The organism is Dawidia cretensis (assembly GCF_018598175.1).
Taxonomy (GTDB): domain Bacteria; phylum Bacteroidota; class Bacteroidia; order Cytophagales; family Cyclobacteriaceae; genus Ohtaekwangia; species Ohtaekwangia cretensis.
This window is the reverse complement of the sequence record NZ_JAHESE010000022.1, coordinates 57,672-115,342: the sequence shown is the minus strand read 5'-3', so window position 1 is coordinate 115,342 and position 57,671 is coordinate 57,672. Positions and strand designations below refer to the sequence as shown.

At 52.6% G+C, this 57,671-nt stretch carries 50 protein-coding genes (2 of these 50 cut by a window edge); 18 read left to right on the top strand and 32 right to left on the bottom strand.

Annotated elements, in window-relative coordinates; translation table 11 throughout:
• The 8 genes from KK062_RS19595 to fbaA all read left to right on the top strand — a co-directional run.
• Positions 1-783 carry the 3' portion of a sensor histidine kinase gene (locus KK062_RS19595; protein ID WP_254086036.1) on the top strand. It extends 543 nt beyond the left edge of the window, so 783 of the gene's 1,326 nt are visible here — the last part of the coding sequence; the start codon falls outside the window, past its left edge; it ends in the stop codon at positions 781-783.
• Entirely contained in the window at positions 780-1,148 is a 369-nt protein-coding gene (locus KK062_RS19590; protein ID WP_254086035.1) for a response regulator, read from the top strand. The genes KK062_RS19595 and KK062_RS19590 overlap by 4 nt, the downstream gene beginning before the upstream one ends.
• 87 nt (positions 1,149-1,235) lie before the next feature.
• A complete protein-coding gene (locus KK062_RS19585; protein ID WP_254086046.1) occupies positions 1,236-2,468 on the top strand; it encodes a replication-associated recombination protein A in 1,233 nt (410 codons plus the stop codon).
• A gap of 15 nt (positions 2,469-2,483) precedes the next feature.
• Complete coding sequence (locus KK062_RS19580; RefSeq protein ID WP_254086034.1) at positions 2,484-4,562, top strand: hypothetical protein; 2,079 nt, start codon at positions 2,484-2,486, stop codon at positions 4,560-4,562.
• Positions 4,563-4,629: 67 nt separating this feature from the next.
• Entirely contained in the window at positions 4,630-5,079 is a 450-nt protein-coding gene (locus KK062_RS19575) for a heme-binding domain-containing protein (RefSeq protein ID WP_254086033.1), read from the top strand.
• A gap of 151 nt (positions 5,080-5,230) precedes the next feature.
• Complete coding sequence (ypfJ, locus tag KK062_RS19570; protein ID WP_254086032.1) at positions 5,231-6,079, top strand: KPN_02809 family neutral zinc metallopeptidase; 849 nt, start codon at positions 5,231-5,233, stop codon at positions 6,077-6,079.
• Between the two features lie 84 nt (positions 6,080-6,163).
• Complete coding sequence (locus KK062_RS19565; RefSeq protein ID WP_254086031.1) at positions 6,164-7,189, top strand: LLM class flavin-dependent oxidoreductase; 1,026 nt, start codon at positions 6,164-6,166, stop codon at positions 7,187-7,189.
• Positions 7,190-7,366: 177 nt separating this feature from the next.
• Positions 7,367-8,428, top strand: coding sequence for a class II fructose-bisphosphate aldolase (gene fbaA, locus KK062_RS19560; RefSeq protein ID WP_254086030.1), 1,062 nt, complete (start codon positions 7,367-7,369; stop codon positions 8,426-8,428).
• A 71-nt stretch (positions 8,429-8,499) separates the two neighbouring features.
• Here fbaA and KK062_RS19555 read toward each other — a convergent pair whose 3' ends face one another.
• From KK062_RS19555 to KK062_RS19490, 14 genes are all read right to left on the bottom strand, one after another.
• A complete protein-coding gene (locus tag KK062_RS19555) occupies positions 8,500-8,991 on the bottom strand; it encodes an RlpA-like double-psi beta-barrel domain-containing protein (protein WP_254086029.1) in 492 nt (163 codons plus the stop codon).
• Between the two features lie 322 nt (positions 8,992-9,313).
• Complete coding sequence (locus tag KK062_RS19550) at positions 9,314-10,531, bottom strand: DUF3570 domain-containing protein (protein WP_254086028.1); 1,218 nt, start codon at positions 10,529-10,531, stop codon at positions 9,314-9,316.
• 8 nt (positions 10,532-10,539) lie between these two features.
• On the bottom strand, positions 10,540-10,749 hold the full coding sequence (locus tag KK062_RS19545; protein WP_254086027.1) for a DUF4266 domain-containing protein: 210 nt from the start codon (positions 10,747-10,749) through the stop codon (positions 10,540-10,542).
• A complete protein-coding gene (locus tag KK062_RS19540) occupies positions 10,746-11,690 on the bottom strand; it encodes an FAD:protein FMN transferase (protein ID WP_254086026.1) in 945 nt (314 codons plus the stop codon). The genes KK062_RS19545 and KK062_RS19540 overlap by 4 nt, the downstream gene beginning before the upstream one ends.
• On the bottom strand, positions 11,687-12,193 hold the full coding sequence (locus KK062_RS19535; RefSeq protein WP_254086025.1) for a thioredoxin family protein: 507 nt from the start codon (positions 12,191-12,193) through the stop codon (positions 11,687-11,689). The genes KK062_RS19540 and KK062_RS19535 overlap by 4 nt, the downstream gene beginning before the upstream one ends.
• 111 nt (positions 12,194-12,304) lie before the next feature.
• The gene (locus tag KK062_RS19530) at positions 12,305-13,768 is read right to left on the bottom strand and encodes an aminopeptidase P N-terminal domain-containing protein (RefSeq protein ID WP_254086024.1); all 1,464 of its coding nucleotides are present in this window, start codon (positions 13,766-13,768) and stop codon (positions 12,305-12,307) included.
• A 149-nt stretch (positions 13,769-13,917) separates the two neighbouring features.
• Positions 13,918-14,787: a DUF8428 domain-containing protein gene (locus KK062_RS19525; protein WP_254086023.1), complete on the bottom strand. Its 870-nt coding sequence runs from the start codon at positions 14,785-14,787 to the stop codon at positions 13,918-13,920.
• 83 nt (positions 14,788-14,870) lie between these two features.
• On the bottom strand, positions 14,871-15,785 hold the full coding sequence (locus KK062_RS19520) for a glycosyltransferase family 2 protein (protein WP_254086022.1): 915 nt from the start codon (positions 15,783-15,785) through the stop codon (positions 14,871-14,873).
• Positions 15,786-16,311: 526 nt separating this feature from the next.
• Positions 16,312-17,583, bottom strand: a complete 1,272-nt coding sequence (locus KK062_RS19515) for a type II toxin-antitoxin system HipA family toxin (RefSeq protein ID WP_254086021.1) — start codon at positions 17,581-17,583, stop codon at positions 16,312-16,314.
• Positions 17,584-17,585: 2 nt separating this feature from the next.
• Positions 17,586-17,903 carry a helix-turn-helix transcriptional regulator gene (locus KK062_RS19510; protein WP_254086020.1) on the bottom strand — a complete coding sequence of 106 codons (318 nt, stop codon included), beginning with the start codon at positions 17,901-17,903 and terminating at the stop codon, positions 17,586-17,588.
• A 94-nt stretch (positions 17,904-17,997) separates the two neighbouring features.
• The gene (locus tag KK062_RS19505) at positions 17,998-19,362 is read right to left on the bottom strand and encodes a HAMP domain-containing sensor histidine kinase (RefSeq protein ID WP_254086019.1); all 1,365 of its coding nucleotides are present in this window, start codon (positions 19,360-19,362) and stop codon (positions 17,998-18,000) included.
• Positions 19,359-20,042, bottom strand: coding sequence for a response regulator (locus KK062_RS19500; RefSeq protein ID WP_254086018.1), 684 nt, complete (start codon positions 20,040-20,042; stop codon positions 19,359-19,361). Before KK062_RS19500 ends, KK062_RS19505 begins: the two co-directional genes overlap by 4 nt.
• Before the next feature lie 107 nt (positions 20,043-20,149).
• Complete coding sequence (locus KK062_RS19495; protein WP_254086017.1) at positions 20,150-20,362, bottom strand: hypothetical protein; 213 nt, start codon at positions 20,360-20,362, stop codon at positions 20,150-20,152.
• A gap of 20 nt (positions 20,363-20,382) precedes the next feature.
• The gene (locus KK062_RS19490) at positions 20,383-20,757 is read right to left on the bottom strand and encodes a co-chaperone GroES (protein WP_254086016.1); all 375 of its coding nucleotides are present in this window, start codon (positions 20,755-20,757) and stop codon (positions 20,383-20,385) included.
• A gap of 99 nt (positions 20,758-20,856) precedes the next feature.
• Here KK062_RS19490 and KK062_RS19485 point away from each other — a divergent pair, with 99 nt between their 5' ends.
• Complete coding sequence (locus KK062_RS19485; protein WP_254086015.1) at positions 20,857-24,129, top strand: S41 family peptidase; 3,273 nt, start codon at positions 20,857-20,859, stop codon at positions 24,127-24,129.
• Between the two features lie 66 nt (positions 24,130-24,195).
• Here KK062_RS19485 and KK062_RS19480 read toward each other — a convergent pair whose 3' ends face one another.
• The 3 genes from KK062_RS19480 to KK062_RS19470 form a co-directional block, all read right to left on the bottom strand.
• Positions 24,196-27,669 (bottom strand): tetratricopeptide repeat protein, encoded by a 3,474-nt coding sequence (locus KK062_RS19480; protein ID WP_254086014.1) that lies wholly within the window; start codon positions 27,667-27,669, stop codon positions 24,196-24,198.
• Positions 27,670-28,095: 426 nt separating this feature from the next.
• On the bottom strand, positions 28,096-28,899 hold the full coding sequence (locus tag KK062_RS19475) for an anti-sigma factor (RefSeq protein WP_254086013.1): 804 nt from the start codon (positions 28,897-28,899) through the stop codon (positions 28,096-28,098).
• The gene (locus KK062_RS19470) at positions 28,896-29,384 is read right to left on the bottom strand and encodes an RNA polymerase sigma factor (RefSeq protein ID WP_262899268.1); all 489 of its coding nucleotides are present in this window, start codon (positions 29,382-29,384) and stop codon (positions 28,896-28,898) included. The genes KK062_RS19475 and KK062_RS19470 overlap by 4 nt, the downstream gene beginning before the upstream one ends.
• A 581-nt stretch (positions 29,385-29,965) precedes the next feature.
• Between KK062_RS19470 and KK062_RS19465 the strand changes: the two genes are divergently transcribed.
• Both KK062_RS19465 and KK062_RS19460 read left to right on the top strand, forming a co-directional pair.
• Positions 29,966-30,304 carry a PadR family transcriptional regulator gene (locus tag KK062_RS19465; protein WP_254086012.1) on the top strand — a complete coding sequence of 113 codons (339 nt, stop codon included), beginning with the start codon at positions 29,966-29,968 and terminating at the stop codon, positions 30,302-30,304.
• Positions 30,301-32,973, top strand: a complete 2,673-nt coding sequence (locus KK062_RS19460) for an ABC transporter permease (protein ID WP_254086011.1) — start codon at positions 30,301-30,303, stop codon at positions 32,971-32,973. The genes KK062_RS19465 and KK062_RS19460 overlap by 4 nt, the downstream gene beginning before the upstream one ends.
• A gap of 7 nt (positions 32,974-32,980) precedes the next feature.
• On the opposite strand, the gene KK062_RS19455 is transcribed toward KK062_RS19460, so the two are convergent.
• Complete coding sequence (locus KK062_RS19455; RefSeq protein WP_254086010.1) at positions 32,981-33,421, bottom strand: Lrp/AsnC family transcriptional regulator; 441 nt, start codon at positions 33,419-33,421, stop codon at positions 32,981-32,983.
• Between the two features lie 212 nt (positions 33,422-33,633).
• On the opposite strand from KK062_RS19455, the gene KK062_RS19450 reads away from it, so the two are divergent.
• Positions 33,634-34,809, top strand: coding sequence for a hypothetical protein (locus KK062_RS19450; protein WP_254086009.1), 1,176 nt, complete (start codon positions 33,634-33,636; stop codon positions 34,807-34,809).
• Between the two features lie 46 nt (positions 34,810-34,855).
• Here the strand turns inward: KK062_RS19450 and KK062_RS19445 are convergent, their stop codons facing one another.
• Entirely contained in the window at positions 34,856-35,629 is a 774-nt protein-coding gene (locus tag KK062_RS19445; protein ID WP_254086008.1) for a class I SAM-dependent methyltransferase, read from the bottom strand.
• A gap of 138 nt (positions 35,630-35,767) precedes the next feature.
• On the opposite strand from KK062_RS19445, the gene KK062_RS19440 reads away from it, so the two are divergent.
• Positions 35,768-36,928 carry a GWxTD domain-containing protein gene (locus KK062_RS19440; RefSeq protein ID WP_254086007.1) on the top strand — a complete coding sequence of 387 codons (1,161 nt, stop codon included), beginning with the start codon at positions 35,768-35,770 and terminating at the stop codon, positions 36,926-36,928.
• 51 nt (positions 36,929-36,979) lie between these two features.
• On the opposite strand, the gene KK062_RS19435 is transcribed toward KK062_RS19440, so the two are convergent.
• The 9 genes from KK062_RS19435 to KK062_RS19395 all read right to left on the bottom strand — a co-directional run bounded on the left by KK062_RS19435 (position 36,980) and on the right by KK062_RS19395 (position 47,243).
• A complete protein-coding gene (locus KK062_RS19435; RefSeq protein ID WP_254086006.1) occupies positions 36,980-38,446 on the bottom strand; it encodes a lytic transglycosylase domain-containing protein in 1,467 nt (488 codons plus the stop codon).
• A 1-nt stretch (position 38,447) separates the two neighbouring features.
• Complete coding sequence (gene gatA / locus KK062_RS19430) at positions 38,448-39,878, bottom strand: Asp-tRNA(Asn)/Glu-tRNA(Gln) amidotransferase subunit GatA (protein WP_254086005.1); 1,431 nt, start codon at positions 39,876-39,878, stop codon at positions 38,448-38,450.
• Positions 39,879-39,880: 2 nt separating this feature from the next.
• The gene (locus tag KK062_RS19425; protein WP_254086004.1) at positions 39,881-40,084 is read right to left on the bottom strand and encodes a Sec-independent protein translocase subunit TatA/TatB; all 204 of its coding nucleotides are present in this window, start codon (positions 40,082-40,084) and stop codon (positions 39,881-39,883) included.
• A gap of 116 nt (positions 40,085-40,200) precedes the next feature.
• Positions 40,201-41,388 (bottom strand): murein hydrolase activator EnvC family protein, encoded by a 1,188-nt coding sequence (locus tag KK062_RS19420; protein ID WP_254086003.1) that lies wholly within the window; start codon positions 41,386-41,388, stop codon positions 40,201-40,203.
• The gene (gene lolB1 / locus KK062_RS19415) at positions 41,375-42,130 is read right to left on the bottom strand and encodes a lipoprotein insertase outer membrane protein LolB1 (protein ID WP_254086002.1); all 756 of its coding nucleotides are present in this window, start codon (positions 42,128-42,130) and stop codon (positions 41,375-41,377) included. The genes KK062_RS19420 and lolB1 overlap by 14 nt, the downstream gene beginning before the upstream one ends.
• Positions 42,123-43,895: a tetratricopeptide repeat protein gene (locus tag KK062_RS19410; protein WP_254086001.1), complete on the bottom strand. Its 1,773-nt coding sequence runs from the start codon at positions 43,893-43,895 to the stop codon at positions 42,123-42,125. Before KK062_RS19410 ends, lolB1 begins: the two co-directional genes overlap by 8 nt.
• Entirely contained in the window at positions 43,892-44,896 is a 1,005-nt protein-coding gene (locus KK062_RS19405) for a sugar nucleotidyltransferase (RefSeq protein ID WP_254086000.1), read from the bottom strand. Before KK062_RS19405 ends, KK062_RS19410 begins: the two co-directional genes overlap by 4 nt.
• Before the next feature lie 74 nt (positions 44,897-44,970).
• Positions 44,971-46,416 carry a lipopolysaccharide biosynthesis protein gene (locus KK062_RS19400; RefSeq protein WP_254085999.1) on the bottom strand — a complete coding sequence of 482 codons (1,446 nt, stop codon included), beginning with the start codon at positions 46,414-46,416 and terminating at the stop codon, positions 44,971-44,973.
• 50 nt (positions 46,417-46,466) lie between these two features.
• The gene (locus tag KK062_RS19395; RefSeq protein WP_254085998.1) at positions 46,467-47,243 is read right to left on the bottom strand and encodes an enoyl-CoA hydratase-related protein; all 777 of its coding nucleotides are present in this window, start codon (positions 47,241-47,243) and stop codon (positions 46,467-46,469) included.
• 63 nt (positions 47,244-47,306) lie between these two features.
• Here KK062_RS19395 and KK062_RS19390 point away from each other — a divergent pair, with 63 nt between their 5' ends.
• On the top strand, positions 47,307-49,925 hold the full coding sequence (locus KK062_RS19390; protein ID WP_254085997.1) for a beta strand repeat-containing protein: 2,619 nt from the start codon (positions 47,307-47,309) through the stop codon (positions 49,923-49,925).
• A 57-nt stretch (positions 49,926-49,982) separates the two neighbouring features.
• Here the strand turns inward: KK062_RS19390 and KK062_RS19385 are convergent, their stop codons facing one another.
• Entirely contained in the window at positions 49,983-50,948 is a 966-nt protein-coding gene (locus KK062_RS19385) for an NAD-dependent epimerase/dehydratase family protein (RefSeq protein WP_254085996.1), read from the bottom strand.
• A 134-nt stretch (positions 50,949-51,082) separates the two neighbouring features.
• Here KK062_RS19385 and KK062_RS19380 point away from each other — a divergent pair, with 134 nt between their 5' ends.
• The 4 genes from KK062_RS19380 to KK062_RS19365 all read left to right on the top strand — a co-directional run bounded on the left by KK062_RS19380 (position 51,083) and on the right by KK062_RS19365 (position 54,610).
• Positions 51,083-51,802 (top strand): hypothetical protein, encoded by a 720-nt coding sequence (locus KK062_RS19380; RefSeq protein WP_254086047.1) that lies wholly within the window; start codon positions 51,083-51,085, stop codon positions 51,800-51,802.
• 5 nt (positions 51,803-51,807) lie between these two features.
• A complete protein-coding gene (gene kbl / locus KK062_RS19375; protein WP_254085995.1) occupies positions 51,808-53,019 on the top strand; it encodes a glycine C-acetyltransferase in 1,212 nt (403 codons plus the stop codon).
• A 146-nt stretch (positions 53,020-53,165) separates the two neighbouring features.
• The gene (gene yiaA / locus KK062_RS19370; RefSeq protein ID WP_254085994.1) at positions 53,166-53,567 is read left to right on the top strand and encodes an inner membrane protein YiaA; all 402 of its coding nucleotides are present in this window, start codon (positions 53,166-53,168) and stop codon (positions 53,565-53,567) included.
• Between the two features lie 122 nt (positions 53,568-53,689).
• The gene (locus KK062_RS19365) at positions 53,690-54,610 is read left to right on the top strand and encodes an NAD(P)/FAD-dependent oxidoreductase (RefSeq protein ID WP_254085993.1); all 921 of its coding nucleotides are present in this window, start codon (positions 53,690-53,692) and stop codon (positions 54,608-54,610) included.
• Here the strand turns inward: KK062_RS19365 and KK062_RS19360 are convergent.
• The 3 genes from KK062_RS19360 to KK062_RS19350 form a co-directional block, all read right to left on the bottom strand.
• On the bottom strand, positions 54,605-55,522 hold the full coding sequence (locus KK062_RS19360) for an aldo/keto reductase (protein ID WP_254085992.1): 918 nt from the start codon (positions 55,520-55,522) through the stop codon (positions 54,605-54,607). The two genes, KK062_RS19365 and KK062_RS19360, sit on opposite strands and share 6 nt — an antisense overlap.
• A 101-nt stretch (positions 55,523-55,623) precedes the next feature.
• The gene (locus KK062_RS19355) at positions 55,624-56,076 is read right to left on the bottom strand and encodes a hypothetical protein (RefSeq protein WP_254085991.1); all 453 of its coding nucleotides are present in this window, start codon (positions 56,074-56,076) and stop codon (positions 55,624-55,626) included.
• A gap of 84 nt (positions 56,077-56,160) precedes the next feature.
• Positions 56,161-57,671, bottom strand: partial view of a caspase family protein gene (locus KK062_RS19350; protein ID WP_254085990.1) — the end only. The gene runs 1,720 nt beyond the window's last position; 1,511 of the gene's 3,231 nt are visible here — the last part of the coding sequence; its start codon lies beyond the right edge, outside the window — the gene reads right to left on this strand; its stop codon occupies positions 56,161-56,163.

Sequence of the window (57,671 nt, the reverse complement as noted above, 5' to 3'; positions counted from 1 at the left end):
TACCACCAGGCGTACGAGCTGGCGCGCCGCGCCATTTTACAGCATGTCGAGGATCTGGAAAAGGCACGCGCGATCGCCAACGCCATGAATAAGCTCAAGGCGAATTTCCTGTCCAACATGTCGCACGAGATCCGAACACCCATCAACGGCATTCTAGGCCTTAGCCAGGTGATCGCCCTCGAATCGAAGGAGGAAGACACCCGCAAGTATGTAGCGATGCAACAGCAAAGCGGCCGTCGCCTGCTCGACACCATGACGAGCATACTCGAGCTGTCGCGTCTCGAGGCCGAGCAGGAAGACCCCAAACGCAAGTCCGTAGCCGTTAACCCCCTGGTGGAACAATGCCTGGCCGCTGTCGAGGGACGCGCCCGCGAGAAAAGACTCGACATTACCTTCCGGCCCTGTCCCAACGCCCCGCAAGGACTATCAGACGAGCACATGCTGCGACAGGTCATTGCCCACGTCCTGGGCAATGCAGTAAAGTTTACCGACAAAGGCAGTATACTCGTAGAGACCCGCCTGGCGGAGGCCGACCCCGGCATGATCATGATTCGCGTAACCGATACCGGCATTGGCATCGCCCCCGAGTTTATGGCCCGCATGTACAAACCCTTCGAGCAGGAAAGCACCGGCCGCAGCCGCAGCCACGAAGGCACCGGATTAGGACTTGCCCTGGCGAAGAAGTACATTCAGTCACTGAAGGGCGAAATACGCGCCCAATCAGAAAAAGGCAAAGGCAGTGTATTTACCATCCTGCTACCCGCCCATACACCTGCACCATGAAACGCATCCTATACGTCGAAGACGACCTGATCAACGCGTTGGTCATGGAGAAACTTTTTAAAGAAACGTTTCAGATTACGCACGTGGAGAGCGGTGAACGTTGCCTGGAGACCCTCGCCCGGAAAAACTTCGACCTGATACTGATGGATATCAACCTGGGTCCCGGCCAGATGACCGGCGTCGACGCGCTGCGGGCCATCCGCAGCGAGCCCGCGACAGCCGGCATACCGGTGGTGGCGATAACCGCCTATGCCTTTGCCCACGACGAAGAACGGTTTCTGAAAGAGGGTTTTACCGGCTACATTCCCAAGCCCCTCGACTGGCGTACGTTGCCCGAAAAAATCGACCAATATTTTGCCCGGTAGTTTTACTTCCTGGGGGTTTTCGTAATTTCAAAGCTTTAGTGATAACCGATCGTGCTGTTGAATTCACGTCCCCCGTTGGCGGAGCGCATGCGCCCGGCAAAGCTCGATGAGCTGATAGGACAAGAACATCTTACAGGCCCGAATGGCGTCATCCGCCGGGCCATACAAATGGGGAGTATCCCCTCCATGATCTTCTGGGGTCCGCCCGGCGTCGGCAAGACCACCCTGGCCAACATCATTGCCCACGAAGTAAAGAAACCCTTTTATACCCTCAGCGCCATCAATGCCGGCGTCAAAGACGTACGCGACGTGATTGAAAAAGCCAAACACTCGCAGCGTTCCATCCTGTTCATCGACGAGATCCACCGTTTCAATAAAAGCCAGCAGGACGCCCTGCTCGGTGCCGTCGAGAAAGGAACGATCACATTGATCGGTGCCACCACCGAAAACCCTTCCTTTGAAGTAAACAACGCCTTGCTGTCGCGTTGTCAGGTATATACTTTACGCGCCCTGACGGAAGACAAGCTGCTGGAGCTTGTACACCAGGCCCTGACCCGCGACGAAGAGATCAGGACGCGCAACGTTGAAATACGCGAGCACCAGGCCCTGCTCAACATCAGCGGCGGCGATGGCCGCAAGCTCCTCAACCTGGTCGAGCTTATTACAGATGCCGTGCCCGGCGATATCGTCATCACCGACGAGCTGGTGATGGACCTGGCGCAGAAACACATCGCCATCTACGACAAGAACGGCGAGGCGCACTACGACATCATCTCCGCCTTTATCAAATCTATCCGTGGCAGCGATCCCAATGCCGCCTTGTATTACCTGGCGCGCATGGTAGAAGGCGGCGAAGATGTAAAGTTCATCGCCCGCCGATTAGTCATACTGTCGTCGGAAGATATAGGCAACGCAAACCCGACAGCGCTTATTCTGGCCACCAATACCTTTCAGGCCGTGAACATCATTGGCTACCCGGAGGCGCGCATCATTCTGGCACAATGTGTAGTATACCTGGCCAGCTCGCCCAAGAGCAACGCAAGCTATATGGGCATTGGCAAAGCGCTCCAGGTGGTGGCCGAGACCGGCGACCTGCCCGTGCCGCTGCAGATTCGCAATGCGCCCACCAGGCTCATGAAAAACATGGACTACGGCAAAGGCTACCAATACGCGCACGACTTTGAAAACAACTTCGTCTCCATGGAGTTTTTGCCCGACAAGATCAAAGGCACGAAGTTCTACGAACCAGGCAACAACCCACGCGAAGAAGAGCTGCGCAAGTACCTGCGTAACCTGTGGAAAGATAAATATCGATACTAACCCCGGCCGGCCGCCATGCAACAGATACTCTTCGACTCATCGCCCGCTTACCTGCTACTGTGCCTCGTACTGGCCGCAGCGCTGGCGTACCTTATGTATCGCGCCAGCCACCCGTGGAGCAAAACGTGGAACCGCATCCTGCTCGGCCTGCGCGCGCTGCTGCTCTTCCTGCTGCTCTTCCTGCTGCTGGGACCGATCATACGGCAGATCAACAACCTGTTCGAGAAGCCCGTGTTCGTCATGTTATATGACGACTCTGCCTCGGTGCGGGAAGCAACCGACTCTACCGTATTGCGCAACGTAGAACAAAAATTGCAAGCCACGCAGCAAGCGCTCGAAGAACAGGGCTACCAGGTAGTACGCACCGGCCTGGCCGGTACGCCCCTTGACAACGTGGCGTATACCGCGCCGACCACCGACCTGACGGGCGCATTAAAGAAAGTAGCCAACCGCTATGAAGGGAAAAAGATTGCCGGCGTACTGCTGGCCTCCGATGGGATCTATAACACGGGGCTTTCGCCGCTCTACGCAGCCTACGGCTTTCCCGTCCATACACTGGGCGTGGGTGATACGCTGCAGCGCATGGACATTGCCATCAAGAACGTGGCCTATAACAAAATTGCCTACCAGGGCAACCAGTTCCCCGTGCGGGTGGAAGTCATGGCGCGCAACGCAGGCAATCGCCCGGTGCAAGTGTCGCTGCAGCAACGCGGCCGGGTGTTGTCGCAGCAAACCAAATCCGCCAACGGCGATCAGCTATTGGTATACGACTTTCTCGCCGCCGCCAACGACCAGGGTATCCAAAAGCTCGACGTAGAAGTAACCGTCCTGCCCGGCGAGTTCAACACGCGTAACAACCGCGCATCGATCTTTGTGGAGGTAGTAGAAGGCAAGAAAAAGATATTGGTTGTTGCCCCCGCCCCACACCCTGACTTGAAAGCGCTGCGCGAAGTAATCGAGCAGAACGCCAACTACGAATATGTATTGCACATACCCGGCCTCGATGAACAACCGGCCAGTGTATTGCAATCAGATCAAACAGACCTCGTCATCTTCCACCAGGCACCCGACCTGCGCGGCACCACCCGCGAGCTCTTCCTGCGCTTGCTGAAGACGAAAGCCTCGGTCTTCCTCATCCTCGGTGAGCTGTCGGATCTGCGCCTGATCGCGCAGCAGAACATGCCGCTGAAGCTCGACGGCATGCCCCGCGAGTTCGACGACGTAACGCCTGTAGTCAATCCCGCCTTTCCAAACTTTGAGCTGTCGGCCAGTGCCACGTCGCTGCTGACAGACTATCCGCCGCTGTCGGTACACTTCGGCAAGATCAACGTGCCGTTGCAAGCGGCACCGTTGTTATACCAACGCATCGGCAACCTGGCCACGCAAAAACCGCTGCTGGCGGTAAGTGTACAAGATGCACGTAAGACCGGTATATTGTTGGGCGCCGGCATCTGGCGCTGGCGCCTGAACGAGTTTGACCGCACGGAACATACCGAAGCCTTTGACGAGCTGTTTGGCAAGCTGATCCAATTCCTCAGCACCACGGACGACAAACGCAAGTTCCGCAGCTATCCGCTGCAGCAAGAGTTTTCCGATACGGAAGCCGTGGTCTTTGAAAGCCAGGTATACAACGATCTCTTTGAACCGGTCTATGGTAACACCATCGCCTTGTCATTGACCGATGAAAAAGGCAAGAAGTATGATTACTCGTATGTACTTAGCCAGGGCAACAGCCAGTATTCCATCGGCGGATTGAAAGAAGGAGTATACCGGTATAGCGCGCGCACCACGGTCAATCAAAAGGCAGAAGAAGTACGCGGCGAGTTTGCCGTCGTGCACCGCCAAACTGAGCTGCAAAACCTGACGGCCGACTTCGACCTGCTCCGCCGCATCTCGGCCAATAGCGGGGGCACATTCTACAACGTCGCCCAACTGGACAAACTACAAGCCGACCTACGCAAGACCGAGGCCACAAGTGTGATCCACACCGAAGAATCGTTCGAGTCGCTGGTCAACCTCAAGTGGGTATTCTTTGTGCTGCTGGTGCTGGTGACCGTCGAGTGGTTCTCACGTCGCTACTGGGGCAGCTATTAAGGCATGCCTGCCGGCGGGTCTTTCGTATCTCCCAAACTGTTCGTATTTTAGAATTACCAACCTTCCCATGAGTACAAGAAAGAAAATTCTACTGGCAGTGGTGGCCATCCTGGTGATCATGCAATTTATCCAACCCTCCAAAAATATTGCTCTTCCGCTGATCACGGACGACGACATTTCGAAGAAGTACGCCATACCCGAGGATGTCCACCAGATCCTGATAAAAAAATGCTACGACTGCCACAGCAACAACACCGCATACCCGTGGTACTACAACATTCAGCCGATAGCCTGGTGGATGGCGCACCACATCGAAGAAGGCAAAGAAGAGCTAAACTTCTCCACCTTTAAAACATATCCTGACAAGAAAGCAGCCCACAAGCTCGAAGAACTAGGCGAAGCCGTAAACGAAGGCTGGATGCCCCTGGACTCCTACCTTTGGATCCACCACGAAGCCGAAATCACAGAAGCCGACCGCACCGCTATAAATGCGTGGTTAAAGACGCTGCCAAAGTAACAACTGGTTCAAGTCTTCCGACCGAAGGGAGGCGACTTGCGTTAAGTCCCGATCTTATCGGGGGACCTGACCCTAATGCCAGTCTTTAGACTGGCGAGAGCCTGCACGTAAGGCCCAATATTTTATAGTAAAACTCTAAACAACTACAGATATGCGCTGGACAGGCAGAAGACAAAGCTCAAACGTAGAAGACCGTCGCGGTAGCGGCGGTGGCGGCATGCTCAAAGGCGGCCTCGGCATTGGCGGAATTCTGATCGTCGTGGTCATTAGCCTGGTAATGAAAAAGAACCCCCTGGAGGTTCTCCAACAGACCGGCGTTGGCACCGGCGGCACGACCACCGAAGAACGTGCCCCTCTCACTGCCGAGGAAGAAAAGATGGGCCAGTTTGTCGCCACGGTGCTGGCCGACACCGAAGACGTCTGGCACAAGCTCAAGAGCGACTACCGCGAGCCCACCCTCGTACTCTTTACCGACCAGGTAGCCTCCGGCTGTGGCAACGCCAGTTCCGCAACCGGCCCGTTCTATTGCTCGGCCGACGAGAAACTATACATCGACCTCAGCTTCTATGAAGACCTCCGCTCGCGCTTCCAGGCCCCCGGCGACTTTGCACAAGCCTATGTCATTGCGCACGAAGTAGGCCACCACATACAACACCTCATGGGCACAACCGACCGCGTACACAGCATGCGTGGCCAGGTCAGCGAAGCAGAGTATAACAAACAATCCGTACGCCTCGAGCTGCAAGCCGACTTCTTTGCAGGCGTATGGGCACACCACGCCCAGAAGATGCAGAATATACTCGAAGCGGGTGACATCGAAGAAGCGCTCGGCGCCGCTTCAGCCATCGGTGACGATCGCCTGCAGAAACAAGCCACCGGTGAGGTCGTACCCGACTCGTTCACCCACGGCACGTCGGCGCAACGCGTACGCTGGTTCAAAAAGGGCTTTGAAACGGGTGACATCAGTCAAGGGGACACCTTCAGTACCGACGACCTCTAAAAAATCACGCAGTAAAAAGTAGCGAATCCCCGCACTTGTTTGCCGTAGGTGCTGTTGTCAACACCAGACGACAATCCAATCGGTATGCAATTGAAATTAAGTGTGCTGGATCAGACACCCATCCGGCGGGGAAGCACGGCCGTAGAGGCCTTACAGGAAAGCGTAGCCCTGGCACGCCTGGCCGACAAGCTGGGCTATACACGCTATTGGCTATCCGAACACCACAACATCACCACGCTGGCCGGCGCCGCGCCTGAAGTCCTGATCGCACGACTTGCTGCCGAGACCAAACACATACGCTTTGGCTCCGGCGGCATCATGCTGCCGAACCATAGCACATTAAAAGTAGCCGAGAACTTTCGCTTGCTCGAAGCCCTCTACCCGGGGCGCATCGACCTGGGCATCGGCCGCGCCCCGGGTGGCGACCGCCTGACGGCCTCCTTGCTGAATCCCTCCAACACATTTGATCCGCAGGAATATTTAACCCAGATCATCGACCTCAAAGCATTTCTTTCCGAAGATGTCCGGCCCGGCACCGTACACGAAAAAGTAAAAGCCATTCCCCGCGTAGAGACCATACCCGACTTGTGGATGCTCACGTCGAGTGGCGAGAGTGCCTACCTGGCTGCCCATTTTGGTATGTCGCTATCGTTTGCACAGTTTATAAATCCCGTTGGTGGACCGGAAGCCGTTGCTGCTTATCGCAAATTATTTAAAGGTGACGGGTCACAAACGCCGCAGGCGTCCGTCAGCATCTTTGCTTTCTGTGGTGACACAGAGGAAAAAGCAGCGCAAGTACAAGCGGTAATGGACTATCGCTTGTTGAGTATCGAACGCGGAAAGATAGACGAGGCACCTTCGTACGAAGCGATCAAAGACTATGAGTATAGCCGTGAAGAGTGGGCCAGGGTGCAATACAATCGTATGCGGACGGTAACCGGTACGCCTGACGTGGTAAAAGAAAAGATCACGAAGCTCGCGGAGCAGTTTGCAGTAGACGAAGTAATGATAGCTACATTTGCCGACCATCACGAAGATCGTCTGCGCTCGTACACTTTATTAGCAGAGCAATTTTCACTCGTGCCGGCGCCAGAAGCTATTATGCGTTAGTTAGGCACAGCGTGATTTAAATTATATTGTCGTCGCACACGGTATATATTTGGTTTTCGCGGGGTGCGACTACGTAATTCATGTGTGAATTTCCCCTTCTTTAAAATTTTCTGATACTTTTGTAGGCCGCCACGGGAAACCAACGCTGGAAATTTTTACTAAACATACCATAACACTATGTCGACCGTACTTGGATACTCACAGGCAAAGATCGTATTCGATCATGCCAAGGCCAATCAGTATGCACTACCCGCCATCAACATTTCGAACTCCAACACCATCAACGCCAGCCTGGAAACGGCTAAGAGTGTAGGTTCACCTGTTATTATTCAATTCTCGAACGGCGGCTCGTCGTTCTACGCCGGCAAGTCATTGCCGAACAAGCAGCAAGAAGCTTCCATCCTGGGTGCTATCGCGGCTGCAAAATACGTACACGAAGTGAGCGATGCTTACGGCGTGCCGGTGCTGCTCAACACCGACCACGCTGCAAAGAAGCTCATTCCGTGGGTTGACGGCATGCTGGCAGAAGGCGAAAAATTCTTCAAACAAACCGGAAAGCCTCTATTTTCATCGCACATGCTCGACCTGTCGGAAGAGCCGCTGAAAGAAAACATCGAGACCAGCAAACGCTACCTCGAAAAAATGACCAAGCTCAACATGTTCCTCGAGATCGAGCTTGGCGTAACCGGTGGTGAAGAAGACGGCGTGGACAACTCGCACGTAGAAGCCTCCAAGCTGTACACACAGCCTGAAGAAGTAGCCTATGCGTACGAAGAGCTGTCAAAAATAAGCCCGAACTTCGTGATCGCGGCATCGTTCGGCAACGTGCACGGTGTATACAAGCCCGGTAACGTAAAGCTGGATCCTACTATTTTGCGCAACTCACAGGACTTCATCCAGAAGAAATTCAGCACGGGCAAGAACCCTGTAAACTTCGTGTTCCACGGCGGTTCAGGTTCTGAAGCAGAGAAAATCCAGGAAGCAATCGGCTACGGTGTCATTAAGATGAACATCGACACAGATTTGCAGTGGGCATTCTGGGACGGTATTCTGAAGTACTACAAAAAGAACGGCGACTATCTGCAAGGACAGCTCGGCAACCCGTCAGGCATCGATGCCCCGAATAAAAAGTACTACGATCCGCGCGTATGGTTGCGCGATGGCGAAACTACCTTCAAAGAACGCCTGACACAGGCCTTCCAGGAGCTCAATGCCCTGAATCGCAACGTGCCGCTCTAACAGCAGGCATAAAAAAATATACGGTAAGTCCACGGCCGCGTTTAACGCATAAGCCGTGGACTTTTTTGATGTTAGCTGTTTACGTCCGGGGCGCTGTTAATGATGTACTCATCCTGGCGCGTTATAGTGACGTTCTTCCATTTTCCGAGCTTACGTACCCGGCCGTCAAATAACAGGTCTCCTGCGCTCTTAAAGCGCTTATTCAGGTTATCCTGGATCACCCAAAGGCCGTCGATCTCGGGGTCTCCCGACTGCAACCGTACGGTATCACCATAGTGGAACTTGCCTTTCCAGCGTTTTAACAGGTCTCTTGACAGGGCCATCCAGCGAATTTCTTGCTTTAACAGCTTATCCGTGTCAATTCGTGCGTTGCTAGCCGTAATCAGGGGTGTTCTGTCACACTGACGTTTCTCCGGATTGTACACGGTTAGTGTTTCCAGCGTCACAGTTACCTCGTTATGGCCCAATAAAGTGGTTTTATGGCTGATACCCTTTGTGTATGAGCCGATTATCGGCATCATCATGAAAGCAACCAAAAACACAACAATTTTTGAAATTTTCATACTTAGACGTTTTCAAACATTCACGGGCTACTGAGAAACTTCCATGCCAAAAAATGTCATTTCACCCGTTATTAATACCCGATATATCAGGTAAACGGTTGAATTGTACGTTTTGCCACAAAAAAAGTTACATTTTGGCAAAAAACTGACATGTGGAAACGGCCAAAATGGCTGTAGAAAAACCTGACAGAATGGGGAGTTCTATCCTCATCAAAATGTCAGTAAAACACCGCAACGCCACCGCAACTAGCCGTTTTAGCGCCCGGTCTGACATAAACTATACCTATAGTATGTATATAAAAATATTTATACAGGCAGGTGGTTACCTTTCAGACAACGGATGTGTCTTTTCACGCTCGACAGTATAATTAAAAAATACCGTGATCATGTGTGCCTGCATACCATCGGTGCGATGGTACAGCGCATACCGCATTTCAATGTCATTAAACGTAATGGCTTTACCGCGTGTAAACGGCGCATAGCGAATACCTACACCCGGCTTGATACTTTCGAACGAAGAAAGATCATAGTCAGAAGTATAGTATGACTCCGAGACATCGTGTTTATTATAGGGCTTGAAGTAATCGGCACCTCGTTGTGTATAAAGTCGAATGAACGGTGTAATCGTAAATACGCGACTGATCTTCACCGCCGACTCCACATTCAACGCATGCGCGACAATGCCGAAGTCGTCGTAAAAGTAACGGTACGATGTGCGCAGCACCCACCGGCTGCCCAGGAAGGTATTTAACTGCAGGCCTACCGGTATTTTCAGCCGGCCGCTGGGAAGCTTTTCGATGCCCTTCGAACCATCGGTAAAATAAATGCGGTGAAACGGTGTCGAGAGTAATCCCTGCTGATACGTAATACCCGGATAGAGGCCCAACGTCATGCGCCGGTTAATAGTCTGTAGAAAACCCGCTTCGATGTTAATGGAATTACGCCGGTATTCATCAAACCAGTTTTTATACCGAAGCTCTTCCGGATATACCAGTTTCTGCGGATGGCCATTCTCCAAACGCCCCCAACGCAAGTCATCGAAGTATGCCTGCACCGCGAGCGACACCTCGCGCTGCTGCGATGGGTTGGTATAATTCCACGAAAGCCCACCGCCAATCGAAAGATAATCCGACTCGATGGAAAATGAAGCCGTCGCGCCTACATTCATACCCTGCGCGGATAACAACCGGCTGTAGCCTATACGGGCGTGACTGCGGGCATCAACCTTCGACGCCGACGACATCTCAAAGTCGATGCGATCGGTAGACGCCGAGCTGATCACATCCACACCGCCATCGAGGTGGAATGTATTGATGGAATCCTTGTTCACATCGATGGATACCTGGCTGGTATAAACTTGCAGGTCTTCCGTGCCTTGCCCACCCGTCACGGCCGAGTGGTCGTTGTCTTGTGTATAAAAAGAAAACAGCGCCTGCACATCGGTACGCGCAATACGCTTCTTTGCATAAGGCGTTGTTTGCTGGCCGAAGGAAGTAATGGTTGCTGCCAGAAGGGCTGCGGTGAGGTAACGTTTCTTCAAAGTCCTGGTTAGTTACATCCACATCCCCCACTGTTCTTGGTGCTGCCGCCGCCGGTAGCACCCTCACGGTATGCCTGCACGTTTTCCTCCATGCCGCGCGCACCCGGCTGGCCCGGTTGCATCTCGTGATCGTTCAGGTAAGCGCGCTGGTAAGGCTTCACACTTTCGCAGGCCAACAGCGTAACGCCGAGCGACAGACAGTAGAGTAAACGTTTCATGTGGCAGAGTTCAAAGTTATGGATAGGTGACGCGATGTGTGCAGACGGTTCTGGTCGTCAATGATCAGGCAATGTGTGTTGGGCAGTTGATTGATGAAGTGTACCCCTACCGATGGGCCCATGACGGTAATGGCAGTAGCCAACGCATCTGAAAGCTCGGCACTCGGGCTCACCACCGTCGCGCTTTTTATTCCCTGCACGGGCAAGCCCGTCTTCGGGTCAATGTTGTGCGAATACCGCACGCCATTCAGCTCAAAATATTGTTCGTAGTTGCCCGACGTTGCCACCGATGCCTGATGCACCGGTATCCAGGCAATAACACGGTCAGGTGCATTTGGATCGGCAATGCCCACCTTCCAGGGTGTGCCATCGGGACGCGTGCCCCACGCCGTCAGGTCGCCGCTGGCGTTGATCACACCACTGCGTATACCTTTCTGTTGCAGCACGTTCTTCACCTTGTCGGCCGCATAACCCTTGCCAATCGCCCCAAACCCCACGTGCATGCCCGGCATCGACAAATATACCTGCCCCGGCGCTGTCAACACGATCTTGTCCCACCCCACACGTTGCAGCGCAGCATCGATCGCTGCGCGACTGGGTAGCGTGGCGGGTTTGTTTCGAAAGTCATATAGCTTTTTTAATACCCCGGCCGTGATGTCAAAGGCGCCTTGCGTCAACCGTGCAATCTCGCGGCTGCGGTGGAGGATGGCGTATACTTCCGGATCTACTTCCACGGCATGGATACCGGCTGCGCGGTTCAGCTGGGCGGTTTGAGAGGTGTCCGAGAACTCCGTCAGCAGAGCCTCCATACGCCGCACCTCCGCGATCGCGGTGCCGATATGATCTTCGGGGTCGCTTGCCTCTGTCACCGTGACGAACTCGAAGGCAGAACCCATCAACCGGGCTTGCTTACGATGCTCCGTTAACGGCGCCACCATCATGGCAACAACAACGGTTTGATCTCGTCGATAAACTGCGCCGGCGACTCGTTGTGATAGTTCAATATCTTCACAACGTTACCGTTGTCGCGCAGCACCAGAATGTAGGGAAAGATGCCCGTGGGATTATACTTCTCGGCCAGCGCTTCGTTTTGTTTCCGGAGCGAATCCGGTTGGCGCGTACGCTGCGGGAAATCGGCCTTTAACAAGACCAGGTTGGCACCGGCAAACTCCTGGAAAGAATGCTCGGCCAGAATCTTTTTTTCAAAATGAATGCAGGGCGCACACCAGTCCGAGCCGGCAAAGACCAGCAACACCGGCCGGTGATGCTCGGCCGCTTGCTGAAAAGCTTCGTCCGCGTTTTCCTGCTGCGCCCATACAGCCAGGCTCGAAAGGGCGAAGCAGAGTGTCAGAACAAAAGGCAATCGGAAGCGTGTCAAGGGCATGTATTCGTTGCGGTAAACATAACGATTTTGGAGGGTAAAATGTTTCTTGACAAAAATCATAACATAGGTCTTACAGGAGGAGACGTAAGACCTGCAAAAAATAATGCAGGGCAGGGAAGAAAAAATAAAGAAGGCTGTCTTCTTGAGAAAACAGCCTTGCTTCGACTTGGGTTAATTGGTTTTGTTAATGTTTGGAAGCACAAAGTCGTCCAGGGGACTTGGTTGCTTCATCACCGCCTCGATATCGTCGGTCGTGCGCGGCGCATAGCTGGAGAGTAGTTCGTAGCCCGTCTTGGTAATGAGGTAGTCGTCCTCAATACGGACGGCAATACCCCACCATTTCTTGTCGCAGGCGCTGTTGTCAGGTATATAAATGCCGGGCTCGATCGTCACCACGCTGTTTTCTGCCAGCACATAAACACCGCGGTCGTGCACATCCAAACCAATGTGGTGCGACACCCCGTGCGGGAAGTAAAGGTGTTTGTCGGTAGGCGATTTGATAACGCCCAGGTCGGCCAGACCTTTGTTAATAATGTCGCGGCATACCACCGTCAGCTGATTCATGGGCAGGCCCGGCTTGGCGATCTTCATCGCTTCTTCCTGCGCCTTCAACACCAGGTCGTAGATCTGCTTTTGCTCAGTAGAAAACTTGCCGTTCACCGGAATGGTGCGGGTAATGTCGGCGGTATAACCATGGTATTCTGCACCCAGGTCCATCAGGATGAGCTCCTTGTTTGTCAGGGACGGTTTATAGTTGTCGATATAGTGCAAAATACAACCGTTGTGGCCACCTCCCACGATGGACGGATAGCCCAGGTCTTCAGCCTGATATTTCTTAAATACCAATTCGTGAATTCCCTGCACTTCGCGCTCAGACATGCCGGGCTTGATCGCCTTCATGACTTCCACCTGGCCTACGCACGAAACCATGACTGCCTTGCGCAGCAGGTCGATTTCTTCTTTTGTCTTGGTGCCACGCAGCTCGTCCATAATCGGCGCCAGCGCATCTTTGTCAAGGTTGTTCTTCTGCGCCTCACGCGATACAGTTAACGAGGTGCCCGGAGTAGGGTAGTTGGTTTTCTTTTTGAACTGGGCGATCAGATCATACAGATCCGACGTATCGTCCTGCTCGTCGCGCACGTCGTTTTGAAAGTCGAAGAACAGGATCTTGGCAAACTTCGAAAAGTCGAGGCTATACTTATCAAACTCGCTGTTGTTAAAAGCTTGCTCGAGGCCCAATTGCTCGCGTGTCTTCACGTCGCCCAGGCGGCGGCCGGTCCACATTTCATGAATGGGGTTACGCGGCTGTACGAAGATGATCTCGTCGTACTGCGAGCCATTGGCAGCGGTCTGTTTGTCTTTAAATACCAGCAATACGGCATGCGGCTCTTTGTACCCGGTCATGTAAAAGAAATCGGGGTCCTGGTGGTATACGTACTCCACGTCGTTGGCGCGGTTGCGCACGGGGTTGGCAAAGAACACGGCCACGGAGTTGGCGGGCAGTTTTTCGCGCAGCTTGGCGCGGCGCTCTTTGTGGAAGGTCGACTTCAGGAAGTCGCTCGGCAAGTCTTCATTCTGGGCGAAGACCGTAGCAGTCAGGGCTAATGATAGGAGTAAGGTTAGTGTTTTTTTCATGGTCAATGAGGTCTGACCGTAAATCTCGAAAAAAACTACAAGATCACCGTCACCCTCTTCAATATGCGGGAAAGGAAATAGTTTGAGTGGCGGAAGGGCATAAAAAAGGCCCGGTTGCTTACGCCGGGCCTACCAAAAAAGGTAATTTATTACCTAAACTTCACCTGTAAACTACCTATTGATTCAGTATCGTTGAGGATGTCGATTTGGTAAATGCCGGCTTCGAGTCGTTCCGAAGGGGTGAATACCATCGCCACCCGCTTGTAAGGATATTCTTTCAGTACCGTTTGGCGGGTCGAGGCCACGTACTTTGGGGGAATGCCGTCATTCACCACCGTGGTCGAAATTTTGCCGGCCTCCGCCGACAGCACCCGTCCCGCCGGGTCCGTGATGCGAAACTGCAGGTCTTCTACGCGCGAGGCCACATCCACGTGCACGACCAGCTTGCGTGTTTTTCGCGCGCGAAGCGTCAGCCGTTCGTTCTTACGATATGGCTCCACCCGCACATCTTTCACCGCCGACAGCCGCCATGCGTGCAGCTCGCCGGTCAGGTTCTTATTTTGTTGCAACAGCAGGGCGATGGTTTGCTCCAGGTCCTCTTGTACACGTAGCATACCTTTCTGCGATCGCCGGGCATCGGCCAGGTCCACCGCTTGCGCTTCGTGCTCGGTCTGCAAGGCTTCGTGCTGTTGCTTCAGACGTGTAGCCCCCGCATACTCCCGGCGCATAGCCCTGATCCGTGCATCGCGATCATTTACTTCCCGTGCCATACGGTCCACGTTGTATTGCAACGCGCCGTTCGTCTCCCGCAGCGTCGACAACGCCGCTTCCTGCTTGACAATCTCTTTTTCCAGCTGCAGCTTTTCCGACAGCATCGTTTCAGCCTTCAGCTTCTCCTCCCGCAGGCTCGCCTCCAACAATCGGACGCTGATACCTTCCGAAGCCATATAGGCTACCGTACCCGTCAGGAGCAGGATGGCGACCATTGCCGCTATTCCGAAAACTCTATTTTTACGCATAACGGACATGGTCGCTGCAGGCATCAAAGTAGAACAAAGAGGTTAAAGAGTACATTAAACCGGGATTAAAACGGCATTAAAATTTATCCGAACACCGGGAAGTTTCGCCGCACCCACTGGCTGCCGGCATACGACGTGATGTAATACAAGGTCTCTTTCATGCCTGGCATGGCCTTCCGCAAATACTTGCGCGCCTCAGGCATATTGCCCTGCAAATAGCAATACCGTGCACGGCTGCCATTAATACGCTTCAATGCCAGCGCCACCTCGCGCGGATAGCGCTTCTCAAAGCTCTCCAGGCACATCAGGGAGTAGTAATAATCTTTCTTTCGATACTCTGCGTTGAGTGACAGATTGCTGCCATCAACAACCCGCGTGACAACGTGCGCGGAGATTTCCGCGGAAGCGCGGTGCTCAAACAACCGCAGCGTCCAGTCGAAGTCCAGCATGCCGAAGTGCTCCTCAAATAAAACATGCTTCAGGTCGCGGTGTATCATGACTGTGCCGAGATACGTATTCTGCACATCGATCTTTTCTTTGCAAAGCTTCTTTAGAAAGGTCTCGTTGGGTTCGAAGAACCGCGTCATTTCCAGATTTTCGGCCTGGGTGTGTACACCGGTGTAGGTATTGGTCGTGCTATAGCTGCCGGTGACAATCGGTACATGCTCTGCTGCTTTCAGCTGGAGCCGGATTTTATGAGGTTGCCACAGGTCGTCGTGGTCGAGGAAACAGATATAGTCGCCCGTGGCGTGCCGCAGGCCGATGTTGCGACCTTTGTTGGGACCGCCGCTGTTGGCGGGTGTCGAGAAAAACTGCTGGATGTCCAGGTTGAACGTCTCGAGGATCCCGAGCGTGTCATCGGTCGAGCAGTCGTCAATGACGATCAGCTCCAACGTAAACGCTTTTCCAATGCCCTCCTGGCGCAACACCGAATTCAGCGTGCGCGCGATCGTCTTCTCGGCGTTGTAAGTAGTGATGATGACAGATACCTTTTTCATGACGCCAAATTGGCTGACACAGGTAAAGGCCGACTTAAAAGCAAATTAAAAGGGGGTTAAAAGAGGCGGTCCGGAGGCGGGCGGCAGCGATTCCGGGGTGAAGCCCGGAGCCTGGCCTGGCGTGAACTGGCTGACGGGAAAGTCCCTGGCCAATTTGCCTCGTTTGGGGGCCAAAAGACTGGCAAAAGACAGGATATCCAATATATAAGCAATAGTTAAAGGATAAATAAAGAATAGATATCCAATACTTAAATAGGTATTGAATATCTGTTATAAATCTCTTACTACATCTCTACTGAAATATTTAATATTCTGGCAGAAGACCAGCTTTTAGAAGACTTACGACCTCAAATTGCCAGGTATCTCGTTCTTATTGGGGAAACTACTTTGTAGGACTGGAATATCCAGCGAATTATACGGTGGCCGGAAGCCCTGGCTAGCGCCGCCAAAAGCTGGAATGTGAAAAAGGATAAATATTAGATATTTTGTTTGTAATAACCGGACCGTTGATTGTCGCTTTAGTCCATCAGATTTTATTATTAAATGCCCTTGCCATCGCGCTACGCTCCCACTTCGGTATTCCAATTTTTTCGGCTATCGATTCCCATTGAGAAACTACAGACTGAACAGTCATAATGATTTCTTTCGCTTTTTTGTCAGAAACCCTAAAGTAAGAGGCCACTTCCAGCGCAAGAGCTATTGATAGTGCATTGTCTTTGGTTGATATATTCAAACTAAGTCCTGTGCCGGTGGAAACCGGATTCATGTCATACGCTGGGGAAAGTGTCCATCCCTTTTCAGTCAAAAGGAATCCATGATTTCTGAGGTGATCGTCTGTATTGCTAATCGAGATAGAGAAAACAATCCTCGTCCAGAGCTCCTGAAGATCTGCATCTGGATTCGCTCCGTTTTGCATAATAAATTCAGCAAGATCAAGATAACTTACACCTGACGAATGATTCGTGCCGTCTGTATAGCCTAGCAAAGTCATTGCAGAGGCAAAATGAATACGTGCGCCTCGTGACGTTCTGTCAAATCTTTTAGTTATGAATGTATGTTTTTTGCTGTAGAATTTGCCTGTCTCTGATTGTGGAACTTTTATGCCCGCACCTCTCGCAAGGTCATGAGCAACTTTTTCCCAGCCCCCTATGTCGCGATCATCCCGAAGGCTAGGAAATTTGGCAATCCAGAGTTCGCCATTCTCGTCAAGAACACTTGCTTTTGGCCGCGCTCCACCAAGGGAAGAACCTGGAGTGAGAAGCAAATTTAACCACTTTAAATTTTCAGTATCATTTTCTGTGCTCTCCTCTAGTTTCAGACTGGCATGTTCCAATTCGCGAATCGACGTCCAAGGGGGTGTAGCCATGTAAGTATTACTATTTAAGAACGAGCCATCGATTGAATCTTTAAATCGAATGGCACCCATTCGGTGGCCATCATATACTCCAAGAAGATAGTCAGTTTCAAAAAGATTTTTAGGTGGTCTGCTTTCGCTTCTTGCTATCACTGCTTCTCGTCTATCCATGAGTGTTCTTCCCCAACGGTCTGGAGATGAGTCAAGGAATAGTCCGAAATTAGGTTTCTCGTCGTTGAGATATTGTATCCCACTGAATAGTCCTAAGTCAGGATCTAAAGTTTGCGCGACTCTTGATTTCAGCCAGCTGTTGTCATACTCGAATGAAAATATCTCTTTACCGCGAAGGAGCGTCGAATGGAGCAGGCCCATTAAAGTAGGGTCATCGAGACCCGCCCAGTGGGCAAAGACGTAGATCGTCCGGTGGGCGCCTTTCTTAGCCATGGTTATTGGGGAGTTTTAGGTGCTCGCCCTTTCACAATGAGTTCGGCATCCTGAAGTTTTCTGCCCAGGGGATCATCTCCAGCGAGTTTCAGCAAATCCTTTTCGAGGCCTAAAACAAATAAGACTTGTGCGTAAGCAGCCATGGAGACACCGCCAGCTCCCTTTTCGATGCTCCACAGGGTAGGTCTACTAATATTTGCGCGCTCGGCCACTTGTTCTGTGCTCAGCTTTCTACGAAGTCTGGCCAATTTTATGTTTTCGCCCATCTGGACAAGCATTTTTTCCAATTTGGGCAATACGGTAAGTTTTTTTTCACGCATAACGTTAAATATTTTTAACAAATGTAACGTTTTTGGCAATAATATTTAACATTATAATCCATTTTAACATGAAAAACGAAGTGGCAAAAGGCCATTAAAACGGCAACGTAACCGTAAAGGTCGTACCACCTTCAGGGTTGGCAACAAGGGTAATAGTGCCTTTGTGTAAGATGACGATGCGCTGCACGACGGACAGGCCGATGCCATAACCTTTGATACCCTGGGTATTCTCGCCGCGGTAGAAGGGCTCGAAGATGTTGGTGCGGTCGGCCTCGGGAATGCCAATGCCCTGGTCGCGGAATTGGAGCACGAGGTGGCTGGGCGTAGCACGTACGAGCACCTCGATGCGGTGGTCGGGGGAGTACTTGCAGCCATTCTCGATCAGGTTCAACAGCGCTACTTTCATAAGCTGCTCGTCGCCGTTGATGGTGAGCCTGGACTCGTCGTCGAGGTCGGAGGCGAGGTCGATGTTGATACTATAGCCAGGGTCGCGTTTCATGAGCTCCTCGCGGGTGAGCCAAAGCAGCTCGTCAATGCGCAGGTGCGTCATGCTGCGGTCGGTGCCATCGGCGCTGGTTTGCGCGAGCAACAACAGGCGATTGGCGAGGTTGTTCAGGTTCTTGATGTCGTCCAACACCGAGTTGACCACGCCGCGGTATTCGTCGTTGGTGCGTGCGTGGAGGAGGCTTACCTCCAGCTGTCCCGTGATGGCGGTCAGGGGTGTGCGTAGCTCGTGCGAGGCGTTGGCAATAAAGTTTTTTTGTACGATGAACGATGCCTCGAGGCGTTGCAGCATGTTGTTGAACGTGCGGGCCAGCTGCGCGATCTCATCCTGACCATTGCCTTCGTTTACCCGCAGGTTGAGGCTGCTGATGGTGATCTCGTCTACCTGGTGCACCACGGTAGAGATAGGCTGTAAGGCCTTGCCGGCAAAGAACCAACCCGATACCGACACAGCCACGATGGTGATGGCGAATACTACCAGCAAGATCGCGCGCAGGTTGTTGAGGCGGCTGAAGCCGTGAATGTCCGTTGCGGCGGCGACTACGGCAAAACGATCGTAGCGACCTTTGAAGAGAAAGCCCAGCACTTCGTAGTCATCCTGCCAGTAACGCACCTCTTCTTCCAGGCGAATGCGGTCCAGCAAGTCTTGTGAAATGTGAATGACGCTTTGCTCGTCGGTGCTAAAGATGATCTCGTTGTGAAAGTCGTAGACGATGATCTTTTCGTTGGGTAAGCTTACCGGGTTGTCGTGCTCGATCTTGCGCAGCAGGTTGATGTCGACTTCGTCTACGTCGATGAGTAGCTTGGCGGTGTTGTTGGCTTTGCTGTGCAGGCGATTATAAAAGTCCTCTTCGCGGTAGCCCGCAGAGAATATATAGATCAGCATGAGCGCCATCACCATGATGATGGCTACGCTGATGATGAACCGCAGGGTTAGGCGGCTGCGGATGTTCATGCTTCTTCCTGGACGACGTAGCCCAGGCCGATACGGGTGTGGATGAGCTTTTTCGGGAAATCCCTGTCGACCTTTTTACGCAGGATGTTCATGTATACTTCTACCACGTTGGTGCCTGTGTCGAACGTTACTTCCCAAACTTTTTCGGCAATGTCGGGGCGCGACAACACCCGGCCTTTGTTGCGCATGAGGTATTCCAGCAAGGCAAATTCTTTTGCCGTCAGGGCAATGGTGCGGTCGCCACGCAGGGCAACTTTTTTGTCAAGGTCCAGGCGTAGGTCGCCCACGGTAAGCATATTGGTTTTTTCTTCTGCGTCGTGACGTGCGCGGCGCGTGAGCGCTTTGATGCGGGCGAGGAGCTCTTTGAACTCGAAAGGCTTTTGCAGATAGTCGTCTGCGCCGGCATCGAGGCCGGTAACTTTGTCGTCGGTGGTGCCCAGGGCCGTCAGCATCAGGATGGGCGTGGTGGGCTTGGCGGCCTTGAGCTTTTTGCAAAGCTCGAGGCCGTTCATGACGGGGATGATGACGTCGAGTAAGATGATCTGGTACGTGTTGGCCAGCGCGAGCTTCTCGCCGGTATAGCCGTCGTAGGCAAGGTCCACTTCGTAGCCTTGCTCCTCCAGGCCTTCTTTGAGGAAGGCCGCTACTTTCTGTTCATCTTCGATGACGAGAAGTTTCATGTGCGTGAATTAAAGTTCTTCGTCCGGTTTCGCGCACCTGGGGGAACGGTCGCGGCCGTAATGCTACACAAATTTAGGGCGATTCACGAAATAAGTGTTGGGTTGACTTACTCCATGTACAGCTCATCGATGATGTAGTCTTTGCCCTGACCGTACGCAATCAGTTCCTTGAGGTTGTAAGGCTCGAGGGTATTAAGGTCTTTTACCCGAAAGTCGCCTCCGGGCAGGGTGGCTTCGATGATAAAATCATGTTGCTCGCCAAAGTTTGTGAGGCGGTATTTTTTCCCTACGCGGAGCACGTCTAAATGGAGGCCGGCCATGGTTGTCGTGTATTGAATGGTTATAGATCTTCTTCGCGCTCCAGCATCAGGATGGACGCCTGGGGGACGATGAAATATTTTTCTTCTTCGTACAGTACTTCGATAGCACCCTTTTGCAGGTAGATGGCCAGGTCGCCTTCCTGTGCTTGCAGGGGCAGGTACTTCACCTGATCTTCTTTGCCTTTCCAGACATCATCCTCGTCGGCGGGTAGGGGTAGGGGGTATCCCGGGCCGACCTTAATGACATAACCACTCTGTATCTTTTCCTTTTCTTGCACGCTGGGAGGCAGGTATAAACCGCTGGCTGTCTTATCGGTATAGGTCGTGGGTCTGATCAGCACGCGGTCGCCTACGACGATGAGTTTTTTAAGCCGGTTATCCGCTGTTATTTTCATTGTTGCCGTAATTTTCGATCTTACTAGGGTACAAATATCCTAAACCTTACTTAATCCGTATATGCTTTCATTTAAAATCCCGGTCTTAACCAAAACCTCATGAAAAAAATCCATTTGTTAACCCTTATGCTAGTCGGGCTGCTGTCGCACGGGGCGATGGCGCAGATCGACGCCGGCCTGTTCCGTTACCCCGACGTTTCGCAGACGCACATTGTTTTTACATACGCCAACGACCTGTGGGTTGTGCCGAAAACCGGCGGTGTGGCAAGTCGCCTCAGCTCGCCGGCCGGCGTGGAAGTATATCCGAAGTTTTCGCCTGACGGTAAGGCCATTGCCTTTACCGGCAACTACGATGGCAACTACGACATCTATACCCTCCCCACGTTAGGCGGCGTTCCGGCCCGCCTGACATACCACGGAGGAACGGACCGCGTGGTCGATTGGTTCCCCGATGGCCAGCACATCCTGTTCGCTTCCGGTCGCGAAGCCGGCCGCGAACGGTTCAACCAGTTCTTCAAGCTGAAACCCAATGGGGGGCTGCCCGAAAAACTGCCCATGCCCTACGCCGAGTTTGGCTCGGTGTCGCCTGACGGCAAGCAGGTTGCGCTTACGTTCCGTTCGCAGATCGGCCGCAACTGGAAACGCTACCGCGGTGGCTGGAACGCCGAGATCCATCTCTTCAACCTCGAAACACTGGCTTCCGAAAATATTTCCGCCACCACCGACGCGGCCGACGAGCTGCCCATGTGGCACGGCACCAGCATTTATTTCCTCACCGACCGTGGTCCCGACAACCGCATGAACCTGTGGGAGTATAACACCACCACCAAAGCTTTCCAACAACTGACCCACTATGCGGACTACGACGTACACTTCCCGTCACTGGGACCCGAAGATATTGTGTTCGAGCAGGCCGGCAAATTGTTCCTCTTCAACCTGGCCTCACGCAAAGCACAAGAGGTAAAAGTATCCGTTGTAACGGATGGGCTGGCGCTCAAGCCTACCATCCAGAATGTTGGCCAGCCGCAGCACGCCTTCATCTCGGCCGATGCCAAGCGTGTGTTGGTAGAGGCGCGCGGTGAAGTCTTCAGCGTACCGGCCGAAGATGGCTTTGTGAAGAACCTGACCCAAAGCCCCGGCGTGGCTGAACGTTATCCGTCGTGGTCACCGGACGGCAAGTATATTGCGTACTGGAGCGACCGCTCGGGCGAATACGAGCTGACGCTGCGTGATACCAAGAGCGATGCCACCGAGCGCAAGCTGACGGCCTATGGCGCCGGCTTCCGCTATAAATTATACTGGTCTCCCGATAGCAAGAAGGTTGCGTTTATCGACAAGGCCATGCGCATCAAGATCTACGACGTAGCGACCAACCAGACAGTCGAAGCCGACCACGGCCTGCGCATGATGCATTATGACCTGGAAGATTTCGCGGCCAGCTGGTCTGCCGACAGCCGCTGGCTTGCGTTCGACCACGACCTGGTGAACGGTCACCAGGGTGTATTCCTTTTTGATTATACCAACCGTAAACTCACACAGGTAACGGGTGGCTACTACACGGCACGCAAGCCGGTATTCGATCCTGAAGGGAAATACCTGTACCTGCTTACCAACCAGTTTTTCCAACCGGTGTACAGCGACATCGACAACACCTTCGTGTATCCGAACAGCACTAAGATCGCGGCGATCTCATTGAAGAAAAGCACGCCTTCGCCGCTGGCGCCGAAGAATGACGTGGTAGATGTGAAGGCCGATGAGGCTGCTTCTGATGCGAAAGAGAAAGACAAAAAGAAGAAAGGAAAAGAAGACAAGAAAGAAGAGTCGAAGGACGACAAAGTAGCTAAAGTAGAGATCGACCTGGACGGCCTGGAGTCTCGCCTGGTATTGTTGCCGATGAATCCGGGCAACTATGGTAACCTTGGCGCAATGAAAGGCAAAGTGGTATACCACCAAATGCCAAATACGGGTGCAGAAGATCAACGCAAACCGCTGAAATATTTCGATCTGGAGAAGCGCGAGCAGAAAACATTCAGCGACCAGGTTGACTGGTATCAGATCGCCGCCAACGGAGAAAAGATCCTGATCGGGAAGGATGACAACCTGTATATCATCAAAGCAGAGGAGAACCAGTCGGCCGATAAAGCGTTGCGCCTGTCGGAAATGCAAATGTTTATTGACCCGCGCGAAGAATGGAAACAAATCCTGGTAGATGCGTGGCGCCTGGAGCGCGACTATTTCTATGATCCTACGATGCATGGTGTAAACTGGGCAGCGGTAAAAGATCAGTACCTCAAGATGCTGACCGGTGCGCTGACACGTGAGGAGGTGAACTATGTACTCGGCGAAATGATCGGCGAGCTGAATGCATCACACACCTATAAGGGCGGTGGGGCTGAAGAGGATTCGAAACACTACTCCGTGGGCTACCTCGGCATCGACTGGCAAGTCGACGGCTCTTATTACAAAGTGAAAAAGATTATTCGTGGTGCTGCGTGGGATGCAGAAGTACGCTCGCCGCTTGATCTGCCCGGTGTGGAGATTAAAGAAGGTAACTATATTCTGGCCGTAAATGGTGTGAAGCTCACCACGGCATTAGATCCGTATGCGGCCTTCCAGGGTTTGGCGGGTAAAGCGGTGGAGATCACCTATAACACTACGGCATCGTTCACCGGTGCAAAGACTGCAATAGTAGAAACGTTGTTTGACGAGGCGCGTCTGCGTCACCTGGCGTGGATCGAGCAGAACCGTAAGCGTGTCGAAGATGCTACCGGTGGTGCGGCTGGGTATATCTATGTGCGCAGCACGGGCGTAGATGGACAGAATGAATTGATCCGTCAGTTTAATGCGCAGATGGACAAGAAGTCGTTGGTTATTGACGAGCGTTTTAACAACGGTGGTCAGATTCCGGATCGGTTCATTGAGCTTTTGAATCGCCCTCCGCTGGTGTTCTGGGCGATTCGTGATGGTGCCAGTTGGCCATGGCCTCCCGCGGGTAACTTTGGTCCGAAGGTGATGCTGATCAACGGCTGGAGCGGTAGCGGGGGCGATGCCTTCCCGGATTACTTCCGCAAGGCAGGACTTGGCCCGCTGATTGGCGCCCGTACATGGGGTGGTCTGATCGGTATCAGCGGTGTGCCCGGGTTGATCGATGGTGGCGGTGTGACCGTGCCGACGTTCCGGATGTATAATATTGATGGCACCTGGTTTAAAGAAGGGCACGGTGTTGATCCTGATATTGCTGTGCCGGAGGATTTGACGCAGGGCGCGAAGGGTGTGGATACACAGCTCGAGCGTGGGATCACCGAGATTCAATCGCAGTTGAAGACGAAAGGATTTACTGTTCCGAAGGTGCCGGCGTATGAGGTCAGGTAAGAGAGGCATAAGCATAAATAAAAAAGAGCAGCTGATAAAGCTGCTCTTTTTATTTATACACTTCGATTACTTACAGTACTGGTCTATCTGGAATCGTGCCTTCGCATCGCCAAGCTCTACAGCTTTGCGCCAGTCGAAGCAGGCTTTTTCTTTGTCGCTGAGCTGGTAGTGGAAGTTGCCACGTTGTTTGTAGTAGGCGGCGTTTTTGGGGTCGAGCTTGATGGCTTCGTCCAGGTCGGAGATGCCGGCGCCGTAGTCTTCGAGCTCTCCTTTGCAGTTGCCGCGGTTGTAGTGGGCGATGGCGTCTTCGGGTTTGAGCTGGATTACTTTGTTATAGTCCAGCACGGCGCCTTCGAAGTCGTCGATGGTTTCTTTGATGTAGCCGCGGTTGAAGAGAGCATCGACGTTTTTAGGGTCGAGGTCGATGGCTTTGTTCAACGATAGTACGGCAGACTTGGTATCTTCGAGGGCCAGGTGGGCGCGGGCTTTGTTGATGTATAGTGTTACCGAGTTCTCGCCGGCCTTTTGGGCGTTGTCAAAATCGCTGACAGCGGCTTCGTATTCCGTCGCTTCCATTTCCATCAGGCCGCGGCGGAGGTAGGCGTCTTTATCTTTGACACCGGCGTTGATGAGCTTGTCGTAGTAGTCGCGGGCTGGGGCGTAGCGGTTGGCGGAGTAGTAGCCGTCGGCCAGCAATTTATAGAGATCGGGGCCCGGCTTCTCGGTGAGCTTTTCGACTTCACGATAGTCTTTTACACCGGCATCGAAGCGGTTGAGCTTGTAATACGACTGCGCGCGGTTTTCGTAGGCCTTGAGGTAATCGGGGCGGCGCTCGATGGCTTCGGTAAAGTCAATGATGGCTTGCTGATAATTTTCCTGGTTGAAGTATGCTTTACCACGGTTGTTAAACAGAACCGGGTCTTTCAGGCCCAGGCTGATGGCTTGCGTATAATCCTGAATGGCGGCGGCCAGATTGTTGGATTTGAACTTTACGTCACCACGGTGATACCAGGCGGTGGCCAGCTTGGGATCTTTTTCGATGGCCATGTTGTAGTCGCTCACAGCACCTTCGGTGTTTTGGGCGTCATACTTGCAGTAGCCGCGCATGTCGTATGCAAGCGCCGTGCCGCTGCCAGTCGAGATGGCTTTCTCGAGGTCGGGCAGCGCGCCTTTGAAGTCGCGCTGATAGTATTTAGAAGCACCGCGGCGGAGGAAAAGATTCGTGTCGTTGCTACCGCCGGCGATCGCTTTATCCAGATCGGGTATTGCCTTTTCGTAATCTTTCAGCTCGAACAGCGCATTACCGCGGGCGACATAAATAGCGGCGTCTTTGCTGCCGGCTGTTTCGGCTTTTGTGAGCTCGGGGACTGCACCTTCGTAGTCTTTGATGGCGTATTTCGACAGGCCGAGCATGGTAAGCTCGTCGACGCCGGCTTCGTTACGTGCTACGATTACGGCCAGGTCGGTAATAACGCTGGCATATTCTTTCAGCTGGTATCGTGCGACGGCGCGGTTCTTCAGGGCCGTGGTATAATCTTTCTTTAAACCCAACGCGCGGTCGAAGTCAGGAATAGACTCGCGCACGTTGCCTGCCAGGAGCTTGGCCTTACCCCGATTGTTATAGACGATCTCGTCGTTGGCGCCGTTGACAATGGCTTTGTCGTATGCGGCAATGGCACCGGCGTAGTTGCTTTGTTTGAAGCGGGCGTTACCGAGCTGGTAGTAGATGTCTTTGTTCTTCGTATCAAGGCTGGCAGCCTTCTCGAGGTGGGGCAGAGCCTCTTTATCTTTTTGCTGCGCCATGTACGACAACGCGAGGGCCTCGTAGGCAGGCAGGTCGGCTTTGCCTTTGGCGACAGACTTTTCGAGGTCTATCGTGGTGGCGTTGTAGTCTTTTTGCTGGAACGAAGCTTTGCCGCGTTTGAGGTATAGCTCGTCTTCTTTTTCACCGGCCATTTCAGCGGCAGTAAACGCTTCGATTGCACCTTTGTAGTCGTTGGCGTCATAGCGCAGGTAGCCGGCATAGAGCAATACTTTGCCATCTTTTATACCGGCTTGTATGGCCTTGTCGAGGTATGGCCTGGCGGCATCTTTTTTCGCGACCATATAGTTCGCAATGCCGAGCATTTTTAGCAGCTCGGGTGTTTCACCATCGGCCTTTGCTTTTTCCAAATCCGCGACAGCGCCGGCATAATCTTTCAATGCGTACCTGGCCGTGCCACGGTTGAGGAATGCTTTGGTGTAGCTCGCGTTCAGCTGAATGGCCTTGTCGAAGTCGGGTATAGCGCCGGCGTTGTCGTTGATGTTGAGCTTGGCTTTGCCGCGGTTGTTATACAGGATGGCATCGTTGGTGCCGAGCTTCACGGCATTGTCATAATAACGAATGGCGCCGCCGAAATCGCTCTTGAGGAATTTGATGTCGCCGAGGTTTTTAAAGGCATCGGCATCTTGCGCGCCGAGGGATACGGCCTTCTCCAGGTCGACGATGGCTTTGTCATAGTCCTTCTGCGCAAACTCCGACTGGCCTTTGTAAAGCATCACTTCTTTCGAAGCAGCACCCGCGTTCACGGCACGGCTAAGCGATTCGATCGCACCGGCGTATTCTTTGTTTTTGTACTGGCATGTGCCCAGTTGGGTGAAGACATCTTTATCCGTTACACCCATGGACACAGCGGCCGACAGGCTTTGTGTTGCTTGCGCGCAATCGCCCGTCGCGGCGGCGCTCAGGCCGAGCATACGAAATACGTCTTTATCTTTTACACCTTTGGCAGCGACTTTGCCCAGTGCTTCGACCGTGCCTTTGTAGTCTTGCAGGGTATATTTGGCAGTGCCCACCTTTTGGTAGATCTCCGTGTCGGTGCGGCCGGCGGTCAGCATCTTTTCAAAGTCGGCGATGGCGCCTTTCCAGTCTTGTACCAGGTAGCGTGTTTCGGCGCGGTTTTCGATGGCCTTGTCATAGCCCGCGCGTAATTCAAGCGCTTTGTCGAAGTCGGGTAGCGCGCCTTTGTAATCTTTCAGGATGAACCTGGCTTTACCGCGGTTGTTGTACAGAATGGCGTCGGCCTTGCCGGTGGCGATGGCTTTGTTATAGTTGGTGACGGCATCCTGGTAACTTTCCATGCGGAATTTGGCGTTGCCCAGGTTGGCAAACGTGTCAAAGCTGCTCGCGCCCATGGTCACGGCCTTTTCGAGGTCGGTGACAGCGCCTTGATAATCGTTGAGGGTATAGCGTGCGTTGCCGCGGAGCTCGAAAAGCTCCACGGTGTTGATGCGGGCTTTGACCGCTTCGTCGAAGTCGGCTTTGGCCTTATCGTGTTCCTTGAGGTTGTAGTAAGCCACACCCCGTTTGAGGTATACTTCCTTGTTGGCGAAGTTGCTATTGATAAGCTGCGTGAATTGCAGGGCGGCGTCATTGTAGTCGCCGGCCTTTAGCTTCTTCAGCGAAGCTTCCCACTGTACTTGCTGGAGGGAATCGGTTTTCTGGGCGAGGGACGTGAGACTTATTAACAGAAGCGCGGCGACCAGTTGGAATGCTCTCATGGGGTAGTTCAAAAAGTTGTTCCTAAGAACAAAGTTATTAAATCCTGCCATTCATGAGGCCGTCGTTTCAGCCTTCCACCGGGTCACCTGGCTTCTGTAATAAAAAATGCAATACAGAAAAAAAGAGAGGGTCTTTCCTCTGTATTCAGAGAGGGTCTCCGAATGCTGAGAGAGGGTCTTTGGCATGCAGAGAGGGCCTTACTAATTACGCGACGGGGTCCATCAGCAGGGCGATCACGGCACTCACCACCAGCAGGAACACCAGAACCTGAGCTCTTTCGTAATAAGAGTAAAATGGCACAAGAGTTTTCATCGGCTCGTAATTGATGTTACTACATACGAGACCGGCTAGTTTCCCGGATTTCTACTTTTGTAGAATTTTCGCAAATAATTTTAAACAGAAAAATGGCGTTTTAAGGCTGATATTTAGCCTTTTTCGACAGGCCCGGCCACTTGCATGGTCTCCAGGGTGGGAGCGGGCTGGCCGCCGCGGGGTTCAACGGTCACGGCAAAGAGTGTCGCGCCGGTGCCGATTTCCTTCATTTTAAGCAATCCACCAGGGGTTCCAGCGTCAAATACGCCGGCGTCTACCGGTTTGCCGTCAATGATGGCCCATAACTGGTACTGGTTTTCCTGCGCCAATTGCTTCATTTCCTGTAAGCTGAGGTAGACCTCGCGGGTGTCTTCGTTCCAATACACGTACGCCAGGGATGCCGGGGCATTGGGTGTACCTTTTAGAGCTACACGTTTGAAGGCGGGGTTATGAATGATGTGAATGTCGCTTTCGATCTTGTCGAGCCGTTGGTTGACCTGGTTGTAGTCGCTGGCCACGCGCTCGTTTTGCGCGATAAGCTCGGTCAATTCGCCTTGCGTGTTTTTCCACTTGTCGTAATAGTTGTACGCCAGGTAGGATGTCACCAGCGCAACCGTTACGGACGCGGCGGCGGCGAGCTTCCATATCGTTGGTTCGGATGACGGCATAGACACGACTTTGCCGGCGGGAGCCTGGCCATCAATCCGGGCAAAAAGCTGCGTCTTCACAGTGTCCCGCGGTTGGACCGCGATGCGCTGCAGCAGCTTTTCCTGTACTTGCTCGATTTGGTCAAGCTCTGTTCTGAGTTCAGGATGGCTGGCCAGGTGGTGTTCCACCTCGCCGCGCTCCTGCTCAGAGAGCTCCCCCAAAGCGTACGCTTCCAGGATTCCGGACGATATGTATTCGTGTATGTTCACGTCGTTGTTACTCCGAGTGTCGTTCGTAGCTGTTGCATGGCCAGGCGCAGACGCGTCTTGACCGTTCCCAGCGGGATATTAAATTCTTCTGCCAATTCCGATTGCGTATATCCTTTCAGATAAAGATACTCCACGATAAAGTGTTGCTCTTTAGGGAGATCTTTCAGAATGTCCTTGACACCGATGCCGTCGACGCGCTGTTCGATGTAATCCTCGTTGTCGATTCTACTTACGACATTTTGGATGTCGCTGGTTTTCCGGTCATTGCTTATTTCGCGGGAGCGCGTCTTGTCGATGGCTTGATTGCGTGCAACGTTGAGTAGCCAGGTGAAAAGCTTGCCTTTGGAGGCGTCGTAGTGCTCGAACTTATCCCAAACCTTCAGGAAGACATCCTGCAACACTTCTTCCGCCACGGCGTCTTTTTGAATGATGCGGAAGATGGCGCCATACAGTGCCGCCGAGTAGTGGTCGTATAAATACTCCAGCGCGGCGCGGTCTTTTGCGCGGAGGCGTCGGACCAGCTCAACTTCTGTGATATGATTGCGGAAAGTGTCTATGGAGAGGGGGCGTTTGATGTGAAAGTAATGAGGAAAGGAGAATAAAAAAAGCTAAGGCGGTCTGTCATGGGCCGTTCTCCGTGCGGAGAGGCCACTTATTGTCCCTGTTACTATATCTGACCGGAATAGGAAATGCAGGTGTGATCGCGCGGTAGACCCGCCTCTAACGGTGTCTAAAAATGCCCGGAGTAGATGTGAATGAGCACGTTGCGTTGCGATACCGGTCTATTGTCTTTTTTCGGCAGCCGGGGGGAATTGTGCAACAGCAGCGTCACGCGTGAATCTTGTTATGCTTTAATTAAATCTTCCGGGCCCGTGAAGTTTTATGCACCCGTGGCCGTACCTGAACGATACCTGGGTGGCGGTCGGTTGTGGGAAAAGGTGCTATGAATCCGGACAAGCGCTCCCGGCCATTGTGTCGTAAATGTTGCGTTCTGTGCTAAAAACGCTGTTTTTGTACTGGCAAACTATTTGGTCAGCAAAAATGGAATTAATACCTGTTTTTGCTGATGAAACGCGTTTATCCCGGGGAGTTTGAAGAGATTGTATTGCTGGTCGTAGGCATGCTCGACGGCGAGGCCTATGGCGTGCAGATTGCCCATGAGATCCTACAACAGACACAGCGTGCAGTACGACTGAACCAGGTGCACGCATCGTTGCAGCGCCTGGAAGAAAAAGGCATGGTGACGTCGGTCATGGGCGACCCCACACCGGAGCGGGGTGGGCGTCGCAAACGGCTCTTTCAGGTGACGGCGTATGGACGCCAGACGCTGCACGATATACAGGCGGTACGCACCACGTTGTGGAATCTGCTGCCACCCTCCCTCAAAACACTTCCGTCCGTATGAAACAAGCCTCTAATCCTCCATCACCCCCTGCCTGGGCTACGCGCTTGCTGCGTTGGTATTGTTCGCCGCACAAGCTCGAAGAGATTGAAGGCGACCTGCAGGAGGAATTTATGTATCAGGTGTCGCGCGTGGGAGTGCGGCGTGCGCGTCGCGACTATATACGCCACGTGCTGGGCTTTATGCGGCCTTTTGCTATCAAACGAAAACCAACTACACCATCCGCTTCTCTTTTTACTATGAGCCTGTACAAACACTACATCCTGGTGGCGCTGCGCAACCTGCTGCGCCACCAGATCTTTTCGGGTATTAATATACTCGGCCTCGCCCTGGGCATGACTTGCTGCCTGTTCATTTTCCTGTGGGTGCAGGACGAGCGCCGCGTCGACAACTTCCACACCAGCGGCGATCGCTTGTATAGCCTATACTATACCCAGACCGCCCACGGTGAGACGACGGCCGGCTATGCTATTCCTTATTTTACGTTTACCGACAGTGAGAAGCCGCGACGCGAGGCGTCGTTGGCCGAAGGCCTGCTGGCCGAGATACCCGGTATACAATATGCTACGCCCTATGCTACATCGTATGAGTTGCCGTGGGGCCACCCCATGACCTTCCAGGTGGGAGAGACGATTCACAAGTTGCAAGGCTCGTCGGCGGCATCGGATTTTTTAAAGATGTTTAGCTTCCCAATCATAGCCGGTGACCGGGAGAAGCCGTTGGGTGACGTGAGCAGCATTGCCGTGTCGCGCAAGATGGCACGGATGTTTTTTGATAGTCCCGAGGCTGCGATCGGCAAGAGCATCCGGTATGAAGACGTGCGTGACTTTGTGATCGCGGCCGTGTTTGAAGATGTGCCTCAGGAGAGTTCATTGCAATTTGATTATCTCATTAATTGGGACGCAGCAAGCATGGGCGGCATTGAATTCTCGGATAACAAATGGCCCACGTATGTGCAACTGGAGCCCGATGCCGATGCGGCGGCTGTGCAAGCGAAGGTGCGTGATTTTCTTGAGCGCCGAAAGCCGGAGAAGGCGGAGTTTACGGTGGCCCTTGGCATGCAGCCGTTTCGGGATCAATACCTCGTATCGAATTTTGTAAACGGCGTGCCACGCGGCGGGCGCATCGAGTATGTGCGCATCTTCACCGGCGTGGCGATCTTTATATTGTTGATCGCTTGTATTAATTTTATGAATCTCGCCACGGCCCGTTCGATGAAGCGGGCGAAGGAAGTGGGTGTACGCAAGGTGGTCGGGAGCTCGCGGTCGCACCTCGTTGCGCAGTTCTTTGGTGAGTCCATTCTTTTGTCTTTTTTGGCACTCGCCTGTTCGCTGCTGATTGTACACGTGCTGTTGCCTGGTTTTAATACCTATACCGGTAAACATATCGAGTCACCTTTCCGCACGCCGGCGTCGTGGGCGTTCATGGTAGCCTTGATGGTGGTGACAGGCCTCGCGGCGGGCAGTTATCCGGCGTTGTTCCTGTCATCCCTGAAGCCGGCGCGCATCCTGAAAGGTATACTTCGCTTCTCGCCGGGTGCAACACGCTTTCGAAAAGGGTTGACAGTCTTCCAGTTTGCCTTGTCGATCATGCTCGTGATCGCCACACTGGTCGTATCGCGACAAACGTACTATGTGCAAACTATAAACCTGGGGTATAATAAAGAGAACTTGCTCTATATGCGCATTGAAGGCGAGATGGGCAAGTTCGAAAAGTACGCTGCTTTTAAAACACAGGCGCTGGGCATGCCGGGCATCGCAATGGTAGATCGCAGCAGCGAGGCGCCACACGCAATGGGCTTTGTAACCGCGGAGCCGATTCATTGGGAAGGACAACTGGAAGGCGAGGAGGTGGGATTCAAACCCACCTCCGTCGGATTTGATTTTATACGCCTGATGGACCTGAAGATAGCAGACGGTCGCGACTTTTCCCGCGGCCATGCTACCGACTCGGCCGATGCTTTTTTAGTGAATGAGGAGGCCATACGACAAATGAAAATGAAAGACCCGCTGGGCAAGTGGGTCTCGGCGTGGCAGAAGAAAGGGCATATCATCGGCATCCTGAAAGATTATCATACACACTCGCTGCACGAGCCCATTAAGCCATTGATCATGGACGTGAAGGAGTATGAATATTTCGGGGTAATTGTTGTACGGACGGAGCCGGGCAAGACACGCGAGGCGATTGCCAGCCTGGAGAAAGTATACCATGACATCAATCCCCATTATCCGTTTGCATATCAATTTTTGGATCAGGAGTATGCCAAGCTTTACCAGAGCGAAGAGATCATTACCCGTTTGTCCAATACCTTTGCTTTGCTGGCGATAGTCATCTCGTGCCTGGGACTATTGGGGCTGGTGATGTACTCGGCCGAGCAGCGCACGAAAGAGATTGGGATACGCAAGGTATTGGGTGCGCGGGTGAGTCACATTGTCGGCCTGTTGTCGTCCGACTTCCTGGTGCTGGTGCTGATTGCCTTTGCCGTCGCCGCGCCGGTGGCGGGGTATTTCATGTGGCAATGGCTGCAACAGTTTGCCTTCCGTATAGACTTATCGTGGTGGATCTTTGCGTCGGCCGGCGGATTGGCGCTGATGGTGGCATGTCTGACGATCTCGGTGCAGGCGCTGCGGTCGGCTATGGCCAATCCGGTGAAGTCGCTGCGAAGCGAGTAATGTGAGATCATTTTCGCAGGATACGGGGAAAGCTATTTCCCGATAAGATCAACGAAGTGGTCGTGTCGCCAAAGCGGCCGAGCTCAACCAGCAATGTTTCGAGCTCTTTCGTGGATGCCACGACCACTTTTAATAACATGCAGTTTTCGCCGGTCACGGCATGCCACTCCACGATCTGTGGCATCTTGTCGATCTTCCGAACCATCTCATTGTGTTTCATCGCGCCGGCTTTAAAATGAATGAATACTTTTACGGGAAGGTTTAGCTTGTCATAATCAATGACGGGCTGGTAGCCCTGAATGACACCGTCTTCTTCCATGCGTACGATTCGCTCGGCGACAGCCGGGGCCGAGAGCCCAATCGTGCGGCCAATCTCGGCGTTTGATACCCGCGCGTTTTTTTGCAGCTCTTGTAAGATCTTCCAGTTTAGTTCGTCAAATGTTCGCATGGTACAATATGTTCAAAAACTTTGAAACGAAGGTAAACGCGTCCTAATTCATTCGAAACGAAACCGTCGGTTAGCAAAGCTTGCACCATCTTTGGGTGTTCACCTAAAAGCACCTGGCTATGTATATTCCTGGTTTCGTAGTACATTCACTTGTATACATCACCGTATTTATGGCTGTTGGTGTACAAGCACAAACGATCACGAAGCACTCTATGACAACTTTTACGCTCACGCCGCACGGCTCGCTGACGGTTACACCCGCTGCGACTTCCTCACCCCACGACTTTGATTTTTTGATTGGACGATGGGTTATTCAAAACCGGAAGCTCAAAACACGTCTGAACCACTCCAACGAATGGGATACGTTCGAGGCTACGGGCAACCTGCGTAAGGTGTTGCATGGCCGGGGGAATATTGACGACTTTATTACGACGTTTGACGGGCAGCCTTTCGAGGGAATGGCACTGCGGATCTTTGATCCTGGTACAACGTTGTGGAGCATCTATTGGTCGGATACTAACCGGGGTACGCTTGACAAACCTGTCGTTGGTTCTTTTGACGGAAACATTGGCCGGTTCTATAGTCGTGATACGTATGGGGGTAAAGACATTGTGGTCATGTTTCAATGGGATAAAACTGATCCGGCCAAGCCTGTTTGGAGCCAGGCCTTCTCGGATGATGCGGGTAAGACGTGGGAGTGGAACTGGTATATGTATTTTACGCGGCCGCCTCAACAGGTAACATTTCAAGAACCGATACGTGTGCTGGAGTTGCGTAACTATCTGATGCAACCCGGCATGACCGGGCGGTTTGCGCAGTATTTCAGTGACCATTTCGTAGGGACGCAGCGGGCGCAGGGGGCGATGTTGCCCGGTATATTTACAGTGCAGGGTGAGGCAGACCGGTTTTTCTGGATGCGTGGGTTTGGTGATATGGCATCGCGGCTTTCTTTTCTGCAGGGCTTTTATGGCGGCGCTGTGTGGAAAGGTTATGGTCGGGAGGCAAATGGTATGATAATCGACTCAGATCAGGTGCATTTGTTGCGGCCGTGGCCGGAAGGGCGGGTAGAGGATGTGTTGGGGAATGGGCGGTATGGCTTTGTTGTGATTGACTATTATTATGCTAAGGCGGGGAAGCGGGATGCGCTGTTGCAGGGGCTGGCAAAAGTATATGAGCCTCAGATGAAAGAGCGTGTGTCGCTGTGGGTGACGGAGATGCAGGCGAATGAGTTTCCGCGGTTGCCGGTGATTCAGGAGAAGGATCTGGTGGTGGTGATCTCTTCGTTTTTGGGCGAAGCGGATTATAGGGAGAAGTCTCCACTTGTGGAGGTGGAAGGGCATAGTGTCAAACGAGAAACGATAGTATTAAATCGTGTGTTGAACCGTTGATGGTTTCTTTGTGCAGACTGCCGAAGCGCTTATTGCCCCATGGCGATTACTTCCGGACAATCAACAACAAATCCAACGCATTCGTGGCATCATCCACGACGATATAATCATCGTGATGAATATTCGCTACCAGCGTATTGTCAGCTGACTGAAGTTTGTTTCGGTTTCGGCGGTTCAGTATTTCGTAAGGTAGGCGCAGCATGAAAGCTGGCAGACGATACTGAAGATTGAAGATATCGAAACGCATGATGCGATTGACCGAGCGCCGGTTTTCTTCGTGGTACTCCATCACCTTCTTGTTTCCAGTGATGCCTTTCATTTCTACTTGGGGAAAGAATTTTTTAGCCAGGTTGGCCAGCTCTTGCGGCAGGTATTCGCGAATGTGCCACGGGTTGCGTGACAGCGACATGCTGCGGTTGGGGGTTGTCAATAGGGCAATGCCGCCGGGCTTTAGCACGCGGTGTATTTCTTTTAGGAACAGGGCGTCTTCCTGGATGTGCTCGATAACCTGGAAGCTGACGATGCTGTCGTAGGTGTTGTCGGCCAGGCCGGAGAGCGGGGGAATGTTCATGGCCATGAACTTGCCGGTCGGGAAGCGTTGTTGCAAGCCGGCGATGACGGGCTGGATCTTGTCTACGGCCGTGAAGCTTTCGGCCAGGGGCAGCAGGGTGTCGATGCCACGGCCTTCGCCGCAGCCAACTTCGAGCACCTGGCCGCGGATATAGTCCCTGGCCACAACATAGGCCTTGAATAAACGTTGATGGATTGGGTTATCGGATGCGATTTCTTCGCTGGTAATTTCCGTGGTGTAGATCTTCATGTCCTGCCGTTTACGGCCTGCCGGCCGGGGCGCAAAGGTAAGGAGGAATCGGGTCCAGGGTTTACCGCTTGGCTGAAAAGTTTGGAAAACGTCGATTGCAGTCCCAACCTGGTACTTTAAATGCTTATTTTAGGCTCAATGAAACGATTTTTATTGCTCTTTTTACTGGTCGGCCCGGTGGCGTACGGGCAGGCCCTGCGCGACATCAACTTCAGCTACCATTATAGCCCCCTCGAGCTTTTTACGTTTGATATGAAACCTGTACGCCAACCGTCGGGGTGGCAGGTGTACTATACGCTGCAGATACGCGACACGTCGGCTACGGCCGCGGACTATTCCATTCAATGGGAGACGCGTACCTCCCTGGGCGAGAAGGAAGGCAAGGCGTTCCAATATGACAGCGCCGGCCGCGACAGCAAAGGCCATGCACTCTCCGGCGTGGTAGCACCGCCGTCCCTCGCTGTTCCACAGGTGCTGGTAGCCAAAGTGGTCCACACGGTGCTGAAGCGTGCCTGGTATTTTTTCCGGGTGCTGGACCCGAAGTATCCGGTGAACGGGTCGTTGTATGCCGGCAATACACCCGTTCTGCCTCCCTATGCTTACGTGGCACGTCCCTATACTTTCTCAGGCGCCACGGCGCAGACGATATCGTTCTACCGTGACGACTTTCCCGCCTCCGCACCAGCCTTTTCAGAAACGCTGGGCCGTGTCAAGTCACGACTGCAGGTAGACTCGATCTTCTCCGTGCCCACCGGCCAGACCATCACCTTCACGCAACGGGGCCTGTACCTGGTACAGCAGGATACCAGCTCGGCCGAAGGCTATACCTTCCGCATTGCCGAAGACTATCCGCGCTATGCGAAAATCCAGAACCTGGCAGACCCGCTTATTTACGTGTGTACACAGGCCGAGTTTGACCGCATTAAACAAGCCAAGGGCGACAAGAAAGCGTTTGACAAAGTGATCCTGGGCATTACCGGCGATGCCGAGCGCGCCAAAGGCTTTATGCGGAGCTATTTCCGGAAGGTAGAGCTGGCCAATCAATATTTCTCGTCCTATAAAGAAGGATGGAAGACCGACCGGGGTATGATCTATATCGTCTTTGGTCAACCCGACGAAGTCTTTAAGTTTTCCGACCGCGAGGTATGGTACTATAGCAACAGCATGTATAAAACCTCCTTCAGCTTTTCGAAGTCGCCGACATTGTTCGACCCCGAGAATTATGTATTGATACGGGAGAAGAAATACCGAAATACCTGGTACGAAGTGATCGACCTCTGGCGTAACGCCCGGATGTAAAACAAAAGAGCCTCGCACGTGCGAGGCTCTTTTGTTTGATGTTGGGATACATTACATCCCGATGATGAGTTTCTGACCGGGTTGCAGTTTGGTGTTGCTGAGGTTGTTGAGCGACTTGATCTTGTCAACCGAAAGGCCTTCAAACTTCTGGGAGATGTGCCACAGGGTATCGCCGGGCTGTACGACATATATTTTCGAGTCGGGGATCGGTGCGGGTGATGCCGACTTTGCAGACGCCATCATGGTGGTGCTGGTGGCGCTTTTTGCGCCTTTGCTGCCACGCTGCCAGATGTTGAGGCGTTGGCCCACGTGGATGTTGTTGCCACGCAGTTTGTTCCACTTCTTGAGGTCGGTTACACGTACACCGTGACGGATGGCAATCGAGCCCAATACATCGCCGCTGCGTACTTTGTATACAATGCGGTCGCGACCATAGGTGCTGCCTTCGGTATTGCGCGCGAGCACTTCCAGCTCTTTACGGCCGGTCTTCGAAGCCGAGTCGAGAATGGCCAGGCGGTTGCTGTCGAGCACAATTTTGGCTTCGCGCGGTATGTGCACGACGTAGGGCTTGCCTGTCTCCGGCATGGCGTTGTGCTGGATGGACGGGTTAAGCCGTTGCAGGTCGTCCACGCAGGTGTTGGTCAGGCTGGCAAAGGTGTCGAAGTGCAGGAATTTTTTAGTGCGTATGGTGTCGGATACCACGAGCATCTCTTCGCCTTCGTCAAAGAAGTTGTGCTCGTCCAGGTAATTCATGGTATAGGTAATGGCCACGAACTGCGGCACGTATGAACGGGTTTCGCGTGGCAGGTTGGGATAGATCTCCCAGAAGGTGCGCTTGTAGCCCGAGCGGCGAATGGCGCGCTTTACGTTGCCGGGTCCGGTGTTATAGGCGGCCAGGGCCATTTCCCAGTCATGGAACATATTGTACAGATCGCGCAGGTAGCGGCAGGCAGCTTCGGTTGACTTCTCGGGGTCCATACGCTCGTCGATGAACCAGTCGTTGTGCAGACCGTAGTATTTACCCGTACCCGACATGAACTGCCAAAGGCCCACGGCCCGTGCGCGGGATACCGCGCGAGGATTAAGACCAGACTCTATAATCGACAGATACTTGAGCTCTTCGGGCAGGCCGTATTGCTTCAGGTATTTTTCAAAGATGGGGAAGTAGAGGTTGCGCCGGCGCATCACCATCTTGGTATACTCACGGTCTCTTACCGTGAAGTAGTTGATGAAGGCGTGGATGCGGTCGTTGTATACCAGGTTCATCTTGGTATCAATACAGGCCAGGCGGTCGGCTACCAGTTGCGGGTCGTCGTCGCCGGGTACGTATTCGATCTCGGTGGGCAGGGCGAAGTATTCGTAGTCTGCTGTATCTTCTTTATACAGCATTTCCTCTTCTGCTTCGGCTACCTCCAGAGAATCCACCACAACCGAATCAACGGAGGCCTTCGGTGCTACCTGAGCCACTGCTGCGGTTGAAAAAAGTATGATGGCTGTCAAGAGAATGGGTTTCCTCATCTCAATTCATTTTCAGTAATGCGTTTGAAAAATGTAAAAGCTTTGACTCTTCAAAGTCGTCAGCAATGACCTGCAAGCCCATGGGCAAGCCTTGTTTGTCGTTGCCACACGGCACGGCAATGGCCGGTACACCGGCCACATTAGCTTGAACGGAAAAAAGATCCGCCAAGTACATTTCTAAAGGATTATCGGTGTGCTCACCCAACTTGAAGGCTGTTGTGGGGGTAATAGGCATGACGATGAAGTCATACTGACGCAGCAGCTCTTTTGTTTTCTCGCGGATGATGCGACGTACTTTCTGCGCCTTGGTATAGTAGGCATCGTAATAGCTCGCGCTCAGTACAAAGGTGCCGAGCAGAATGCGTCGCTGTACTTCTTTACCAAATCCTTCTGACCGGCTCTTTTTATAGAGTGAGCTCAGGTCGGTGGCACCCGCGCTGCGATAGCCATACCGCACGCCGTCATAGCGCGACAGGTTAGAGCTTGCTTCGGCGGTAGCCAGGATGTAATAAGTAGGGAGTACGTATTCCTGCAGTGGGAAGTCGATCACGTCTACCGAGTGTCCTGCGGCACGAAGCTGGTCGAGCTTCGCGACAATGGCGTCGCGTATCTCGGGTTGCAGACCTTCGCTGCTGTCGATCTCGCGCACGTAGGCTACCTTGTACGGCTTGCCGTTAGAGGTCGTGAGCTCGGCAGAGTAAGACGGTACGGGTTGTTGAGACACGGTGCTGTCGACATCGTCGGCGCCGGCAATGACTTCCAGTACCAGGGCTACGTCTTCCACTGATTTACCAAAGATGCCAATACAGTCGAATGACGAGGCGTAGGCGGCCAGGCCGTAGCGGGAAATGCGGGAGTAGGTAGGCTTGAGGCCGACCAGGCCGCAAAAGGCTGCGGGCTGACGTACAGAGCCGCCGGTGTCAGAGCCAATGGATACCTGGCACATATCGGCCTGAACGGCAACAGCCGAACCACCCGACGATCCTCCCGGTACGCGGGTATTGTCGGCATCGTTCAGCACGGGCCCAAAGGCAGAGTTTTCGTTGGAGGAGCCCATCGCAAACTCGTCGCAATTTTGGCGACCGATAATGATGGCGTCTTCGTCCAGGAGGCGTTGTACGGCGGTGCCGTTAAACTGAGAAATAAAACCATCCAACACCCGGCTTGCGCCCTGGAGGGGATGGTCTTTGTAGGCCAGGACATCTTTCAGGCCTACGACGAGGCCCGCCAGTTTACCAGCGTTGCCTTCTTTGATTTTCTTATCGACTGCCGCGGCCTGAAGAAGCGCTTCTTCTTCGTACACGCTCAAAAATGCATTGAGGTGTGCTTTCTTCCGGATGTTATCCAGATGATGACGCACCAGCTCGATGCTGGTGGTGGTGCCGCGCTGCAGATCGTGCTGTATCTCGCGAAATGTAGCGTACGTTTTCAAAACTATTTACCGTCTTCGATTTTGCCAGCTTCCTCGACGTCTTTCTTAACATCGTTTACCGCGCTTTTAAATTCTTTTACACCTTTTCCAAGACCTTTCATGAATTCAGGAATTTTTTTGGCGCCAAAGAACACCAGTACAAAAAGGCCGATAAGCAGAATTTCCTGGAAACCAACCCCACTGAGAAACAATATGATAGCTTTCATGGCTTAATATTTTAAATACATGACAAAAGTAGACCAAAAAAGATTACCGTCAAACGAATATGGATGTGGGAGGCGGCCCGCGGAGGCCGGCGGCAAGTATTAAAAAACGCTTTTTCTTACATGTTCCGTAGCCACCCCTGGGGGTCAAGGGGGGTCGTACCCTTAAAGATCTGAAACCGCAACTCCGACGTCCCGTCGGTGTTGGAAAACACCCGCCCGATTTCCTGGTTGGTGGTGATCTTTTGGCCCGTACGCACAAAAACCTCCTTCAGGCCAGCATATACCGTAAAATACTCGCCGTGTTTAATAATGACCGAGCTGCCCATGGTCTGGATAAAAGCTACACGGGTCACTTCGCCCTCAAAAATGCTTTTTACCTTCTCGTCTTCCTTGGTCTGAATGTTCACGCCGTTGTTCTGAACAATGATGCCTTTGATGACGGCGTGGTTCTGCCGCCCGAATTTCTGCGACACAAAGCCGGAGCAGGGCCAGGGAAATTTGTTTTTGTTGTTTTCAAAAGACGAGGAGAGGGCCACGGCTGCCTCGCTATGCTTTTTAGTCGAGCGTGACTCGCGGGCTATTTCTTCGGCAATGATGTTTTCGATGAGTTTTTCCAGCGCGGCATTGGCCTTTTTGGTGGCGGCAATGTCTTTGCGCAGTTTCTTTTCTTCTTTTTCGAGCGACTTGACGATGGTGTTCTGCTTTTTGCGCAAGTCGGCCAGATTTTCGTTTTCCCGCTCTTCTTCCAGCAGGAGCTTATTCTTTTCGGTGCGGCGGCCTTCGATTTCTCGCACCTGGCCCCCGAGGGCTTCCTGTACTTTGGCGATCTCCTGGGTTTGCAGCTTGCGCGTTTCGGAATATTGATCCATGTACCGCATGCGCATGATGAGCTGGTCAAAAGACTCCGACGAGAAAAGGAAGGTAAGGCGGGTTGTGCTGTTCTGTGCCTTCTGTGCGGCGTACAGCATTTTGGAATATTCTTTTTTGAGCTTGGTCAGGTCGTCTTCCAGCGCCCGGATGATGTCATTGTTTTCGCCGATCTCGCCGTCGAGCAGACGAACTTCCCCCTTGATGGAGTTGACAAGTCCTTCCTGCTCGGTGATGCGTTGATTTACAGCATTCAACTCACCAATGGAGTTTTTCTTCTTCGTCGATGTCTCCGTGAGGATCTTTTCGGTTTCTTTTATTTTTTCCAGGTTTTGCTGCTTCTCCTTCTGAAGTTGCGTTTTGTTTTTTTGCGCATACAGGGGGAGGCAGCCGGCCGACAGTAGGACAACAAGTAATAGCGCCTTACCTGCGGGCATATTTCTTGGGTATGTTAAACGGGAATTTCAATTCCTTGTCACTGACCTCGGCTTTGTTATACTCAAAGATGATGGTGGTGTTCAGGACGCCGCTCAGCGTTTTGTAGAAGAGGTTGATGGTACCGTTGTAAGGAAACAACTTGTTGCTCATCGGCTGAAAGTTGGAGTAGTTCAGGGTGAGTGAATTGTTGTTGGTGGCTTCCTTCATTTCTACCTTTTCGATCTTCATGCTGGCCGCGTTTACATAGTTGCTCACCGTGATGTCGCCGGTTTGTTGCTTGAGCAAAAAGAACGACGACTCCTGGGAAATATCATCTGCGTCGTTGCGTGGCAGAATGAGATTGCCCAGCATCGCTTCCTGTATAACGTTGTAGTTGATCTCGAAATTATACCGTTTGGAAAGTTCGGGATATTCAAACACATAGTATTCTTTGTCGAGGTTGGAGACAATGGTGATGGAGTCTTTGTTGATCAACGCCTTGCCGCCCTGCACACCAATGACGGAAAAGGTCATCCAGATGACGCTGTCTTTGTGAATGCGGATGTTGGTCTTTACTTCCCGTTCTTTGTTGGCGTCGCGCAGCACCATGCGTGCTTTGCCTTGCATGTATTCAAACTCGATCTCTTCAATGTTCAGATTGGGTTTGGCGGGGCCGGCGGGTAAGGTGCTGACGGCTTTTTTGCTACAGGACATGGCGAGGAGCGCCAAGCCGAAAAGCCAAAACCTGAGGTATCTATTCATAGATTTTTCTATTCGCTATTTTCCTATTTAATATTTCGCTGTTCGCATTCATGCCCCGGGCCTTCTCCCACTGCTGCACGGCGCCATTCACGTCGCCCAACTGGAACAGAATGTCGCCGTAGTGCTCGAAGTGTGTTGCCGTCGCCTTGCCAGTTTCAATGGCGCGCTCGATGGCTTTGCGGGCATCTTTAAATTTGCCACGAACATACAACACCCAGGCGTACGTATCCAGAAAGGTGGCATTTTCCGGGTTATTCTTTATGAGGAGAGACGCCATTTTTTCGGCCTTCTCCAAATTGACTTTCCGCAGGGAAAGATAATAGCTATAGTTGTTCAGTACGGTGGTGTTCTCGGGCGTCAGCAGCAGGGCTTCTTCGTAGGCCTTGTCGGACTTGTCGTATTCCCGGGCGGCATGGTAGGCATCGCCCAGCAGGCCGTTGATGTCTGACAGTACCGCGGGATTAGCAGCAGACAGCCGCTTGGACTGCTGTAAGGCGGCAATGGCTTCGGGATAATGACGCTTGCGAATGTGGGCGTTGCCACTGAAGTAGTGGATCATCGCCTGGTTCGGGAACATTTCCAGCGCCTGGTCGGCATGACGAATGACGGCGTCCCACTGGTCGAGCTGTGTTTCGAGGTACAGCAGGTTCTCCCACACTTCGAAGTTCACGTCCCCCAGCTCGATGGCTTTGAGGTATTCTTTCTGGGCATCGCGGGCTTTGCCGACGGCCAGGTTCAGGTCGCCACCGACGATGTGGACACCCGACTCGGTGGGATAATTTTTTTCGAGCTTCTCGAAGAGCGAGAAGGCATACGACACGAGGTCGGCATCGGTCTCGCCCGTACGGGACTTGCGCTGGTTAATTTCGGCGTTATAGGTACCCATGACGATCAGCTTGCTGCCAATCTCTACGCTCGGGTCGTCAAACAAGCTGAGCAGCAACGGGCGGGCTTTGGCCTCCTGCTGCGCGTCGCGGTAGAAGCCGGCCAGGAGCATTTTGGCATTGCCGGCGTCGGGGTTCTGGGCAATAAACTTCTCCAGGTGCTGAATCGCTTCGTCGCGCAAATTCTTTTGGGCCAGCAGCTCGGCAAAGCCCATGCTGTAGCGCTCTTCGCCGGGAAACGCGGTGATTAGTTTTTCACCTTCCGCCAGGGCTTCTTTGATCTTGCCTTGTTGCAGGTATAGACGTTGTTTCTGTACCGACGATATTTCGGTTACGCCCAATACGGCCTCGGCGCGATTGTAGGTCTTGATGGCATCCTCAAAGCGGTTGGCGTACTGATAGACGGCGGCGAGGTCATAAAAGTACTCTTCGGTATCAGGTACTTCTTTGATGAGGTTTTCGTAGGCTTCGGCGGCTTTGTCAAAGCGGGTCAGGCTGCTATAGATGTTGGCCGCGAGCAGGTAAAAATACTTATTTTTCTTTTCGAGCTTCAGGGCGCTTTCAATGCTGAGAGAGGCCCGAAGAAGGTCTTCCTGGCGGTTGCTTTGGGCGAGTACCTCGGCCACTTTATAGTGCACCGTGGCATTGTCGGGGGTGATCTCGAGCGTGCGTTGGTAATAGAGGAGGGCCTTGGCGTAGTCTTCGAGGATGAAGAACTTTTCGCCTTCCGTGAAGTAAAACTCTGCCTCGCGGAGTTTGATGCCGGAAGCTTGTTCCTCCCCGACGTTCTTTTTTTTACGCTGCGCCATGATGTCGCCGGGGGCGAAGAGTGCCACGGAAAGGATCATGGCGCAGGTAATATGCAGTTTTTGTGCCGTCACGCTATGGTATTGAAGTCACCAACGCTCAAATCGAGCGATGAACCTTCAAAAATAGCGAAATTCCCAAACATGCTGTTTTCCAGGAGTGCCTTTGATATGCGGCCTTCTTTCTGGAGGATAGAATTCTGGATTCGGCTGTCGGTTATGCGGGTATTCTCGCCTACCGAAACATAGGGGCCAATGACAGAATTTTCAATGACCACACCCGGTCCGACGTAGCACGGGGGGATAATGACAGAGTTGATGACCTTGGCTTTGTCGGAGACAAGCTTCTGGTCTTTAATGAATTCCAGGTACCGCTGGTTGGTTTGTACAGTCACGGCCTTGTTGCCGCAGTCAAGCCACTCGGTCACTTGCCCGGTCATAAGCTTGGCGCCGGCGTTGCTGAGCCGTTGCAGCGCGGAGGTGAACTGGTACTCGCCTTTGTCTTTGATATCGTTGTCGATCAGGTACTGCATCTCGCGGGCGAGGGCGGCACCGTCCTTAAAGAAGTAGATGCCAATGATGGCCAGGTCGGATACCGGCTGCGCAGGCTTTTCGACCATCTCTACAATCTCGCCGGCGTCGTTCAGGCGTACGACGCCAAATTGTGACGGGTCTGCTACGCGTTGCACCCAGATGATGCCGTCTTTATTGGTGTCCAGCTTAAACTCTGCCTTGAAAAGGGTGTCGGCGAAGGCGACAATGACCTTGCCTGTAAACAGCTCTTTTGCAAAAAGCAGCGCGTGGGATATACCCATGGCAGTTTCCTGATAGTAAATTTTCCCTTCGGCACCCACCTCACGTGCGATGGCAATGAGGCTTTCTTCTACTTCTTTGCCGAAACTGGGGTGGATGATGAAGCCGATCTTGTCAATTTTTTCAGGTGTGACTTTGGCGATGTCTTCCACCAGACGATGTACAATGGGCTTTCCGGCGATAGGTAACAGCGGTTTTGGAACGGAAAGTGTGTGCGGACGTAAACGTTTTCCCAGGCCCGCCATGGGGATTATCATGTTCATAAGAGAGGTGATTGGTTAAAATGTTATGCAGCCAACTGTGCTGCTGCATAAACTACTGGCAAAATAATTAAAATTCATCGGACGACTCGTGTTAATGATTTCCTTTCCAGGAAAAAAATCGTGCCGATGTAAACTATGATTATTAATCCCCGCACTCCCGTGCCGATCCACAAGTTCTCAAATGTCAACTGATTTATTGCCCAGGCGAGCACGATAGTGCCGAGTATATACCCCATTCCGGCCGCCACCCGGTAGGGGATGGGATAGTACTTCTGGCCGAGCAGGTAGCATGCTACGGCCATGGAGGCATAGCAGATCAGTGTTGCCCAACTACTGCCCATATACCCATACAGCGGAATGAGTATATAGTTGGCCAGGATAGTAATGATGGCGCCGCCTACCGTCAGGAAGGTGCCGAAGTATGTCCTGTCGCTGAGCTTGAACCACGCGGACAGGTTGTAGTACACGCCCAGGAACAAGTAGCCCAACAGTAGTATCGGTACGATGGAAAGTCCCTCCCAATATGCTTCGCTTTTTAAGAACAGAGACCCGATAAGCTCGAGGTTTGTGCTGACGGCCAGAAATAGTAGACAGCAGACAATGATAAAATAGTGATTTACGGTGGCGAACAGCGTCGGCGAGTTCTTGTCCGCGGCGTTGGAAAAGAAGAACGGCTCTGCCGCATACCGGAACGCCTGGATGGCCAGGTTCATAAGAATGGCGAATTTGTAGCACGCACCAAATACACCCAGGGCATAGTCGGCCGAGTGTCCCGGGTAAAAGCCTTCGGGCAGCCACCACTCCAGTGCGGCCCGCGAGAACATTTCATTGGTCATGCCCGCCAGGCCCATGAGCATGATGGGATAAGCATATCGCAACATGTCAGGCGAGAGCGTGCGGTCGTATGACGGCCTCCACTGCCACAGTATGCCGGCAAAAAAGAGCAGGTAAAAGGCATTGGCTATCAGGTTGGCTAACACGACAAACCCTACGCCGCGCGCCGGGTCGAAGACCGTGTATAGGAAATAATAGTTCAAGCCAATGATGATACTGATGTTAACCAATTTGCCGATGGTGAACTGCAGCGCTTTTTTCTGTAAGCGTAGCCGGGCAAAAGGTATGGCCACCACGGCATCGATAAAGAGAATGACAGCCAGCCACACGACCAGGTTTGCCTGGCCGGCTATGCCCAAAAAGTTGGCAGCCGGGTTCGCCAGCGCCAATAGCACCAGGCTAAAGAGCAGGCTGATCGAAACGACGACAGTCTGGGTCAGGTTGAATATTTTTCGCTCGCTCAGATCGGTTTTGTTGGTAAAGCGGAAGTAGGCCGTTTCCATACCAAACGTAAAGAGCACATTGATCACCGCCGTGTAGATAAACAGCTTAGTAATGACGCTGTAAGCCTCCGGCGGGAATTTGTCGGTGTGCGGACGGATAAGGAGAAAGTTAAGAAAACGGGGGAGTATGCTGCCCAGTCCGTATAATACTGTCTCGCCTGCCAGGCGCCTGATCTTACTCATGAGTGGATTTGCTGAATTATACTACCGGCTGCCGTGCAGCAAAAAGGTAGTTACTTCCCTGTAAAGACAGGTTTACGTTTTTCGATGAATGCGGTTGTGCCTTCGCGGAAGTCGTCGGTGACGGTGGCGGCTGCGAAGTTTTCAGCTTCAGCCTGGTAACCATTTTTCTCAAATCCATAGCCGGCGTTCACGGCTTTGATGCTGAGGGCAACGGCAAGGGGCCCTTTCGTCAAAATCTTGTCCATGATCTTTTGCGCCAGCTCGTCGAGTTCCGCCCGGGTGCCCACCACGTGGTTTACCAAACCAATGGCTTTTGCTTCCTGGGCAGAGATCATGTCGCCGGTCAGAATGAGCTCGAGAGCTTTGCCGCGGCCAACCAATTGGGCCAGGCGCTGCGTGCCGCCATACCCCGGTATCAATCCCAAATTGACTTCGGGCTGTCCAAATTTGGCGTTTTCTGTCGCAATACGCATGTGGCAGGCCATGGCCAGCTCACAGCCGCCGCCCAGGGCGAAACCGTTTACGGCAGCAATGACGGGTTTAGGACAGTCTTCTATAAGTTTAAACAAGCTTTGGCCTTTTTGGGCCAGTTCAAACGCTTGTTCTTTTGTCAGCGACGTAAATTCTTTGATGTCCGCACCAGCGACAAAAGCCTTTTCACCATCGCCAGTCAGAATAATTCCACGATACGTGTCGTTCTGGTAGGCTTCTTGTATCACATCGCGCAGCCCATTCATCGTTGCCTCATTTAATGCGTTCAATGCATCTGGTCGTGAGATCGTTACGACCAGTGTTCCAGAACTGTTGTGCGTTTTTATTACGGGCATAAGCAATGTGGGGTTTGTAATGCATTGCAACTTATTGACCTTTTAGAAAGGCACAAAATATTTATGCGGAAGAATTCGAAGACCCTCTTTACTGTGTTTCTGCTGTTTTGCGCGAGTGCTACTTCAGTATTAGCAGCAGAATGTCAAACGCAGACTGGCACCGTCGCCACGCCGGCAAACTACAACAATGCGTCCACCTGGAGCTGTGGCCGTGTGCCGACGACGGGCTGGCCTGGTCCGGATAACGTCACCATCAATCATCCGATCTATTACACCGGCGACATGTCTGCGGCGTGGGTGTCTCAGACAATCACGATCAACAGTGGTGGATCGTTGAAGATCTCGGGCAATTTGAATCTCCAGGGCAACAGCCTGCAGATCATTGTCAATGGTGGTACGTTGGAAGTAGGGGGTACAATAACACTCGATAATCAGCCCACTATCACGGTTCAGAACAATGGTGTGGTCAAGGCCGGGAGCATGACGATGGCCAACTCGGCGAAGTATATCAATACCAGTGGCACGCTGACGCTCACGGGCAACTTGAACGTGCCCACTGGAAATACATTTACGTACGGCAACACATTGGCGGTTCCCGGTAATCTGACGCTGGGGAACGGCATTACGCTCGGGGCCTCTACAGTAGGTGGTTCGATCGACCTATCCGGTGGATCAAAACTGAATCTGACGACGTCGGCAATGATCGCGCCGCCTGGCATTTCTTTGGCGGGTAACGCTGAATTGAACTTCAGTGGCGGTACGCTGAATTATGCCGGCACGCTTTCGATACCCGGAGGCAGCAAAGTGACCATGAGTAGTGGCAATCTTAACGTGCAGAGTTTAATGGTAGCAGGTACTTTTTCTCGCACAGGCGGTACGCTAAGCCTCACGTCGCACCTAACGATAAACAGCGGCTCGACCTTTATGTACACACCGAGCCTAAATATTCCGGGCAACGTGAGCATTAACAACGGTGCGACGGTAACCGCCAGCAACGCAGGCGGCAGCATTACCCTCACTAATTCCTCAAAGCTGTTGTTGACGACGGCACCTTCGGCTACTATCTCTCCCTCTAACATTAGCATAGGTGGTGGCTCCGAGCTGGTGTACTCGGGAGGCACGCTGAATTATAACAATCCACTGACGATTGGTAGCAATGCAAAGCTGACCGTTAGCAGCGGTAACTTTAAGCCGCAAAGTCTCACGATCGACGCGGGGAACGTAACGGTGTCGGGTGGCAACCTGGCAGTGACGAACGCCATTACTTTTCAAAACAACAACGCCACGCTGAACTTCAACTCATCGGGTGTGTTAAGCGCCGGCAGTGTGTCCATGACAACCTCGGGCGGCAATAAGAGTTTAAATCTCACAGCCGGCACAATGGTTGTAACCAACGGTGTTGATATTCAGGCGGGCTCGACGATCAATACTTCCGCAGGCACGACCAGCTCGGCCAGCAGCCTAACGGTAGGCGATAATGCCAGTGCTATCTTGAACAACAGCGGTACGTTCACGGTGAATGGTAACGTGTCGACCAACGGCAAGATCAACAACAATGGTAACATGCACATCACCGGGAGCCTCAACGGTGGTACGTCGGGCAACTCAATCTTTACCAACAATGGAAAGCTGAATGTTAACAGCGTGTCGATGACATCGTCGGCGCGATTTCAGGTTAACCCGGGCGCGACGACCTTTGTCGATACCAACTTTACGGTAAATGCCACGCAGAACCTGGTGATCGGTACAAACGCAAATCCACCGCCGTATGCCGATATGGTGATTCGCGGAAATCTTGTTTCCACGAATGGTGGTGACGTGCTGGTAGAGCGGAACGCACGGGTTGCCATCTTTGGCGGCATGACCGGTGAAGGTTCTGGTGATACACAGCTTACGATTAACCCTGGTGGCGAAGTGTACATCGATAAAAGCATAACCTTCAACGGTGGAGGCGATAAGATCACTAACAATAACCCTAGCACACCCAACAATTATGGGCTGTACGTTGACGGTACCATTACGAACACAGGGGGTGGAGCGCAAACCACCTCGAACTACGGCGACAAGAATTTTATGGAGTCCTCCAACAAACCGTTCTTTGACTGGGTGTCAGGTTTGCCGAATAGCCCGCTGCCGGTGGTGTTGACATACTTCCGCTTTGGTGCCATTAAGCCCGGGCAAATACCCCTGCAGTGGGCAACGACACTCGAAAAGAACTTCGACCATTTCGAGGTCGAGCGCGCGGCAGAGGCACTGAATTTTACAACGATCGCTACCGTGGCCGGTGAAGGTAATGAGCACAAAGGCGGCGTTTATACATTCGTTGACAACGCGCCGCTCGGAGGTTGGAATTATTATCGACTGAAGCAGGTGGATCTGGATGGTACCGTGGTATACTCGGATGTGATCCGTACACGTGAAACGGAGAGCTCGTCGTCTAACGTATCCTTGTATCCGAACCCTGTGCGCTATCAGCAGGTGGTAACGCTCTCGCTGCAAGATCGTGTTACTACGCCGGCCATGCTGACGTTTATTGATGGGGCGGGGCGTGTATTGTTGACGATGCCAGTGGATGCGTCGGTGACAGCTATACCGTTGCCGGTAAATTTAACAGCGGGTGTATATGCCGTGCGGCTGGCGTCTGCTTCCGGGCAGAAGTTATTCCACCTGGTGATTCAATAATATAATAAGTCTTTAAGAGAAAGGCCTCTACCTGGGACAGGTGGAGGCCTTTGCTTTTTAAATCATCGCCTGTTCGTGCATGAGCACCGGCAGGTTTTTGAGAATATCTTCGGTCATGCCCGCCAGGTCGAACTGCGGTTCCCAGCCCCAGTCAATGCGTGCAGTGGAGTCGTTGATAGAGCGTGGCCACGAGTCGGCAATGGCTTGACGGAAGTCGGGCTTGTAGGTGATCTCAAATTCGGGTATGTGTTTTTTGATCTCGGCCGCAATCTCGGCGGGGCAGAAGCTCATGGCAGAGATGTTGTAGCTGCCACGCTCGTTTATTTTTTCGGCGGGGGCTTCCATGAGGTCAAGTGTTGCTTTGACGGCATCGTCCATATACATCATGGGCAGATAGGTGTCGGCGCTCAGGAAGCATTCGAATTTTTTATCCGTCAGGGCCTTGAAGAAAATATCGACGGCGTAGTCCGTTGTGCCGCCGCCGGGTTTTGTCTTGTAGCCAATGAGGCCCGGGTAACGCAGGCTGCGTACGTCGAGGCCGCGATTTTTATGATACCAGTTGCACCACAGCTCACCGGCTTGTTTGCTGATGCCGTAAATCGTGGTGGGGTCCATGATGGTATCTTGCGGCGTTTTTATTTTGGGCGTTGTGGGGCCGAAGGCCGCGATGGAACTGGGCCAGTATACTTTCTCTATTTTATTGTTTACGGCGGCATCCAACACGCGAATGAGGCCGTCCATGTTCAACTGCCACGCAAACTTGGGATTTTTTTCACCCGTGGCCGACAGTACCGCGGCCAGGTGATATAGCTGCGTAAAGCCATTCTTTTTCACGAAATCGAGAAACTCGTTTTCTTTCATGACATCCAGGATCTCGAAGTTGCCGGTGGCCAGCACGCCTTCCGGATCTTTGATGTCGGTCGCGATCACGTTCTCCTTTCCGTGGAGCTTCCAAAGGCCTTGCGTTAGTTCAGAACCCAGTTGTCCGCCTGCACCGATAACAAGAATTTTCTGTTTCTTCATGTGTATAAATTTCTGGTTTGCCTTTTTAAGGGTTTGGTCTCGTTCTCCTTACTGTAGGAAGGCGGGGCGAAATTACCAAAATTTACCGTTCGCCTACTCTACGTTAGGAATGGTTTTGCATTAACTTAGCGGCCATGAACTTCAGGGATTACCTGACATCAAAAAAAATTGATACGGAGGCTTTCCGGCAGGCGGAGCCTGCCCTGTGGGCTACGTGGAGCGCCGAATTTGCGGAGATGCACCCCAGCAGTTTTACAGCACAAAAACTGTATCTGATCAATCCGGTTCGTAGAAAGTATACTTTACAGATAGAGGTTGTATCAGAGAAAACAGCGACAACTTTATCGCAACCGGTTACAACAACAGCGACAGAAACGATTGCACCAAAGCCCGCCGTCGCCAGGCCCGCAATCGCGAAGCCGATGATGAAGCCGAAGCCGGCGGAGACAGGGGAACAACCTGCGGCCTCCAAACCGGTTATCCCGCGACCGGTCATGAAACCGAAGCCGCCCATGGAACAGCTCACGCAAGCAGATGCAACCGCGGCAGAGAAAAACACGACCAACGATATTATACCTGCGCAAGCAACAGAGACACCGGCGCCTACAGCAAAGCCTGCTGTGAAGCCTGTGATTCCGCGCCCCGTTATAAAGCCGGCGATACCAGCATCTGCACCCGAGTCAACGGCGGCAACGGCTGGTATACCTTCACAAGATGTCACCTCGTCATCAGACACACAGCCGACGCCAGAGGCAGCGCCACCGGCTACACCTGAAACACCACCGGCCGCTAAACCTGCTAAACCCGGTATGGCCCGGCCGGTGATCAAACCCCCCAAACCGAAAACAGATTAAACCCTATGTATAAGAAGCTACAACCGTTTTTACAACAGGAACTCGAAACCATTCGCACGGCCGGTCTTTTTAAAAAAGAAAGGATCATTACGACGCCGCAGGGAGCTGATATAAAGACCAGCGAAGGCAAAGAGGTGATCAACTTCTGCGCGAATAATTACCTGGGCTTGTCGTCACACCCGCGTGTGACCGAGGCCGCTAAGCGCGCGATTGATACACACGGATTTGGGATGTCTTCGGTACGGTTTATTTGTGGCACACAAGATATTCATAAGACACTGGAGAAAAAGATTTCGGAATTTCTGGGCACGGAAGACACGATCTTATACGCGGCAGCCTTTGACGCCAACGGCGGTGTATTCGAACCGTTGCTGGGCGCAGAAGATGCCATCATCTCAGACGAGTTGAACCATGCGTCGATCATTGACGGCGTGCGGTTGTGTAAGGCCATGCGTTACCGGTATAAACACAACGATATGGCTGACCTGGAAAAGCAGCTACAAGATGCCCGCACCGCAGGCGCCAAGCAGATCATCGTGGTGACCGATGGCGCGTTCTCCATGGACGGTACCATTGCCCAAATGGATAAGATTTGTGACTTGGCGGATAAGTATGAAGCATTGGTGATGACCGACGAGTGTCATTCCACGGGTTTCATTGGCAAGACCGGTCGTGGTGTGCCGGAGTATAGAGGTGTAACAGGCCGTGTGGACATCATCACCGGTACCCTAGGCAAGGCGTTGGGTGGTGCATCGGGCGGCTTTACATCGGGTCGCAAAGAGATCATTGAAATGTTGCGCCAGCGCTCACGCCCGTATTTGTTCTCGAATACCCTGGCGCCGTCGATTGTCGGCGCTTCGATCGAAGTGTTTAATATGTTGTCCGAGACCACCGATCTGCGCGACAAGCTGGAAGAAAACACACGCTACTTCCGCGCAGAGATGACGAAGGCCGGCTTCGATATTAAACCGGGCGAGCACCCTATTGTACCGATCATGCTATACGACGCACCGTTGGCGCAGCAATTTGCTGACCGCCTGCTGGAGAAAGGTATTTATGTGATTGGTTTCTTCTTCCCGGTAGTGGCAAAAGGACAGGCACGGATTCGTGTGCAAATTTCGGCAGGTCACGATCGGCACCACCTGGACAAGGCCATTCGTGCTTTTACTGAGGTTGGAAGAGAGCTGGGGGTATTAAAAGAGGCTGTCGCGAAATAAAACACCACAAATTATTATACTATAGGGCCATCTTTCGGGATGGCCTTTTTTTTGTCCAAAAACGAAACCTAACCTTTATTTGAGTACATCGTTTACACGGCGAAGTACCCGTTTCATATGAAACGGTCTAACCTAAAGCACAAAATATGAATCAGAAACCATCAAATGCATTTGTCGCTGCTTCCTGGATTGCCCTTCTGGCCGGTATGATCTCGTTCATCATCGGACTCTGGAATGCCGACATGCTGTTGAATGAAAAAGGTTATTATTTTACTGTGTTGATGTTCGGCTTGTTTGCCGCCATCTCGTTGCAAAAAAGTGTACGCGATCAGTTGGAAGGAATTGCAGTTACGCAGATTTATTACGGCTTGTGCTGGTTCTCCACTCTGCTGGCCATTGTGCTGCTAACGGTAGGGCTGTGGAATGCCACGCTAACCCTAAGCGAAAAAGGCTTCTACTCCATGTCGTTCCTTCTGAGCTTGTTTGCTGCCATCGCCGTACAGAAAAATACCCGCGACTTAAAAAAGGCCGAAAGCGAGGGTCAATAACCTCCACCTGATTCCTATTATTAAAGGCTGTTCTCCCATGGACAGCCTTTTTTATTTTTTCAGCCTTCCTGGAACTTATTATTATCTGCAATGTTGTTGCATGTAATTAATCTTAAAAAATCATGGTATCCACCTCTACCACTACTTTTGACGTCATTATCATTGGCGGCAGCTACGCGGGGTTGTCAGCCGGCATGACCTTCGGCCGCTCGTTGCGTAAAGTGCTGATCATCGACGGCGGCAAGCCGTGCAATGCACAGACACCGCACTCCCATAACTTTCTGACACACGACGGCAGCACACCCAAAGAGATCGCCACCCTGGCCAAAAGCCAGGTGCTGCGTTATCCTACCGTTACCTTCCTGAAAGGCGAAGCCACACAGGTAACAAATACAGGGGAGCTGCTCCAGGTCACGACAGCCAGCGGCCAGACTTTTGAAGGCAGAAAGATATTGTTGGCCACCGGCATCCGCGATATACTGCCTTCTATTCCTGGGGTAAAAGAATCCTGGGGTATTTCGGTCCTTCACTGTCCGTATTGTCATGGCTACGAGGTGGCTGGCCGACGGCTAGGTGTATTGGCCAACGGCGATACCGGGTACGAGCTGGCCAAGCTGATCGGGCACTGGAGCAAAACGTTAACCTTGTTTACAAACGGACCCTCAACCCTGTCGGCCGCGCAGCAAGCCGAGATCAAAAAGTGGGGTACACCGGTCGTTGAGCAAGAAGTAACGGCATTGGAAGGCAAGGATGGTTATATCCGCGAGGTGGTGTTAAACGATGGATCGCGTATAGCGTTGGATGCCATCTTTACCCGGGCACCCTTTGAGCAGCCTGCGATCGTACAACAGCTGGGCCTTGATTTTACAGAGATGAATTTTATTCGCATCGACGAGTTTGGGAAGACCAACATCGACGGTCTGTTTGCGGCAGGTGACAACAGTTCGCCGATGCGCAGTGTCAGCAACGTTGTTGCCATGGGCACGAAGGCTGCGGCCTTTATAAACCGTTTATTGATAGACGAAGACCTGCAGGCGTTATAACGATTTGATCAGGGCGACCATTTTTTCACGACCTTTTTCATCCAGCAGGGCGCCGTGCCCCGCAAGCATGTTGTCTACGATATGTTTGGGACTGGACGTGCCCGGTATAGCACACGTTACTGCCGGATGAGAGAGTATATATTTCAGGAAGAACTGTGCCCAGCTTTGAATATCGTAGTCGGCTGCCCAGGAGGGTAGGGTTTTGCCTTTCGTTAGCGAAAACAGTGAACCCTTTTCAAAGGGTTCATTGATAATAACGGCAACACCTTTGTCTTGCGCGGCCTGTAGCAGGCTGCGCTCGGCATGGCGTACGCGGAGGGAATAGTTGAACTGTACAAAGTCGACGGCTTCCGTCTTGAGAATCTGCTCCAGTTGTGCGTGCGCGGCGGTAGTATAGTGTGTGATGCCGGTATAGCGGACCTTTCCTTCGGCCTTTCGGCGCTGCAGCGTGCGGAGGTGCGTCTTCCAGTCGGTGAGGTTGTGTACCTGGACCAGGTCCATCGTTTTGCGCTGCATCTTTCGCAACGAGTCGTCCATTTGGTGGATGCCGGCAGCTTCGCCCGTGGTCCAGACCTTTGTAGCGTAAAAGAGCTTCTCGCGTACGGGGCTGGCAGCGGCAAGATCGCCGATCACTTCTTCGGCGCGGCCATACATAGGGGAGGTATCGATCAACTTGCCGCCTTGTTGGACCATCAGGTTTAATACCTCGGTGAGGGGCTGGCGCTCGGCATTGTCGTTGCCTACGTCATGTATCCAGGTGCCTAAGCCTACGAGGGGGAGCTGCTCACCCGATGACGGTATCGGGCGGGTGTTCATGCCTTTTTCCATGTCTTTTCGCGCGTACGACGACAGCAACAGACTGGCACTGGCCAGCCCCAACAGCGCTTCGCGGCGTGTGATTCGTTCTGTCATGGTCGTTGATCGTGTGTACCAACAAGGTACGATTATGCGCTAACAAACCCATCCACTCTGGCTGTAGGTGGACGATTTGGTCTGGCGCTGCGGCCGTACGATTACTTGATGCCGAATTCCTTCTTGCGCTTGGCGACGATCTCACCCATTTTAGAGGTGTCCTTGGCAATGATGCCAAAGGCCGGGTCGATGTTGTCGGAAGGGAAAAAATAGATGCAGTTTTTTTTGCCCCGGATCTTGAGCTTGTAAATATTCAGGAAAGGCACGATACGCAGGGACTTCACCTCAGGCCACTCCAGCCGGATATTGCGGTGGCCTTCCAGGACCACGATCTTGTTTTTGCCAACTGCTACACGCCGAATCTTGTCGCTGATGACGGAGAAAATAAAGAGGGAAATAAGTCCCAGCGTGAAAAAGATCAAGGCAATGAAAAAGCTTTTGGCATTGAAGTCGCGGCCAATGATAACGATACCTCCTACGATCCACTGGATAAGTGCGAAGACCAGGAAAAAGTATTTGGCGAAATAAAATTTAACGGGGTTAGCTTCTACCATTTTCTTAAATCATGTCAGGGGTTATGTGTAAACCTAATTTACGATATGTCTGCCAATTTTGTTCCAGTTGCCGTGATTTTCTTATCACTCGATTACGACTGGGAAATCTTGTCCCCGGCTGAAGGTATACGGATACTGCGGTTTGCCTTTCAGCTGGCGTGTCATCTCGGGCACCTGGTCGTCAATGTATGACTTCAGCTCATAAATTGTAACCTTGCCGTCGTGCGGGGCGCCGTCTGCCGCACCCTGCAGGGCCTTGATCAACACATAGGTAAAGAGGCCGTGGCCCAACTCGGTAAACTCGGTGGCGAACTGCTCGCTGCCAGCCGAGGCCATGACGTGAATGCCCGCACTGCGCGACAGTTGGGCAATGGCCTTCTCTTCGCCCGCACCCCGTGTGGCCAGCAGCTCGACGGAGCCACCCGACTGGCAGGCGTCCATGATGATAAGTTGCTTCAGCGCCTTGATATGCTTCAGCTTGTCTTGTAAAACACCGGCCTCAATGGCTTCTTTCTGCAGCGCAGCCTGGTCGTATAGTCGCAGGCCTTCCGTGGGTATAAAGTAAAATTTGTCCTCCACCATGCTGCCATGCCCAGCGTAGTACAGAATAAAAACGTCTTCCTGCCGGATCTTGCCGCTGAGCTCGTCCAGTTTGTTCAGGATATGTTCGCGCGTGGCCTCGCCGTCGTACAGGGTTACCAGCTCGATGTCCTTAAAGAGTTTCATGCTCTTGTCGTTGACAATCACCTTGCTGAACGACTCGGCATCAGGGCGAGCATAGTTCAGGCTGAGCTTGCTGTTTTTGTATTGGTTGATGCCAACTGACAATACATAACAGGTGCTGTTTTTCGAAACGTGGTCGGAGGCGATCTCTGCCGTGTGTGGATCAGACTCTACGTTGTCACGGTTGTTGGCGACGGCGGTAAAGCTGTTGGGGCCACTCACCAGGTCAACGACCTGTTTATAGGTGGATGTCTGTCCTTTGCCTGAAGGGAGCTTTAGCGCTCCACGGTCCAGTGAAATACTTTTGCCATTATGCATGACCCGTAAGTTCTCTACTCCTGCGCCATTGTCAGTAATGCGAATGTATAGCTCTGCCTTGCCCGCGGTGGCGTGGTGCAATACAGCCACCTTTACTGTCGGTGGAGGCGCACTGTTAAGCTTACCCTGAATGCCGCCCTTGCGATCGTCACGGCCGCCGCGGTTTTGGAATATTTTGGGAAGCAGATCGGGGCGGTAAAACTCGTGGAAGAATTGGTCGACCGCGTAGGTCTTCAGACCGCTGACGAAGTGTATATACTTGCGTGCGTCGTCGGTGCCGTTGAAATATCCCTCGGGGTTTTTGACCATCCAGTCGCGCTCGCCCAGGTGTATGTGCTCGAAAAACTCTTTGCCGGTAGCGAGGTCCCAGAACTTGGTCACGCCGTCCAGGCTATGGCTGATCAGCATTTTGCCGTCGGGGCTAAACAGCAGAGAGGTTACTTCGGCATTGTGCCCATGGAAGGTGCGGATGATTTTACCGGTCGCAGGCTCCCACACGCGGATGGTGCGGTCGGCACCGGCGGTATAGATCTCTTTTTCGTTGGCACTAAAGA

Coding starts and splice junctions, on each gene's coding strand:
- KK062_RS19590 (WP_254086035.1), top strand. CDS start 780: ATGAAACGCATCCTATACGTCGAAGACGACCTGATCAACGCGTTGGTC.
- KK062_RS19585 (WP_254086046.1), top strand. CDS start 1,236: ATGCGCCCGGCAAAGCTCGATGAGCTGATAGGACAAGAACATCTTACA.
- KK062_RS19580 (WP_254086034.1), top strand. CDS start 2,484: ATGCAACAGATACTCTTCGACTCATCGCCCGCTTACCTGCTACTGTGC.
- KK062_RS19575 (WP_254086033.1), top strand. CDS start 4,630: ATGAGTACAAGAAAGAAAATTCTACTGGCAGTGGTGGCCATCCTGGTG.
- ypfJ (WP_254086032.1), top strand. CDS start 5,231: ATGCGCTGGACAGGCAGAAGACAAAGCTCAAACGTAGAAGACCGTCGC.
- KK062_RS19565 (WP_254086031.1), top strand. CDS start 6,164: ATGCAATTGAAATTAAGTGTGCTGGATCAGACACCCATCCGGCGGGGA.
- fbaA (WP_254086030.1), top strand. CDS start 7,367: ATGTCGACCGTACTTGGATACTCACAGGCAAAGATCGTATTCGATCAT.
- KK062_RS19555 (WP_254086029.1), bottom strand. CDS start 8,991: ATGAAAATTTCAAAAATTGTTGTGTTTTTGGTTGCTTTCATGATGATG.
- KK062_RS19545 (WP_254086027.1), bottom strand. CDS start 10,749: ATGAAACGTTTACTCTACTGTCTGTCGCTCGGCGTTACGCTGTTGGCC.
- KK062_RS19540 (WP_254086026.1), bottom strand. CDS start 11,690: ATGATGGTGGCGCCGTTAACGGAGCATCGTAAGCAAGCCCGGTTGATG.
- KK062_RS19535 (WP_254086025.1), bottom strand. CDS start 12,193: ATGATTTTTGTCAAGAAACATTTTACCCTCCAAAATCGTTATGTTTAC.
- KK062_RS19530 (WP_254086024.1), bottom strand. CDS start 13,768: ATGAAAAAAACACTAACCTTACTCCTATCATTAGCCCTGACTGCTACG.
- KK062_RS19525 (WP_254086023.1), bottom strand. CDS start 14,787: ATGCGTAAAAATAGAGTTTTCGGAATAGCGGCAATGGTCGCCATCCTG.
- KK062_RS19520 (WP_254086022.1), bottom strand. CDS start 15,785: ATGAAAAAGGTATCTGTCATCATCACTACTTACAACGCCGAGAAGACG.
- KK062_RS19515 (WP_254086021.1), bottom strand. CDS start 17,583: ATGGCTAAGAAAGGCGCCCACCGGACGATCTACGTCTTTGCCCACTGG.
- KK062_RS19510 (WP_254086020.1), bottom strand. CDS start 17,903: ATGCGTGAAAAAAAACTTACCGTATTGCCCAAATTGGAAAAAATGCTT.
- KK062_RS19505 (WP_254086019.1), bottom strand. CDS start 19,362: ATGAACATCCGCAGCCGCCTAACCCTGCGGTTCATCATCAGCGTAGCC.
- KK062_RS19500 (WP_254086018.1), bottom strand. CDS start 20,042: ATGAAACTTCTCGTCATCGAAGATGAACAGAAAGTAGCGGCCTTCCTC.
- KK062_RS19495 (WP_254086017.1), bottom strand. CDS start 20,362: ATGGCCGGCCTCCATTTAGACGTGCTCCGCGTAGGGAAAAAATACCGC.
- KK062_RS19490 (WP_254086016.1), bottom strand. CDS start 20,757: ATGAAAATAACAGCGGATAACCGGCTTAAAAAACTCATCGTCGTAGGC.
- KK062_RS19485 (WP_254086015.1), top strand. CDS start 20,857: ATGAAAAAAATCCATTTGTTAACCCTTATGCTAGTCGGGCTGCTGTCG.
- KK062_RS19480 (WP_254086014.1), bottom strand. CDS start 27,669: ATGAGAGCATTCCAACTGGTCGCCGCGCTTCTGTTAATAAGTCTCACG.
- KK062_RS19465 (WP_254086012.1), top strand. CDS start 29,966: ATGAAACGCGTTTATCCCGGGGAGTTTGAAGAGATTGTATTGCTGGTC.
- KK062_RS19460 (WP_254086011.1), top strand. CDS start 30,301: ATGAAACAAGCCTCTAATCCTCCATCACCCCCTGCCTGGGCTACGCGC.
- KK062_RS19455 (WP_254086010.1), bottom strand. CDS start 33,421: ATGCGAACATTTGACGAACTAAACTGGAAGATCTTACAAGAGCTGCAA.
- KK062_RS19450 (WP_254086009.1), top strand. CDS start 33,634: ATGACAACTTTTACGCTCACGCCGCACGGCTCGCTGACGGTTACACCC.
- KK062_RS19445 (WP_254086008.1), bottom strand. CDS start 35,629: ATGAAGATCTACACCACGGAAATTACCAGCGAAGAAATCGCATCCGAT.
- KK062_RS19440 (WP_254086007.1), top strand. CDS start 35,768: ATGAAACGATTTTTATTGCTCTTTTTACTGGTCGGCCCGGTGGCGTAC.
- KK062_RS19435 (WP_254086006.1), bottom strand. CDS start 38,446: ATGAGGAAACCCATTCTCTTGACAGCCATCATACTTTTTTCAACCGCA.
- KK062_RS19425 (WP_254086004.1), bottom strand. CDS start 40,084: ATGAAAGCTATCATATTGTTTCTCAGTGGGGTTGGTTTCCAGGAAATT.
- KK062_RS19420 (WP_254086003.1), bottom strand. CDS start 41,388: ATGCCCGCAGGTAAGGCGCTATTACTTGTTGTCCTACTGTCGGCCGGC.
- lolB1 (WP_254086002.1), bottom strand. CDS start 42,130: ATGAATAGATACCTCAGGTTTTGGCTTTTCGGCTTGGCGCTCCTCGCC.
- KK062_RS19405 (WP_254086000.1), bottom strand. CDS start 44,896: ATGAACATGATAATCCCCATGGCGGGCCTGGGAAAACGTTTACGTCCG.
- KK062_RS19400 (WP_254085999.1), bottom strand. CDS start 46,416: ATGAGTAAGATCAGGCGCCTGGCAGGCGAGACAGTATTATACGGACTG.
- KK062_RS19395 (WP_254085998.1), bottom strand. CDS start 47,243: ATGCCCGTAATAAAAACGCACAACAGTTCTGGAACACTGGTCGTAACG.
- KK062_RS19390 (WP_254085997.1), top strand. CDS start 47,307: ATGCGGAAGAATTCGAAGACCCTCTTTACTGTGTTTCTGCTGTTTTGC.
- KK062_RS19385 (WP_254085996.1), bottom strand. CDS start 50,948: ATGAAGAAACAGAAAATTCTTGTTATCGGTGCAGGCGGACAACTGGGT.
- KK062_RS19380 (WP_254086047.1), top strand. CDS start 51,083: ATGAACTTCAGGGATTACCTGACATCAAAAAAAATTGATACGGAGGCT.
- kbl (WP_254085995.1), top strand. CDS start 51,808: ATGTATAAGAAGCTACAACCGTTTTTACAACAGGAACTCGAAACCATT.
- yiaA (WP_254085994.1), top strand. CDS start 53,166: ATGAATCAGAAACCATCAAATGCATTTGTCGCTGCTTCCTGGATTGCC.
- KK062_RS19365 (WP_254085993.1), top strand. CDS start 53,690: ATGGTATCCACCTCTACCACTACTTTTGACGTCATTATCATTGGCGGC.
- KK062_RS19360 (WP_254085992.1), bottom strand. CDS start 55,522: ATGACAGAACGAATCACACGCCGCGAAGCGCTGTTGGGGCTGGCCAGT.
- KK062_RS19355 (WP_254085991.1), bottom strand. CDS start 56,076: ATGGTAGAAGCTAACCCCGTTAAATTTTATTTCGCCAAATACTTTTTC.